This window comes from Brevibacterium renqingii (assembly GCF_017808105.1).
GTDB lineage: Bacteria > Actinomycetota > Actinomycetes > Actinomycetales > Brevibacteriaceae > Brevibacterium > Brevibacterium renqingii.
The window spans coordinates 401,460-459,130 of sequence record NZ_JADBHF010000001.1; the positions used below are offsets into that span (position 1 = coordinate 401,460).

The 57,671-nt window shown below is 65.4% G+C and carries 49 protein-coding genes and 1 pseudogene (2 of these 50 cut by a window edge); 28 read left to right on the forward strand and 22 right to left on the reverse strand.

Features of this window, described 5'->3' with window-relative positions:
• Both IHE57_RS01730 and IHE57_RS01735 read left to right on the forward strand, forming a co-directional pair.
• Window positions 1-570, forward strand: partial view of an MFS transporter gene (locus tag IHE57_RS01730; RefSeq protein WP_209370372.1) — the final stretch only. Its footprint begins 654 nt before the window's first position; the window shows 570 of its 1,224 coding nt (coding positions 655-1,224); the start codon falls outside the window, past its left edge; its stop codon occupies window positions 568-570.
• 104 nt (window positions 571-674) lie between these two features.
• Window positions 675-1,550 (forward strand): enoyl-CoA hydratase-related protein, encoded by an 876-nt coding sequence (locus tag IHE57_RS01735; protein ID WP_209370373.1) that lies wholly within the window; start codon window positions 675-677, stop codon window positions 1,548-1,550.
• A gap of 60 nt (window positions 1,551-1,610) precedes the next feature.
• Here the strand turns inward: IHE57_RS01735 and IHE57_RS01740 are convergent, their stop codons facing one another.
• A complete protein-coding gene (locus tag IHE57_RS01740; RefSeq protein ID WP_216629846.1) occupies window positions 1,611-2,396 on the reverse strand; it encodes an NUDIX hydrolase in 786 nt (261 codons plus the stop codon).
• Window positions 2,397-2,595: 199 nt separating this feature from the next.
• Here IHE57_RS01740 and cls point away from each other — a divergent pair, with 199 nt between their 5' ends.
• A complete protein-coding gene (gene cls / locus IHE57_RS01745) occupies window positions 2,596-4,092 on the forward strand; it encodes a cardiolipin synthase (protein WP_209370374.1) in 1,497 nt (498 codons plus the stop codon).
• A 107-nt stretch (window positions 4,093-4,199) separates the two neighbouring features.
• On the opposite strand, the gene IHE57_RS01750 is transcribed toward cls, so the two are convergent.
• A complete protein-coding gene (locus IHE57_RS01750) occupies window positions 4,200-4,613 on the reverse strand; it encodes a hypothetical protein (RefSeq protein ID WP_209370375.1) in 414 nt (137 codons plus the stop codon).
• 175 nt (window positions 4,614-4,788) lie between these two features.
• Window positions 4,789-5,816, reverse strand: a pseudogene (locus tag IHE57_RS01755) (agmatine deiminase family protein).
• Between the two features lie 276 nt (window positions 5,817-6,092).
• Between IHE57_RS01755 and IHE57_RS01760 the strand changes: the two are divergent.
• The 3 genes from IHE57_RS01760 to IHE57_RS01770 all read left to right on the forward strand — a co-directional run bounded on the left by IHE57_RS01760 (window position 6,093) and on the right by IHE57_RS01770 (window position 9,409).
• Window positions 6,093-7,280 (forward strand): CaiB/BaiF CoA transferase family protein, encoded by a 1,188-nt coding sequence (locus IHE57_RS01760; protein ID WP_209370376.1) that lies wholly within the window; start codon window positions 6,093-6,095, stop codon window positions 7,278-7,280.
• 109 nt (window positions 7,281-7,389) lie between these two features.
• Window positions 7,390-8,178 carry a DUF5819 family protein gene (locus IHE57_RS01765; RefSeq protein WP_209324221.1) on the forward strand — a complete coding sequence of 263 codons (789 nt, stop codon included), beginning with the start codon at window positions 7,390-7,392 and terminating at the stop codon, window positions 8,176-8,178.
• Entirely contained in the window at window positions 8,168-9,409 is a 1,242-nt protein-coding gene (locus IHE57_RS01770) for an HTTM domain-containing protein (protein ID WP_366933824.1), read from the forward strand. The genes IHE57_RS01765 and IHE57_RS01770 overlap by 11 nt, the downstream gene beginning before the upstream one ends.
• Before the next feature lie 130 nt (window positions 9,410-9,539).
• On the opposite strand, the gene clpB is transcribed toward IHE57_RS01770, so the two are convergent.
• Window positions 9,540-12,146, reverse strand: a complete 2,607-nt coding sequence (clpB, locus tag IHE57_RS01775) for an ATP-dependent chaperone ClpB (RefSeq protein ID WP_209370378.1) — start codon at window positions 12,144-12,146, stop codon at window positions 9,540-9,542.
• Between the two features lie 184 nt (window positions 12,147-12,330).
• Window positions 12,331-13,908, reverse strand: a complete 1,578-nt coding sequence (locus tag IHE57_RS01780; RefSeq protein ID WP_209324219.1) for a Na+/H+ antiporter — start codon at window positions 13,906-13,908, stop codon at window positions 12,331-12,333.
• A 107-nt stretch (window positions 13,909-14,015) separates the two neighbouring features.
• Here IHE57_RS01780 and IHE57_RS01785 point away from each other — a divergent pair, with 107 nt between their 5' ends.
• Both IHE57_RS01785 and IHE57_RS01790 read left to right on the forward strand, forming a co-directional pair.
• Window positions 14,016-14,795 carry an enoyl-CoA hydratase gene (locus tag IHE57_RS01785; RefSeq protein ID WP_209370380.1) on the forward strand — a complete coding sequence of 260 codons (780 nt, stop codon included), beginning with the start codon at window positions 14,016-14,018 and terminating at the stop codon, window positions 14,793-14,795.
• Window positions 14,796-14,828: 33 nt separating this feature from the next.
• Complete coding sequence (locus IHE57_RS01790) at window positions 14,829-15,761, forward strand: NAD-dependent epimerase/dehydratase family protein (protein ID WP_209370382.1); 933 nt, start codon at window positions 14,829-14,831, stop codon at window positions 15,759-15,761.
• Between the two features lie 19 nt (window positions 15,762-15,780).
• Here the strand turns inward: IHE57_RS01790 and IHE57_RS01795 are convergent, their stop codons facing one another.
• The 7 genes from IHE57_RS01795 to IHE57_RS01825 all read right to left on the reverse strand — a co-directional run bounded on the left by IHE57_RS01795 (window position 15,781) and on the right by IHE57_RS01825 (window position 23,122).
• Window positions 15,781-16,611 carry an SDR family oxidoreductase gene (locus IHE57_RS01795; protein ID WP_209370385.1) on the reverse strand — a complete coding sequence of 277 codons (831 nt, stop codon included), beginning with the start codon at window positions 16,609-16,611 and terminating at the stop codon, window positions 15,781-15,783.
• A gap of 1 nt (window position 16,612) precedes the next feature.
• Window positions 16,613-18,337: an FAD-binding dehydrogenase gene (locus IHE57_RS01800; protein WP_209370389.1), complete on the reverse strand. Its 1,725-nt coding sequence runs from the start codon at window positions 18,335-18,337 to the stop codon at window positions 16,613-16,615.
• Window positions 18,338-18,455: 118 nt separating this feature from the next.
• Complete coding sequence (pheA, locus tag IHE57_RS01805; RefSeq protein WP_209324214.1) at window positions 18,456-19,394, reverse strand: prephenate dehydratase; 939 nt, start codon at window positions 19,392-19,394, stop codon at window positions 18,456-18,458.
• Window positions 19,391-20,221 (reverse strand): glycosyltransferase family 2 protein, encoded by an 831-nt coding sequence (locus tag IHE57_RS01810; RefSeq protein ID WP_209370391.1) that lies wholly within the window; start codon window positions 20,219-20,221, stop codon window positions 19,391-19,393. The genes pheA and IHE57_RS01810 overlap by 4 nt, the downstream gene beginning before the upstream one ends.
• A gap of 86 nt (window positions 20,222-20,307) precedes the next feature.
• The gene (locus IHE57_RS01815; RefSeq protein WP_209370394.1) at window positions 20,308-21,186 is read right to left on the reverse strand and encodes a DUF5926 family protein; all 879 of its coding nucleotides are present in this window, start codon (window positions 21,184-21,186) and stop codon (window positions 20,308-20,310) included.
• A 45-nt stretch (window positions 21,187-21,231) separates the two neighbouring features.
• A complete protein-coding gene (locus IHE57_RS01820; RefSeq protein WP_209370397.1) occupies window positions 21,232-22,146 on the reverse strand; it encodes a GTP pyrophosphokinase in 915 nt (304 codons plus the stop codon).
• 181 nt (window positions 22,147-22,327) lie between these two features.
• Window positions 22,328-23,122, reverse strand: a complete 795-nt coding sequence (locus IHE57_RS01825; protein ID WP_209370400.1) for an exodeoxyribonuclease III — start codon at window positions 23,120-23,122, stop codon at window positions 22,328-22,330.
• Window positions 23,123-23,205: 83 nt separating this feature from the next.
• Here IHE57_RS01825 and IHE57_RS01830 point away from each other — a divergent pair, with 83 nt between their 5' ends.
• Both IHE57_RS01830 and IHE57_RS01835 read left to right on the forward strand, forming a co-directional pair.
• Window positions 23,206-24,030: a thioesterase family protein gene (locus tag IHE57_RS01830; RefSeq protein WP_209324209.1), complete on the forward strand. Its 825-nt coding sequence runs from the start codon at window positions 23,206-23,208 to the stop codon at window positions 24,028-24,030.
• Window positions 24,027-24,878, forward strand: a complete 852-nt coding sequence (locus tag IHE57_RS01835) for an SDR family NAD(P)-dependent oxidoreductase (RefSeq protein WP_209370402.1) — start codon at window positions 24,027-24,029, stop codon at window positions 24,876-24,878. Before IHE57_RS01830 ends, IHE57_RS01835 begins: the two co-directional genes overlap by 4 nt.
• A gap of 522 nt (window positions 24,879-25,400) precedes the next feature.
• On the opposite strand, the gene IHE57_RS01840 is transcribed toward IHE57_RS01835, so the two are convergent.
• Genes IHE57_RS01840 through IHE57_RS01860 form a run of 5 tightly spaced genes read right to left on the reverse strand, consistent with a single transcriptional unit; the run spans window position 25,401 to window position 27,643 of the window.
• On the reverse strand, window positions 25,401-25,997 hold the full coding sequence (locus IHE57_RS01840) for an alkaline shock response membrane anchor protein AmaP (RefSeq protein ID WP_209370405.1): 597 nt from the start codon (window positions 25,995-25,997) through the stop codon (window positions 25,401-25,403).
• Window positions 25,994-26,569: a DUF6286 domain-containing protein gene (locus IHE57_RS01845; RefSeq protein ID WP_209370406.1), complete on the reverse strand. Its 576-nt coding sequence runs from the start codon at window positions 26,567-26,569 to the stop codon at window positions 25,994-25,996. Before IHE57_RS01845 ends, IHE57_RS01840 begins: the two co-directional genes overlap by 4 nt.
• A complete protein-coding gene (locus IHE57_RS01850; protein WP_366933825.1) occupies window positions 26,566-26,955 on the reverse strand; it encodes an Asp23/Gls24 family envelope stress response protein in 390 nt (129 codons plus the stop codon). The genes IHE57_RS01845 and IHE57_RS01850 overlap by 4 nt, the downstream gene beginning before the upstream one ends.
• Before the next feature lie 4 nt (window positions 26,956-26,959).
• Window positions 26,960-27,142, reverse strand: a complete 183-nt coding sequence (locus IHE57_RS01855) for a hypothetical protein (RefSeq protein ID WP_209324205.1) — start codon at window positions 27,140-27,142, stop codon at window positions 26,960-26,962.
• Window positions 27,143-27,178: 36 nt separating this feature from the next.
• Window positions 27,179-27,643 carry an Asp23/Gls24 family envelope stress response protein gene (locus tag IHE57_RS01860; protein ID WP_209324204.1) on the reverse strand — a complete coding sequence of 155 codons (465 nt, stop codon included), beginning with the start codon at window positions 27,641-27,643 and terminating at the stop codon, window positions 27,179-27,181.
• A gap of 200 nt (window positions 27,644-27,843) precedes the next feature.
• Between IHE57_RS01860 and IHE57_RS01865 the strand changes: the two genes are divergently transcribed.
• From IHE57_RS01865 to IHE57_RS01875, 3 genes are read left to right on the forward strand one after another with little or no spacing between them, the layout of a single operon-like run.
• Window positions 27,844-28,407: an RNA polymerase sigma factor gene (locus tag IHE57_RS01865; protein ID WP_209324203.1), complete on the forward strand. Its 564-nt coding sequence runs from the start codon at window positions 27,844-27,846 to the stop codon at window positions 28,405-28,407.
• Entirely contained in the window at window positions 28,404-28,877 is a 474-nt protein-coding gene (locus IHE57_RS01870; RefSeq protein ID WP_253719824.1) for an Asp23/Gls24 family envelope stress response protein, read from the forward strand. The genes IHE57_RS01865 and IHE57_RS01870 overlap by 4 nt, the downstream gene beginning before the upstream one ends.
• Window positions 28,870-29,238, forward strand: coding sequence for a hypothetical protein (locus IHE57_RS01875; RefSeq protein WP_209324201.1), 369 nt, complete (start codon window positions 28,870-28,872; stop codon window positions 29,236-29,238). The genes IHE57_RS01870 and IHE57_RS01875 overlap by 8 nt, the downstream gene beginning before the upstream one ends.
• 117 nt (window positions 29,239-29,355) lie before the next feature.
• Here IHE57_RS01875 and IHE57_RS01880 read toward each other — a convergent pair whose 3' ends face one another.
• Window positions 29,356-29,628, reverse strand: a complete 273-nt coding sequence (locus IHE57_RS01880; protein ID WP_209370408.1) for a GlsB/YeaQ/YmgE family stress response membrane protein — start codon at window positions 29,626-29,628, stop codon at window positions 29,356-29,358.
• A 202-nt stretch (window positions 29,629-29,830) separates the two neighbouring features.
• Between IHE57_RS01880 and pyrE the strand changes: the two genes are divergently transcribed.
• The 4 genes from pyrE (at window position 29,831) to IHE57_RS01900 (ending at window position 33,723) form a co-directional block, all read left to right on the forward strand.
• On the forward strand, window positions 29,831-30,397 hold the full coding sequence (gene pyrE / locus IHE57_RS01885; protein ID WP_209324199.1) for an orotate phosphoribosyltransferase: 567 nt from the start codon (window positions 29,831-29,833) through the stop codon (window positions 30,395-30,397).
• Between the two features lie 160 nt (window positions 30,398-30,557).
• Window positions 30,558-31,439, forward strand: a complete 882-nt coding sequence (locus tag IHE57_RS01890; RefSeq protein WP_209324198.1) for an ABC transporter ATP-binding protein — start codon at window positions 30,558-30,560, stop codon at window positions 31,437-31,439.
• Entirely contained in the window at window positions 31,439-33,097 is a 1,659-nt protein-coding gene (locus IHE57_RS01895; RefSeq protein ID WP_209370409.1) for an ABC transporter permease, read from the forward strand. Before IHE57_RS01890 ends, IHE57_RS01895 begins: the two co-directional genes overlap by 1 nt.
• Window positions 33,094-33,723: a TrmH family RNA methyltransferase gene (locus tag IHE57_RS01900; protein ID WP_209370410.1), complete on the forward strand. Its 630-nt coding sequence runs from the start codon at window positions 33,094-33,096 to the stop codon at window positions 33,721-33,723. The genes IHE57_RS01895 and IHE57_RS01900 overlap by 4 nt, the downstream gene beginning before the upstream one ends.
• Window positions 33,724-33,991: 268 nt before the next feature.
• On the opposite strand, the gene IHE57_RS01905 is transcribed toward IHE57_RS01900, so the two are convergent.
• Window positions 33,992-35,140, reverse strand: a complete 1,149-nt coding sequence (locus IHE57_RS01905) for an acyl-CoA dehydrogenase family protein (RefSeq protein ID WP_209370411.1) — start codon at window positions 35,138-35,140, stop codon at window positions 33,992-33,994.
• Between the two features lie 38 nt (window positions 35,141-35,178).
• Window positions 35,179-36,372 (reverse strand): acyl-CoA dehydrogenase family protein, encoded by a 1,194-nt coding sequence (locus tag IHE57_RS01910; protein ID WP_209370413.1) that lies wholly within the window; start codon window positions 36,370-36,372, stop codon window positions 35,179-35,181.
• An 812-nt stretch (window positions 36,373-37,184) separates the two neighbouring features.
• Between IHE57_RS01910 and IHE57_RS01915 the strand changes: the two genes are divergently transcribed.
• The 9 genes from IHE57_RS01915 to IHE57_RS01955 all read left to right on the forward strand — a co-directional run bounded on the left by IHE57_RS01915 (window position 37,185) and on the right by IHE57_RS01955 (window position 52,476).
• On the forward strand, window positions 37,185-39,785 hold the full coding sequence (locus tag IHE57_RS01915; protein WP_209370415.1) for a LuxR C-terminal-related transcriptional regulator: 2,601 nt from the start codon (window positions 37,185-37,187) through the stop codon (window positions 39,783-39,785).
• The gene (locus IHE57_RS16510; protein WP_301541207.1) at window positions 39,782-42,463 is read left to right on the forward strand and encodes a LuxR C-terminal-related transcriptional regulator; all 2,682 of its coding nucleotides are present in this window, start codon (window positions 39,782-39,784) and stop codon (window positions 42,461-42,463) included. The genes IHE57_RS01915 and IHE57_RS16510 overlap by 4 nt, the downstream gene beginning before the upstream one ends.
• Before the next feature lie 328 nt (window positions 42,464-42,791).
• Window positions 42,792-43,874 carry an ATP-grasp domain-containing protein gene (locus IHE57_RS01925; protein WP_209370416.1) on the forward strand — a complete coding sequence of 361 codons (1,083 nt, stop codon included), beginning with the start codon at window positions 42,792-42,794 and terminating at the stop codon, window positions 43,872-43,874.
• Window positions 43,875-43,939: 65 nt separating this feature from the next.
• On the forward strand, window positions 43,940-45,199 hold the full coding sequence (locus IHE57_RS01930) for a type III PLP-dependent enzyme domain-containing protein (RefSeq protein ID WP_209370417.1): 1,260 nt from the start codon (window positions 43,940-43,942) through the stop codon (window positions 45,197-45,199).
• A 241-nt stretch (window positions 45,200-45,440) separates the two neighbouring features.
• Window positions 45,441-48,125, forward strand: a complete 2,685-nt coding sequence (locus IHE57_RS01935) for a helix-turn-helix domain-containing protein (protein ID WP_209370418.1) — start codon at window positions 45,441-45,443, stop codon at window positions 48,123-48,125.
• Window positions 48,126-48,337: 212 nt separating this feature from the next.
• Entirely contained in the window at window positions 48,338-49,435 is a 1,098-nt protein-coding gene (locus tag IHE57_RS01940) for a sugar transferase (protein WP_209370419.1), read from the forward strand.
• On the forward strand, window positions 49,432-50,055 hold the full coding sequence (locus IHE57_RS01945) for an arsenate reductase/protein-tyrosine-phosphatase family protein (RefSeq protein ID WP_209324188.1): 624 nt from the start codon (window positions 49,432-49,434) through the stop codon (window positions 50,053-50,055). Before IHE57_RS01940 ends, IHE57_RS01945 begins: the two co-directional genes overlap by 4 nt.
• 154 nt (window positions 50,056-50,209) lie before the next feature.
• Window positions 50,210-51,829 (forward strand): tyrosine-protein kinase domain-containing protein, encoded by a 1,620-nt coding sequence (locus IHE57_RS01950; RefSeq protein WP_209370420.1) that lies wholly within the window; start codon window positions 50,210-50,212, stop codon window positions 51,827-51,829.
• Between the two features lie 5 nt (window positions 51,830-51,834).
• Window positions 51,835-52,476, forward strand: a complete 642-nt coding sequence (locus IHE57_RS01955) for an arsenate-mycothiol transferase ArsC (protein ID WP_209370421.1) — start codon at window positions 51,835-51,837, stop codon at window positions 52,474-52,476.
• Window positions 52,477-52,505: 29 nt separating this feature from the next.
• On the opposite strand, the gene IHE57_RS01960 is transcribed toward IHE57_RS01955, so the two are convergent.
• Window positions 52,506-53,774 (reverse strand): lipopolysaccharide biosynthesis protein, encoded by a 1,269-nt coding sequence (locus tag IHE57_RS01960; protein ID WP_209370423.1) that lies wholly within the window; start codon window positions 53,772-53,774, stop codon window positions 52,506-52,508.
• 304 nt (window positions 53,775-54,078) lie between these two features.
• Here IHE57_RS01960 and IHE57_RS01965 point away from each other — a divergent pair, with 304 nt between their 5' ends.
• The gene (locus tag IHE57_RS01965; protein WP_209370425.1) at window positions 54,079-55,593 is read left to right on the forward strand and encodes a tyrosine-protein kinase domain-containing protein; all 1,515 of its coding nucleotides are present in this window, start codon (window positions 54,079-54,081) and stop codon (window positions 55,591-55,593) included.
• Entirely contained in the window at window positions 55,590-56,684 is a 1,095-nt protein-coding gene (locus tag IHE57_RS01970) for an EpsG family protein (RefSeq protein WP_209370427.1), read from the forward strand. The genes IHE57_RS01965 and IHE57_RS01970 overlap by 4 nt, the downstream gene beginning before the upstream one ends.
• 102 nt (window positions 56,685-56,786) lie before the next feature.
• Here IHE57_RS01970 and IHE57_RS01975 read toward each other — a convergent pair whose 3' ends face one another.
• Window positions 56,787-57,671: the 3' portion of a glycosyltransferase family 2 protein gene (locus IHE57_RS01975; RefSeq protein WP_209370429.1), read on the reverse strand. Its footprint extends 171 nt past the window's final position; only the last 885 of its 1,056 coding nucleotides appear in the window; its start codon lies off the right edge, out of view — the gene reads right to left on this strand; it ends in the stop codon at window positions 56,787-56,789.

A 57,671-nucleotide genomic window follows, 5' to 3' on the forward strand; every position in this document is an offset into this window, starting at 1 on the left:
GTGATTCCGCTGCGCGGAGGCCTGTGGCGGATCTACCTCACCGGATTCCTGTGCATGATCGTCTTCGGCGGATCCTTCACCATGCTCGGCACCCGCCTGCAGCAGGATCCCTGGAGGATGAGCGAGGGCGCGGTCGCGCTGTTCTTCCTTATCTACCTCGTCGGCACCGTCGTCACCACCTACTACGGCCGCTTGGCCACGAAATACTCCCGGACCCGCCTCACCCTCGTCGGCATGGTCGTCGCGCTCGCCGGAGCGAGCATCACTCTCATCGACTCCCTGCCGGCCATCATCGGAGGCATGTCGCTGCTGACGGCAGGGTTCTTCCTCGGCCACACCGGAGCCTCTGCGGCCGCCAGCGCCTCCCGACCCGGAGTCGATTCGACCCGCTCGGCGGCCATCTACCTCACTGTGTACTACCTCGGCACGAGTCTCGGCGCCTGGCTGTCAGCGGTCCTCTTCGTCGGCTTCGCCTGGCCCGGCGTCGTAGCGATGTGCGCGGCGTCCCTCGTCACGGTCCTGGTCTTGACGCTGACCGGTGCTCCGATAGGGTTCAAGAAACGCAGCTGATCGGTTGTTCAGGGCCGCTGACCCCGTCGGGCCCGCTGCGGCCGGTCTCCGCGATACTGACGCCGGACGTCCCTCTGCCGGTCCCGCCACCGAAAGGCCCGCCCATGCCCCAGACCACCCATTCGACCGTCGTCTACGCGATCTCTGAAGGCGTCGCCCACGTCGAGATCGACCGCGGCGAGAAACTCAATTCCCTCACCCGGGAGGTCTTCGAAGACCTCGTCGAGGCGGGACTGGCGCTCAAGGAGGCGCCCGAGGTCAAGGCCGTGGTGCTGTCCGGCCGGGGTCGCGCCTTCAGCGCCGGCCTCGACTTCACCGAACTCGCTTGGATCGCCGAGGCCGGGGCCGCGACCCGCTCCACCTCCGAAGAGGAGTCCGACACCGACAGCGGTGCGAGGTCCGGAGCCGCCGTGGCCGATGCAGTCGAGGTGGGGACCCGCCTCGGTTCCGCTCGCGCCCTGGCCCAGAAGGCCGTGCACATCTGGTCGCTCGTCGAGGTTCCGGTCATCGCTGCGGTCCGCGGAGCCGCGCTCGGCGGCGGGATGCAGATCGCGCTGGGTGCGGACATGCGCGTGGCCGGACACGATGCGAAGCTCTCGCTCATGGAACTCAGATGGGGCATCATCCCCGATATGTGCGGAACGCAGCTGCTGCCGCGGCTGGTCGGACCCGCGCAGGCGAAGAAGCTCATCGTCACGGCCGACACGATCGGCGCCGAGGAGGCGCTGCGCATCGGTCTCGTCGAGGAGATCGCCGAGGACCCGGTCGCCAGGGCCCTCGACCTGGCGGGGCGGATCGCCGGAGGGTCCCGATCGGCGCTCGTCTGGGCGAAGCGGCTGGTCGACCTGTCGTACGAGTCCGAGCTGAGCACCGGACTCGACGCCGAGCAGGAGGCCCTGGCCCAGCTGCTGGGCACAGAGGAGCAGAAGCAGGTCGTGGCCGAGCGCCTGGCCGCGATGAAGGCCCGCGCGAAGGGCTGAGGCGCCGCGCGGAGCCGACGGTGACCGGGGAAGCAGGACCCGTCGCGGGAAGAGCCGAACTCAGGAGCCCCGTCGGGAAGGGAACTCCGGACGGACGGGATCGATGATCCGCTCGGCCGCGAGCGCCTCGGCGACGGTCGTGAAGTCGGCGAGCTCACGCAGCAGCACGAACGTCGGACGCATGAGCTTGAGGTGCCCTTCGCCCTCATCCGTGAGGATTCCGGTCACCGAGCGCCATTCGCTCGTGTGGGCCTCCGTCGTCTGATGCTGGGCGGAGACGACCTCGGAGGCCGCGATCGCATAGAAGTAGGTGTCGAAGCGCTTGGGCAGACCCAGCGGGGTCACCCAATTCGCCCAGGGGCGCAGCCCGGTCGGGTCGAGCACCGCACCCGTCTCCTCCTCGACCTCACGCGCAGCAGTGGCGAGCAGAACACGCCAGCCCTCGGACTCCTCGGCGATGGCCGACTGCGACCATGCGGAGGCGTGCGCCGCGGGATCGGGGACGGTGAGCGACGGGGCGGTCTCGACGTCGATGGGGTCGACCCGGCCGCCGGGGAAGACGACGACGCCGGCGGCGAAGTCCATCGTCGAGACCCGATGCTGGATGAAGACCTCGAGGCCCTCGCGTCCGTCCCGGAGCATGAGCACGCTGACGGCGGGCCTGACCGGCACCGCTGCGGCGTCGGCGACGACGCGATCACGGCTGGCGATGTCGGTGAGGTCCGAAGGGTCGGAGCCCTCGGGCTTGATGTCTCGGATCACGCTCAGCACCTTCGCTCTCACCTGTTTGTCGTTGTCTCCCAGTATGCCCGCGACCGTCGGGACGTTCGACGGTGGGGTGGACATGCCCCGTCCTGAGCGGTCCCACACGACGGCCGTCGGGGCCGGGCCGAGTCCGTGAAGTGAGCGACATCCGTGGTCAGAGGGCATGGGCATGGATGCGCGTGGTCGCAGACAGGATACGATGGGAGGCAATGCGAGATCCTCAACCTGAGGTGAGGAACCCAACCGGCGACGAACGAGGGCGGGGCTGAACGGGCGAGTCATGGGCAATTTCGGAATCTATCCGCTCTTCACGATCGACCAGGCCTGGCCGAATTGGCTGATCTTCGTTCTCGTGCTCAGCGACCTCGTGATCCGCATCATCGCTCTCGGCTGGATTCCGCACAATCGGAAGCCCTCGGTCGCCCTGGGCTGGCTGCTGGCCATCTTCCTCATCCCCTATGTCGGCATCCTGGCTTTCGTGCTGCTGGGGTCGGCGAAGCTGCCCAAACGGCGTCGGGACAAGCAGTCCCAGATCAACGACCTCATCCGCGATCAGCTGCGCAACCGGGCGATCATCGGGCAGCGGGACCATATGTCCGAACCGCTGAGCACGGCCGCACAGCTCAACTTCGACCTCGGTGCCCTGCCGATGATCCACGGCAACGACTTCGAGCTGCACGTCGACAATCACGCCTGCATGGAGGCCATGGCCGATGCCGTCGACCGGGCGGAGAAGTTCGTCCATTTCGAGTTCTACATCGTCGCCATCGACGACACGACGAGGCGGCTGCTCGATTCGCTGCTGGCCGCGCATCGGCGCGGAGTCAGTGTGCGCATCCTCATCGATCATCTCGGATCGCTGGGCTATCCGGGCTACTCGGAGCTGGTCAAACAGCTCAACGCCTCGGGCGTGCGGTGGCGGCGGGCACTGCCGATCCGCCCTTGGCGAGGTGAGTACCAACGCCCTGACCTGCGCAATCACCGCAAGATCCTCGTCGTCGACGGGGACGTCGCGTTCACCGGTTCGCAGAACATCATCGACCGGTCCTACAACAAGCGTCGCAACCTGCGGAAGGGATTCCAGTGGAAGGACCTGTCCCTCGAATGCAGAGGTCCGGTCGTCGAGGAGCTCGACGCCGTGTTCGTCACCGACTGGTATTCGGAGACCGACGAGATCGTCGACGAACCCGACGGCTTCGACCTCGAGGCTCCCGAGTCCGGCGGCATCCAGGCCCAGGTCGTGCCCTCGGGGCCGGGGTTCGAGGACGAGAACAATCTGCGTCTATTCAACCATCTCATCTACAACGCGAATCGCAGCGTGGTCGTGTGCTCACCGTATTTCGTCCCCGATGAGTCGCTGCTCCACGCGCTGACCACCGAGGCCCGGTCCGGCGTCGAGGTGCGCTTGTACGTGGGCGAGACGGGCGATCACTGGCTCACCCACAGGGCGCAGCAGTCCTATTACGACGAGCTCGTCCGGGCCGGGGTGCGGATCTTCATGTACCACGCTCCGACTGTGCTGCATTCGAAGTTCCTCATCATCGACGACGAGGTGTCGATCATCGGTTCGTCGAACATGGACGAGCGTTCGTTCGCGATGAACCTCGAGGTCACGATGTTCATCGTCAACAAGGGATTCACCCAGCGGATGTACGAGCTCGAGGCCGAGCGCTACGCACCGAACTCCGTCGAACTCGACGCGGAGGAATGGGCCGATCGACCGCTGTTGAAGAAGTACGTGGAGAACGTGGCGCGACTGACGAGTTCGCTGCTCTGATCCGGGCGCGGTTCGAAGCAGCGACGCCCCGCACAGCGAGCGATGCGTGGTTCGGTGAGCGATGCCGCGTGCCCACACAGCGAGCGTCGCGGTGGGCGACGCGTGTATCAGTCGTCGTCGGCGACGCCGCCGGGCCCTTCGTCATCGAGGTGGCGCGCCGGATCACCGACCGAGTCCCGGGCCTCGGACGCAGACGTGTGCTCGATCTTCGGCGAGGATCCCGTCGACGAAGGCCCGTTCACCGAGATCTGGTCGTCCTCATCACCGTCGAACTCGGACACGGGGGCACCGGTGGCCGCGGCGGCATTGACCTTGTCGGCGGCGGTCTGCACGGCATCGGCGACGGCCGGGGACTTCTCACGGATCGATTGGTTGGCTTTCTCGACGGTGCCCTGGACGCGAGGGTCGGTCCACAGCTCCTGCGCCTGCGCCTTGAGCCGTTCGTAGCTCTGGCGTCCGGTGCGTGATCCGAGAACGAATCCGACTCCGAGACCGGCCAGGAGAATCAATCTCTTCTTCATTGTCCTAACTCCTCTTCGCAGCTTGCCGTCACTGTCTCCCGCACTGATGCGCGACACAGATCCGGGCATCGGCGTGACCGGCGCACGGGACTGTGTCCTGCCTCACCAGCTTATACCGTGTCGAGGTCAGGCGGTACGCAGAGATCCGCGCTCAGCCCACGCTCGGCTGCTGCGTTCAACCCACGCTCGGCTGCTGCTGGGTGATGCAGTGGATCCCGCCGCCACGGGCGTAGAGCTCGCGCGCATCGACCCCGACGACCTTCCGGCCCGGATACACGCGCTCGAGCACGGCGGCCGCCTCGGCGTCCATCGGGTCATCGAAGGTGCATGCGATGACCCCGCCGTTGGTGACGAGATGATTGACATAGGAGTAGTCGACGAAGCCTTCGTCGTCGCGCAGCACCTCGGGGCGGGGAGCGGCACCACGTCGAAGGGGGTTCCGTCGGCAGTGGTCTCGGCGGCGAACTGCTCCTTGAGCCGGCAACTGAATTCGAAGTCCGGGTGGTCCGGATTGCGCTGATCGTGGACGAGGACGACACCGGGGCTGGGCATCGCGGCGACGATGTCGACATGTCCGCGCGTGCCGTAGGTCTGATTGTCCCGATGCAGCCCGTGATCGAGCCAGATCACCTTCTGCGCGCCGATGGTGCGTGCGAATTCGGCTTCGACCTCGGCCTCGCTCATCCCGGGATTGCGGCCGGGGTCGAGCTGCACGCTGCGGGTGGCCAGCACCGTGCCCTTGCCGTCGACGTGGATCCCTCCGCCCTCATTGCGCAGCTGTGAGGACACCACCGGGGTGCCTGCCAGGTCCGCGACGAACCGGCCGATGTGCTCATCATGATCCCACTTCGCCCACTCCTGCGCTCCCCAGCCGTTGAACACCCAGTCCACCGCGTGCAGGCCGCCCGTCTCGTCGACGACGAAGCTCGGCCCGATGTCGCGCATCCAGGCATCGTCGAGGTCTGCGTTGACCACGGTGATCGGGTGGCGGACTCCCTCCCCGAGGTGGCGCTTGGCATGCTCGGTCTGGGCTTCTGTAACGACGACCGTCACCGGGGTGAATTCGCTGGTGGCGCGGGCGACGGCGGCCCAGGTGGAGCGCGCGGCTTCGGCCTCGGCCTCGGCCTCGGTCTCGCCGAGTGCGTATCCGGAGGACGGGAAGGCCATCCAGATGCGGTCCTGGGCGGCGGTCTCCGCGGGCATGTGCAGCGTCATCGTTGTCCCTTCGACGGTTCCCGGTCGACCACGGCCGAGCCGGCCTCCCGGGATGGAGGTGTGCGAACAGTACAGACGAGTCTAGCCAGTCACGCGCCGAGGCGGCCGACGGAAACCGTTGCGGGGCCGGGCCGGAATCCGTCGCCGTCGAGTCCGGACCGCCCCGTTCCTCACCAGGACCGACCCCCGTCGGGCGGGAGGGCAGGTGAGTCCGTATAGTCTGCCTGAGGAGAGGCAAGTCGATCGTGCCAAGGGAGGCAGCAGGTGTCAGCAGCGGACGCAGAGGAATCATTCGGCCGGCGGGGGACGGGGCCACTGGCGGGAACGATCGTCGCCGACTTCTCCCGGGTGCTCGCCGGCCCCTACGCGACGATGATGCTCGCCGACCTCGGGGCCACGGTCATCAAGGTCGAGGGCAGGACAGGCGACGATACACGTCATTGGGCCCCGCCTCGGCGAGGGGACGATGCGACGTACTTCCTCACGGCGAACCGGAACAAGCATTCGGTCGTCCTCGACTTCAAGGATCCCGAGGACCTCGAATACGCTCAGCAGCTGGCCGCGCGCGCCGACGTCCTCGTGGAGAACTTCAAAGCCGGAGGATTGGCGAAGTACGGGCTGGACTTCGACTCGGTCAAGGCCGAGAACCCGGGCATCGTCTACGCATCGGTGACCGGTTTCGGTCGCGACAATCCGCTGCCGGGCTACGATCTGCTCATCCAGGGGCTGTCCGGGTTCATGTCCGTCACCGGCACGCAGGAATCCGGTCCGGTCAAGGCCGGGGTCGCCGTCGTCGACGTGATCACCGGACTGCACACGACGGTCGGCATCCTCGCCGCGCTCGCCCACCGCAAGGACACGGGCGTCGGGCAGCTGGTCGAGACGAATCTGCTGTCCTCGGCGCTCTCCGGCCTGGCGAACCAGACCTCGGCCTACGTCGCCGGAGGGGTGGTGCCGCAGGCGATGGGCAATGCGCACCCGAGCCTCTACCCCTACCAGCCGATGCCCACGGCCGAGGGGCAGATCATCATCGCGTGCGGAAACGACAACCAGTTCGCCCGGCTCGCCGGAATCCTCGGACATCCCGAATGGGCCGAGGACGTTCGCTTCGCGAACTTCGCCGACCGCAACGTCCATCGCGTCGAACTCGAACCCGAGCTGATCGAGGCGCTGAGTGCGAAGACGAACCAGGAATGGTTCGACATCCTCACCGAGGCGGGTCTGCCCTGCGCGCCGATCAACTCGATCGCCCAGGGCGTGGAGCTGGCGACCTCGCTGGGTCTCGAGCCCGTCGCCGAGGCGGGTGCGGACGATCGCGTCATTCCCACCGTGGCCAACCCGATCCGGCTCTCCGAGACCCCGACCAGCTACGAACTCGCCCCGCCGACCTTGGGCGAGAGCACCGAGGCGGTCAAGGAGTGGCTGCGTTCGGGCGACACGCTCGGCGGCTGAAGTAGTCTTGTCCCTGTGTGCTGTCGCCGATGGTGCCGGGACCGAGTCTGACAGGGCCCGTCTCGGGAAGGGCAGCTGTCATAGACGTCGATGAGAATCCGGAACCGAGATGGACAACAAGCCGACCGAGGACGCGCCTCGGCCACGTTCGGCGGTGAAACGGACCCTGATGGTGATCGCCATGGCGATCACGGGCTTCCACCTCTTCGCCAGCTTCCTGTGGATCGCCCCTGCCTCGACGATGCGGGAGGTGATCCCGGGCGATCTGCTCAGCAAGTACATGATTCCGATGTGGGGACAGTCCTGGAGCGTGTTCGCGCCCGAGCCGATCAACGGCGACTACTACTTCGACGTCCGTGCGGTGATCAGGACCGACAGCGGTGAGGAGATCACCGAGTGGGTCAGGGCCACCGACGTCGAACTCGACCACTCCACCTACAAGCTGTTCCCGCCGCGTTCGGCCGGTCTGGGCATCGGTGTGGCCTCGGACATCAAGGGCTCCTGGGAGGAGCTTCCCGACGATCAGAAGGCGATCGTCAAGCTCGACTATTTCAAGGGCGATGATTCGGTCGACCGGCTGGAGACGAAGCTCAAGGAGTACGACGATCCGGAGAACACGGTGGCGGCGTATTTGGAGGACGAGCACACGGCCACGGCCTATGCGACCCAGGTGGCGAAGGCCATTTGGGGTGACGACGTGCAGCGCGTCCAGTACCAGGCGGCCCGTCAGAACGTGGTGCCCTTCTCCGAGCGCAACGACAAGGGAGCCGAGCGCCCGAACATCCAACCGGTTCCCGTGGGATGGCGCGCGCTCGTCGTCGAAGACCATCAGTCCCAGGAGGAGTTCACGAAGTACTTCTGCTCCTCCGACGAAGTGAGGTGCGTCGGTGAACAGTGATGAGACGACCCCGCACGAGGGGGAGGGCATGACATCGACGGGCAGCGGAGCGGGCACCGCGACCGAGGTGGGGCACTCCGGTCCGGCCGCCTCGGCGAGGGGCGGCGGAACCGATTCCTCGACGGACTCCGCGAGCGACATCGGGCTCGTGCCGCTGACCACGCTGGTGCGCACGAAGCTTGCGCGCGGCTGGAGCTGGCTCGAGGAGATGCTCACCGGCCGCTTCCACGCCACCTACGGGCTGGCAGTGACGAGGATCCTCATCGGCCTCACCGGGCTCGGCCTCATCCTCACGAACTTCAGCGCCCGGCACTACGCCTTCGGTGTGGGGGCCGCCTGGAACGGCGAGATCGCCGAACCGAAGAGCGACTTCCCGAACATCTGGCTGTTCTCGCTCTTCCACCGGGCAGTGACGACGCCTCCGCTGTTCACGGCGATGATGATCGGCCTGGCACTGCTGGCCGTCGTCATCATCCTCGGCTGGCGGACGCGGATCGTCCTGCCGATCTACCTGGTGCTGTGGGTGAGCTTCATCGAGCTCAACGACGGGGCCGGGGATCAGGGCGACAACGCCTACCGCATGTTCATGATCGCGCTCCTCTTCGCCGACACCACCAGGCGATGGTCGCTCGACGCGCGCCGGCGTCGCCGGGCCGGCAGGTTCCCCGAAACCGACGGAGGAGCGTGGCGGTGGACGCTGATCATGGCCAACAACCTCGCCATCGTCGTGCTCGCCTTCCAGGTGTGCGCGATCTACATGTCCGGGGGACTGTACAAGGCCGGCGGCACCGCGTGGCAGCACGGATTCGCCGTGTACAACCCGCTGCACACGCAGCAGTTCGGCACCTGGCCGGTGCTCTCGGACCTGGTGACCACCTGGGGGCCGATGGTGGTGGCGATCTCCTGGGGGTCGATCCTCTTCCAGTGCGCCTTCCCGTTCATGCTGTTCAACCGCTACACCCGGATCGTCGCGCTGCTCGGCATCCTCTCCTTCCACCTGGGGATCGCGCTGCTCATGGGCCTGCCCTGGTTCTCGCTGACGATGATCGCCGTCGACGCGATCTTCATCCGCGACCGCAGCTTCGCGAAACTCAGCGCCTACCTGCGGCACTGGTGGGCGTCATCGGCCCCGCGCCCGGACAGCGCGAAGTCCGTTTCCGCGAGTGCCACAGGGAGCAAGCGCCGCTCGAACGGCGTGAAAGCCGGTGCCGGCGCGAAGTCGCGCTCCTGAAACGCAGCTCCGCGGCTCACCATCGGCGGTGTCCGGCTCCCGACATGTCGACGGCTCGGTCTGCGACAGGAAGCTCTGTTTGCATACAGAGCTTTCCGTCGCAGACCGAGCCGTCGACGAAGGCGCCGCGTCACCGCTTCGGGCGCAGCTCCAGCCCCTTGGCCTCGGGATCCTCGGGCAGGTCGACCACGACGATGTCTCCGTCCTGGACGTCACCGGCCAGCAGGGCCCGGGCCAGCTTGTCGCCGATCTCGCGCTGGACCAGGCGGCGCAGCGGACGGGCGCCGAAGGCAGGATCGTAGCCTTCGAGTGCCAGCCAGTCCTCGGCTCCCTGAGTGACCTCGAGGGAGATCCGGCGATCCGAGAGCCGCTGGGACATGTGCTCGATCTGCAGGTCGACGATCGACGCGAGTTCGTCCTGACTGAGGGCATCGAAGAGCACGATGTCATCGAGACGGTTGAGGAACTCGGGCTTGAACGTCGAATGCACGATGCCCAGGACCTTCTCCCTCTGCTCCTCGTTCGACAGTGACCTGTCGACGAGGAACTGCGAACCGAGGTTCGAAGTGAGGATGAGGATGGTGTTCCGGAAATCGACCGTGCGTCCCTGCCCGTCGGTGAGCCGACCGTCGTCGAGGACCTGCAGCAGGATGTCGAAGACGCTCGGATGGGCCTTCTCCACCTCGTCGAGCAGGACCACGGAGTACGGGCGACGGCGCACCGCCTCGGTGAGCTGGCCGCCCTCGTCGTAGCCGACGTAGCCGGGAGGCGCACCGACGAGACGGGAGACGCTGTGCTTCTCACCGTACTCGCTCATGTCGATTCTGATCAGCGCCTTCTCGTCGTCGAAGAGGAAGTCCGCGAGCGACTTCGCGAGCTCCGTCTTGCCCACGCCGGTGGGGCCGAGGAACAGGAACGACCCTGTCGGGCGATCGGGGTCGGCGACACCGGCCCGCGAGCGGCGGATGGCATCGGAGACCGCGGCGACGGCGTCCTTCTGCCCGATGAGGCGCTGACCGAGGACGTTCTCCGCCCCGAGCAGCTTCTCGACCTCGCCCTGCATGAGGCGACCGGCGGGAATCCCCGTCCACGAGGAGACGACCTCGGCGATGTCGTTGCCGGAGACCTTGTCGGAGACCATCGGATCCGAGTTCTGCCCGGCCTCGGCCTGAGCCTCTGCGGCTTCGGCCTCGGCGATCTCCTTCTGCACGGCGGGGATCTCACCGTAGAGCAGACGGGATGCGGTCTCGAGGTCCGTGTCGCGTTGGGCGCGGTCGGCGGCAGACCGCAGCTCGTCGAGCTTGGTCTTGAGCTCACCGACCCGGTTGAGGCCGGCGCGCTGGGACTCCCAGGTCGCCTCGAGTCCGCGCAGCTGCTCCTCCTTGTCGGCGAGATCGGCACGCAGGGCGCCGAGGCGTTCGAGCGAGGCGGAATCCGTCTCCTTCGCCAGGGCCATGTCCTCCATCTTCAGGCGGTCGACGGCACGACGGAGCTCATCGATCTCGACCGGAGCCGAATCGATCTCCATCCGCAGCCGGCTGGCCGCCTCGTCGACGAGGTCGATGGCCTTGTCGGGCAGCTGCCTGCCGGTGATGTACCGGTTCGACATCGTCGCCGCCGCGACCAGGGCGCCGTCGTTGATCGACACCTTGTGGTGGGCCTCGTAGCGCTCCTTGAGTCCGCGGAGGATCGCGATCGTGTCCTCGACGCTCGGCTCACCGACGAACACCTGCTGGAACCGGCGCTCGAGAGCGGGGTCCTTCTCGATGTTCTCGCGGTACTCGTCGAGCGTCGTGGCGCCGATCATCCGCAGCTCGCCGCGGGCGAGCATCGGCTTGAGCATATTGCCGGCATCCATCGAGGAGTCTCCTCCGGCACCGGCTCCGACGATCGTGTGGAGCTCATCGATGAACGTGATGATCTGACCGTCGGCGTTCTTGATCTCCTCGAGTACGGCTTTGAGCCGCTCCTCGAACTCACCGCGGTACTTCGCCCCGGCCACCATGGCCGACAGATCGAGACTGATGAGCGTCTTGTCCCGCAGTGATTCGGGCACGTCTCCGGCGACGATCCGCTGGGCGAGTCCTTCGACGACGGCGGTCTTGCCGACGCCGGGCTCACCGATGAGGACCGGGTTGTTCTTCGTCCGGCGGGAGAGCACCTGCACGACACGGCGCACCTCCTTGTCGCGGCCGATCACCGGGTCGAGCTTGCCCTCCCGCGCGGTGGCGGTGAGGTCGATGCCGAACTTCTCGAGCGACTGCATGGTCTCCTCGGGGTTCTCCGAGGTGACCTTCTTCCCGCCGCGCAGATCCGGCAGGGCGGCGGCCAGGGCATCGCGTCCGGCACCGTTGGCACGCAGAGCATCGCCCGCGCCCTCCTTGCCGGCGGCCGCGGCGAGCAGCAGGTGCTCGGTCGAGACGAACTGATCGCCCAGCGCCGTCATCTCCTCCTGCGCGAGGTTCATCATCTCGAGTCCGGCCCGGGACAGGCTGGGCTGGCTCACAGAGGAGCCGCTGACGGTGGGGAACCCGCCGATGACGGTCTCGATCGCGGTGAGGACCGCCTGCGGTTCGGCGCCGACCTTGGTCAGCAGGCTCGAAGCGAGCGAGTCGGGCTGCTGCAGCAGGGCGGCGACGAGGTGGGCGGGCTCGATCTGATTGTTGTGCCGAGCCACGACATCGTTGACCGCCGCCTGCAGCGCCTCTCTGGACTTGGTTGTCATCTGTGCGTCCATGCGCATCTCCTTCTGAAGAATCATTCGCTGAAATCAGCTCTCGAAAAGAACAACGTCGATGAAGTTGAGTCTATTCCACTCAACTTTGAAATCAGATGAGAGCCTTGTCCCAGAAGTGCCCGCGCTCGCGGCCTGCCGACCACGCTGCCGCCCGACGGTCCGCAATCGTCACCAGACGACCCCGCTACCGTGCGAGCACGGACTGGAGGTCGAAGCGGCGGAGCACCTTGTCGGCGATCTCAGGATCGGTGCCTCGCTCTCGACGGGCTCTGAGCACCTCGGCGCGAGCGGACTGCATGGCCGCCTTCTGCACCTGCTGGAGCTGTTTGCGGTGCTCCCTGAAAGCGGTCGCCTGTTCGGAGCTGGCCTGATCGTCGGTGGTGCCCAGCAGCTGGTCGTGGAGGATTCGGAACCGGACGCGGAGCGGTTCGACCACCTCGTCGGGGAGGGTGTCGTCGTTCCGGATCTGGAGCATCGCGGCCCGGTAGGCCCGCAGTGCGATCTCCTTCGTGGCCCGCTGCTCCTTCTCCGCCTCGTCGTCGATGCCGAGCCCGTTGACGACGGCCGGGAAGGTCAGCCCCGCGAGGACGAGCGTCACGAGCAGGACCACAGCGGCGGTGACGATGACATAGGAGCGGCCGGGGAACGCCTGACCGGTGTCCGTCGTGGCCGGGATCGACAGCGCGAGGGCGACGGTGGCCAGCCCGCGCATCCCGCCCCAGGTCATCAGTGTGGCGTCACGGATGTCAAGGGGCGCGGCATCGGGATCGTCCTGCGTCCGCTTCCTCTCGATCAGAGTGCCCAGCAGCAGCCAGCCGAAGCGGACGGCGACGATGATGACGGCGATGACGCCACCGACGACCACAGCGCGGCCGAGATCCGCGTGCTCGGATTCGACGATGACGCGCAGATCCAGTCCGATGAGGCCGAAGGCGATGCCGGTGATGAGCATCTCGAGGACCTGCCACGTCGAGGCCTGGGTGACGCGTTCGGCCGAATTGCCCTCGACATCGCGCCGGCGGATCTCCAGTGCCGCGACGACGACGGCGATGACTCCGCTGGCGTGGAGATGCTCGGCGATGAGGTAGACGCCGAAGGGCAGGACGAGCATGAGGGAGGAGCGGGCGATCGTGTGATCGATCTTCTCCATCACCCACCAGGCGACGAAGGTGACGAACAGACCGACGACGATCGCGATGGCTGCGGAGGCGAGGAAGGACAGCAGCAGCTGTCCGAAGTCCACCTCGGTGCCGGTCATCACCGCCGCCATCGCGGTCTGGAAGATGACGAGGGAGGCGGCGTCGTTGAACAGCCCCTCACTCTGCAGGGTCGACATGATCCGGCGCGGGATGGAGACGGTGCCGGCGACGGCATCGACGGCCACAGGGTCGGGCGGCGCGAGCATGGCGCCGAGGGCGATGGCGGCGGAGATCGTGATCCCGGGGACGAGCAGCACCGCCGAACCGGCGACGAAGGCCACGGTGACCCCGACGAGGGCCACGGCCATGCCGAGGATCGTGCGCCAGCGGATGGCGAAGAGCGCCCACGAGGTCTTCTGGGCCGCGGCGAAGAGCAGGGGCGGGAGGAACAGCGGCAGGATTAGCTCGGGTTCGATGGTGATGTCGGCGAAGCTGGGAATGAAGGCGCCGGCGATGCCGATGAGGACCATGAGCGCCGGCCAGGGCAGGCGGAGTCTCTGTCCCAGACCGACCACCACCGAGGTGGCGGCTCCGAATCCGATGATCATCAGCAGTGTGGTCATGGCAGTCCCTCCCGGTTCCGATTCGCCCGAGTCGGGGAAGCGGCCCGGCGGGCGAAAATGAGGCGCAGATTCCGCACAGGGAGTCGGACCTTTGGCAGAATGAGGCTATGTCCGAATCAATTGTATTCGCGCGGCTCGACGACGGTGTCGCGACCGTGACGATCGATGAGCCCGAGACCCGCAACGCCCTGTCCCAGGCGGTGATGGAGGCCCTCATCGACACCCTCGCCGAGGTGGGGCGCGACACCGATGTGCGTGCGGTGATCCTCCGCACCGCCGGGCATGTGTTCAGTTCCGGTCATGACCTCAAGGAGATCCGCGGGGCGGAGCTGGAAGCGCAGCAGCAGACCTTCGAGGCCTGTTCGCGTCTCATGCAGCTCATCCAGCAGATCCCGCAGCCGGTCATCGCTCAGGTCCAGGGCGTGGCCACCGCCGCGGGATGTCAGCTGGTGGCGAGCTGCGATCTGGCGGTGGCGGCACAGTCGGCGCGGTTCGCCACCCCCGGCGTGAAGATCGGTCTGTTCTGCTCGACGCCGATGGTGGCGCTGTCCCGAGCGGTGCCGGCGAAGACAGCGATGCGCATGCTCCTCACCGGCGACTTCGTCTCCGCAGATGACGCCCTGCGCTTCGGCCTCGTCTCCGACGTCGTCGCCGACGGCGACCTCGAGGACGCCGCACTCGACCTGGCGCACAAGGTCGCGGCCGCCTCGTCGGCTACAGTTGCCATAGGCAAGGCCGCGTTCTACGAACAGCGGCATCTGCCCGTGGCCGAGGCTTACGAGCGGATGTCGCAGGTGATGGCGCACAATGCGGTCGCAGCCGACGCGCAGGAGGGGATCGATGCGTTCCTGAGCAGACGGGAACCGCAGTGGCAGCATCGCAGCTGACAGATCGACGATGCGGATGAGAGAGGGGAAGTCATGGCGGTGATCGTGACCGGAGCCAGCGGCTTCGTCGGTGGTGCCATCGCTCGTGCCCTGGCCGATCGGGAGGAGGCGGTCTACGCTCTGTGTCGGCGTGATCCGGAGATCCCCGGGGTGAATTTCCAGCATTGGGACATCACCGAGCCCGCCCCGCCGGCGGTCCAGTCGCTGGAGGCCAAGGCGACGGCGGTCTTCCACTGTGCCGGGATCTCCTCGGTCAGCGCCGATGACGACGCGCTCTATGAGGTGCGGGTGACCGGGACGCGCAATGTCCTCGACGCCTTCCCCCGAGCCCGTGTCGTCCACCTGTCATCGACGACGGTCTACTCTTCGTCCGACTCCCACACGGAGCTGTGGGAGGAAGCCGGACCGAAGGACCCCCAGGAGTTCGACGACGCGTACTCGCGCACCCACGCCCTGGCCGAACAGCTCGTCTCCCGCATCCGACCGGATGCCGCGATCCTCCGGCCCGCTGCAGTGTACGGGCCCGGCGAGACGATGTTCATGCCGTTCCTCAGAAGCCTTGCGAAGAAAGGTGTGCTGCGCCTGCCCGGCGGCGGACGCCAGAAAGTCACCCTTGCCCATGTCGACAACGTGGTGCGGGCGGCGCTCGCCTGCCTCGACGTGCCTTCTGCGGCGGGTCCGTTCAACATCGGCGACCCCACCCCGTACCGGCTCAAGGACGCCGTGGTCACGCACTTCGCCCGGATGGGCTACGACCAGGTCGTCGTCGAGGGAGTGGCGAAGGACAAGGCGCTGGTCGCAGCGAAGCTCGGACTCAAGGTGAAGAGCATGTTCAAGCGCGGAGACCGGGCCAGGCTCTTCCTCGTCGAGTACCTGCAGCACGATCGGACCTTCAATCTCTCACGGCAGCAGCGGGTGCTCGGCATCTCGACGACTCAACATCTCATCCCCTCCCGCTTCCAGTAGTTCGGGCGAGCGGTGCCGGTCAGCGGCGGAGGCCGTGCTGCGCCGCGACGATCTTCGACATCAGACCGCGCGGCAGCGCCCTCGCCAGCAGGAACGGCAGCGGCGCACGGCTGCCGACTGCGTAGAACTCCCGCGGCCTGGGCGAGACGATGGCATCGACGATCACGGCCGCGACCTTCTCGGGCGAGATCCCGCTCTGCTCATTGGCGTCGAGATGCTCGAGCATCGTGGACACATCGGCCGCGTAGGGTGAATCCTCGTCGAGGTACTTCGTGCGGCGGCTGCCGATGCCCGTGGCGATGGACCCGGGTTCGACGACGCTGATCCACACCCCGAAGGGGGACAGTTCCTGCCGCGCGGCCGTGGCGAATCCTCGCAGGGCGGCCTTCGACGCCGAATAGGAGCTGCGGTGGGCGAGTGGGAAGCTCGCCAGCATCGACCCGACCATGATGATGCGGCCGAATCCTCGCCTGCGCATGCCGGGAAGAACGAGCTGGCTCAGCCGCACGGGTCCGAAGACGTTCGTCCGGAACAGCCGGTCGACGGCCTCGGCGGGCAGCTCCTCGAACGGTCCCGACTGGCTCTCTCCGGCGTTGTTGACCAGGACATCGATGTCGCCGATCTCGCCGCCGAGGCCGCCGGGTCCGGCCAGGGTGTCCGGACCCTCCGGATCGGACAGGTCGAGTCTCAGGTAGCGGACCCCGGGAACTCGATCGGTCGGGTCGAGGCGGTCGGGGTCACGGCTGGTCGTGAGCACGGTGCATCCCTTGGCCGCAAGCGTCTCGACGAGGGCTCGGCCGACGCCCGAGGTGCCGCCGGTGACGAGGACGGTGAGAGCCGATTCCGCCATTTCAGCTCTCCTTCCGTGTCGGTGCCGGTGAGGCTGTCCCGGCCGCGACCGCCCGGCCGGCCCGCAGCCCGGAGAAGATGCACCCGCCGAGGAACGTCCCCTCCAAAGCGTTGTACCCGTGCATGCCGCCCCCACCGAAACCGGTCACCTCACCGGCGGCGAAGAGCCCGGGAACCGGGGCACGGTCCGCTCCGATGACCTGCCCGTCGAGGTCCGTCTCGAGCCCGCCGAGGGTCTTGCGCGAGAGCAGGCTCAGCCGCACGGCGATGAGCGGACCGTGTGCCGGATCGAGGATCCTGTGCGGCTTGACCGCGCGGACGATCTTGTCGCCGAGGTAGGCCCGAGCGTTGTGGATCGCCTGCACCTGGGCATCCTTGGAGAAGGCGTGGTCGGTCTGCCGGTCGCGCTGCCGGATCTGCTCGACGAGCCGGTCGTGGTCGATGACCGGGCCGCGGGAGCGTTCATTCATCCCGGCGACGAGCTCCTCGGTCGTCTCGGCTGCGACGAAGTCGGACCCGAAGTTCTTGAACGCCTCGATCGGTGCCGGGGCGTCGGAGGAACGCACTCGGTCGAGTGTGATGCGGATGTCCTTCTCGGTGAGGTCCGGGTTCTGCTCCGAACCCGAGAGCGCGAACTCCTTGCGGATGATCGACTCGTTGAGCACGAACCACGAATAGTCATACCCGGTGTCGAGGATCGTGCGCATCGTCCGATTCGTGTCGAAACCGGGATAGTTCGGGGCCGGGAAGCGATTGCCCTCGGCATCGAACCACAGCGACGACGGCCCCGGGATGATGCGGATCCCGTGGTTCGGCCAGATCGGATTCCAGTTCTCGATGCCCTCCGTGTACGCCCAGATCCGGTCCCGGTTGATGAGGCTCGCCCCGGCATTCTCGGAGATCTGCAGCATCCGTCCGTCGACGTGGGCGGGCACCCCGGCGAGCATCCGTTCGGGGAACGCGCCGAGGCGCTCCGACGGCCAGTACTTCTCCATGAGTGCGAAGTTGTGCCCGACTCCTCCGCTGGTGACGATGACTGCGGGAGCCCGGAACGCGAACTCCTCGACCTCCTCGCGGTTCGAGGCCACTCCACGGGCGGTGTGGCTGTCCGCGAGCACCTGCCCGCGGACGCCGACCACGGCTCCGTCCTCGGTGATGAGCTCGTCGACGCGGTGCCGGAAAGCGAAGTCGATGAGCCCCTTCGCCTCGGCGGCTTCGACGGGTTCGCGGAAGACGCGGACCACCTCGGGGCCGGTGCCCCAGGTGAGGTGGAAGCGGGGCACGGAGTTGCCGTGCTCGTCGGCGCCGGAGCCGCCGCGTTCGGCCCAGCCGACGATCGGGGTCAGGCGCAGGCCGAGGTCACGCAGGTACCGGCGCTTCTCGTCGGCAGCGAATTCGAGGTAGGCCTCGGCCCACTGCCTGGGCCAGTGGTCCTCGTCCCGGTCGAATCCCGCCGAGGTGGTCCAATCGGCTCTGGCGAGTTCGAGGGAGTCGCGGATTCCGAGGCGTCGCTGTTCGGGGGAGTCGATGAGGAAGAGGCCGCCGAGCGACCAGAAGGCCTGCCCACCGAGGTTCGCCCGATTCTCCTGGTCGAGGATGAGGACTCGCTTGCCGGCCTGCGTGAGTTCGTGAGCGGCGACGAGGCCGGCGAGTCCGGCGCCGACGACGATCGCATCGGGGGAGGGATCGCTTCCGCTGTCACGGTCCGTGCTGCCGAAAGAACTCATCGCCGACTCCTCTGTCGCCTCCGTCGGTCGGTGAGCCGACGTCTGCCTACCTTCCAGTAGCCATCAGTATCGCAGACTCAGCCGGGCGCTGGGTGCACCGACCGCACCGGCGGGGACGTCAGCTGCGGAGCGTGCGCTCCAGCCAGTCCGCAGCTGATGCGAAGGACTCGTCCGTCGTCGTCGGATCGACGGGCACGAGTTCGCCGTCGGCGCTCGGGTAGCTGCCGAGGAAGGAGAGTTTGAGCGCGGCCCGGTGGACGCCCTGCAGGGCCTCGGCCATGCGGGATTCGCGGATATGGCCGAGCAGGTCGATCGAGAACTGGTAGAGACCCAGCCCGTCACCGGTGGGGCGGGATTCGATCCGGGACATGTTGATGCCGCGGCTGGAGAACTGTTCGAGCAGTTCGAGCAGCGAACCCGCCCGGTCCGAGCGCAGAGCCGCCACGACGGTCGTCTTGTCCGCACCTGTCGGAGCAGGGATGGGACCCGGGCGCGTGACGACGACGAAGCGGGTCACGGCATCCTGGCGATCGCCGATGTCCTCGGCGACGACCTCGAGGCCGTAGCGCTCGGCGGCCAGGGCCGGGCAGACGGCGGCGACATGGTCCCCGGCGTCATTGGCCAGATCGCGGGCGGCCGCGGCCGTCGACGATGTCGGCAGGTAGACAGCGGACGGGAAGTTCTCGGACATGAAGGCCCGCACCTGTGCCTCGCCATGAGGATGGGAGCCGAAGGAGGTGACCTCCTGGCGGGAGGTCCCGGGCTTCACGGCCAGGACGAAGCGCACGGGCACGAGCACCTCGGCGATGATCTGGAGGCGTCCGTGTTCGGTCAGCGCGTCGATCGTGGCCGGGACCCCGCCCTCGACCGAATTCTCGATCGGAACGACGGCGGCATCGCAGTCACCTTCGACGACCGCATCGAGCGCCGAGGCGGCATTGCGCATCGGCTCGGTCGAGGCGGTCTCCCGCAGCCCTTGGGAATCGAGGTACTTGAGCAGGGCCGCCTCGGTGAAGGTGGCCTCCGGACCGAGGTAGCCGAATCGTCTCGGACTCACTTGCCGCCCTCCTTGCCATCGTGGCCGGCGCCGCCGGAGCCCTTCGCCTCTGCACCGTTCCCGAATCCCTTCGCGGCGCCCGAGCGCTTGGCCCGCAGGCGGCGGACGAGGAGGGCCCGGGCGACATCGCGGTACTGGGCGGCGCGGTGCAGCTGTGCCTTGAAGTCCCGGCCGGTGACCCGGTGGTGGAGGTCGCATTCGACCTCGGCCACGCGCAGGCCGGCGTTGACGACATCGATGGTCATGGCCGCCTCGACGCCCCAGCCGGCGGCAAAGGGCAGTGCGGCATCGAAGGCCTCACGGGACAGGCAGCGCATCCCCGACAGCGGCTGGGTCGCCTCGAAGCCGCTGAGCTCTGCGATGCCCTTCTTCGCGAGTCCGACGACGAAGCCGAACCCTCCGCCCCTGCGCTTCTGCGCGGGCAGGATCGCAATCGTCATATCGGCACGACCCGCGAGCACCGGAGCCGCCAGGGGCGCAGTGTTCACAGCGGAGTCCTCGAGGTCGCCGTCGAGGAACAGCAGCGCTCGATGGCTCGGTTCGACACCGGGATCGGCATCGGAGATCTCCCGGTTGCGCAGAGCGAACGCCCCGGTCATCATCGCCGCGGCCTTGCCCTTGTTCTTCGGGTGGGTGATGACCTCGGCCCCGGCCCGACGGGCCAGGGCCCCCGTGTCATCGCCCGATCCGTCGTCGACGACCATGACGAGGTCGACCCCGGGGATCTGCTTGGCCGCGGTGACGGTCGCAGCGATGCGCTGGGCCTCATTCATCGCGGGGATGATCGCGGCGATCGCCTCGGGGGCGGGGTGCGGGTGTGCGCTCATGGATTCTCCTGTCCGACACCGGCGCCGAGGCGGGTGCGGGCACGGTCCGGACCGTGCCCGCACCGCCGGCGGCCGAGTCGCGGATGTCAGTGGATGGTCAGCTGGCGGGACACAATGCCCGAGCGGACGCGGCGGGCCTCGGTGCTCATCGGCTCGGTGGTGTTCAGCGCCTCGTCCATGCGCTTGCCGAAGGCGGCGATGGGCTCTTCGACGTCGTCGGGCCGGGTGCCGAATTCGAGCTCCCAGACCGGGATGATGATGCCGTGGGCGCGGAAGTAGCCGAGGAAGGAGCCGATGCCGCCGAGATCGTTGGCATTCTCGGCCTGCAGCCGGGCCATGGCGTCGACGATGCTGTCCTCGCCCTCGGGGCGGGCCCAGCGGACGTAGGTGCGGCCGGACATCTCCGTCCAGTAGGCGGAGTCGACCGAGGCGAGCTTCTCCGTCGGAGCGACGGAGTCGTTGGCCTGCTGGAGGGCGGCGCCGACGTCGGGATCGGTCTCGGCCTCGGGCAGCGCCCAGTAGTCGAAGGACTCGAGCACGCGGACATCGAAGGGATGAGAGGTGTCGAGGATGTCCTGCAGCCGCGGCCCCTCACCGGGTTCGGTCGTCGCTTCGATCGAAGTGCCGGGCTCCGCCTCGGCGGCGGCGAGGATCCCACGGGCGACGTCACGGGAAGCGTCGGTCGAGGACACCGGCACCTGCATGCCGGCCATGATCTCACCGTCGTCGCGGCGCCAGGCCTGCCAGGCGGCGGGCAGGAGCGAGGCGATCGTCACCTCGTGGCCGCCGTAGGCTTCGCTCAGCTTCGCGGTCGCCGTGGCTGCGGGCACGAGTTCGCGCAGGCAGATGATGTCGGCCTCGAACGGCAGGTCCGCGAACGGACGCGCGACGAAGGCCGTGGCCTGGGCCCGCGCGAGGCGTTTGGCGATGAGTTCTTCCTTGGAGCGCTTCGACTTCTTTCCCATGGGAGGCAAGTCTAGTCGGTGAGGCGCCTTCAGGTGCGGACCGGTTCACCCCTGTCGGGAGACCGGGATGAAGTAGCGGGTGGTGTTCGACTCGTCCATACGCACCTGCAGCTTGTCGCCGGGGTGGGGCAGCGCCGAGCGTTCGGGGTTGTCCGGGGTCAGTCCGAGGGTCTCGAGCTGGATGATCCCGTGCCGGCCCACCTCGTCGGCGGCAAGGACATAGGAGTGGTTGAGCTCACGGATCGTCACCTCGATGGCCGGATCGGTCGGCTCCTCCACCTCGGCGAAGGAACGCGGCTGGGCGGCATTGCCCATGCCCAAGTAGGCGCCGACGTCATCGGCGATGAAACCGGCCACCGAATCGGCCTGCGCCATGAGGCCGGCGAGGATCACGGAGAGCCGCTCCTGCTGGGCATCGGACTTCAGGGCCTGGCCCGGCTTGAACAGGTGCTCCTCGGCCAGCACGCACCAGGCGTCCTGCATGATCGTGCGCAGCTGGAGCTCGACGAGGACCGAGGGCTCGGAGTCGAAGGGCACCTCGACGATGAGATGGCGGCCGCGGTATCCGGAGGGCTTCGGTGTCGCGGAATAGTCGCGGACATCGGCGATGGAGAGGTTCGTGCTGTCGCTGACCTGGGTGAGCAGGTCCCACAGGGCCGTCTGCTCGCGCTCGGTGCGGCACACGACGCGGGCGCCGACGACATCGATGACCTGGTTCTCGACCTCGACGGAGTCGTGGATCTCGTCATTGGCGTCGGCGAGCTTCCGGCGCAGCTTCTCGCCCGTGCGCATCCGGTCCTTGATCCGACCATCGACGATCCGCACGCGGTCACCGGAGAGCAGGGCGGAAGAGGCGCGGACGGACTCGACCCAGTCATTGACCGTCTCGAGGGCGGCCCTCCACGTGGACTCCCGCCGATCGTAGGCTTCGTCGACCAGTTCACGGACAGTTGCTGACATCCTCGTCACCTTCCTAGCTCCTGATTCAACTTCACCAGAAGAGAGGGGAGATGTCCATGCTTCCGACGCTAATGTTGCCGGGAAGCGACGAAGGGTGAGACGGGCGCGGCGAAAGCGGGCGCTCCGACGGCTCGGGAGACATCGTCCGGCCCTTCGAGCTCCCCGGCAGAGGCGGTTGCCCTCAGACGTCGTAGTCGACGATGACCGGGGCGTGGTCGGATGCGCCCTTGCCCTTGCGCTCCTCCCGGTCGATCGACCCGGCATTCGCGGTCTTCGCCAGCGCCTGTGAGGCGAGCTGGAAGTCGATGCGCATGCCCTGCTTCTTCGGGAACCGCAGCTTCTGGTAGTCCCAGAAGGTGAAGACGCCGGGGCCGGGCGTGAACTGACGAGTGACCTCGGTCAGACCCGCGCCGAGCAGCTCGTCGAAGGTCCTGCGCTCGGCCTCCGAGACATGTGTGGCGCCCTCGAACTCGGCCATGTCCCAGACGTCCTCGTCCAGAGGGGCGACATTGAAGTCCCCGCAGAGGACGAGCTTCTTCTCCGGTTCGGCGGCCAGCTGGGAGGCGATCTCGGCCGTCAGCGCGCGATACCACTCGAGCTTGTAGTCATAGTGGGGATGGTCGAGTTCGCGGCCGTTGGGCACGTAGAGCGAGTGGACGCGCACACCATTGCAGGTGGCCGACAGCGCACGGGCCTCGACGACGGGCTCATCCGCGCCGAATGCGGGAATGCCGGCGAAACCGATCTCGGGGTCGGACAGGCCGACGCGCGAGGCGATGGCCACGCCGTTCCACTGGTTGAGGCCATGGAAGCTCACCTCATAGCCGCGTTCGGTGAACAGCTCCTGGGGGAACTGGGCGTCCTTGCACTTGAGCTCCTGGATGGCCAGGACATCGACATCTGAGCGATCCAGCCAGGCCCCGATGCGATCGTGGCGGGCGCGGATCGAGTTCACATTCCACGTAGCGATTCTCACCCTCCCACCCTAAGCTGTCGGCCCCCGCGGAGAAAGCGCGCCCCGGCGTCGCACGTCCGAATGGACTCGTTAGGCTGGTGGACATGTCTGACGCTCCCAACAACCACCTCGGCCACGACGGCGCCGCCTGCCCCGACTCCTACTACGTGCGATTGTCCGAGGACCGCCTCGTCTCGACTCTGCACAGCCAGGGAGCGTGGCAGCCGGGTGAGCAGCACCTGGCCCCGGCCTCGGGCATGGTGCTCGCCGAGATCGAACGTCGCCTGCCCAGTGACAAACTCATCTCCCGGGCGAGCTTCGACGTCCTCGGCGTCATCCACTCCGGTGAGTTCACCATCGACGTCGAAGTCGTCCGTCCCGGCCGCACCATCGAACTCGTCGAGGCGCATATGCGCCACGCCGACCGCACGAGCGTCACCGCCCGGGTGTGGCGCCTGCAGGCCTCGGACACCGAGTCCGTCGCAGGTTCCGAATGGGCGTCGCTTCCGCCGGCGTCCGAACTGCCTGCGGCTCCCTTCACGAAACGCTGGGGCGGCGGCTACATCGCCTCGCTCGAAGGTCGTCAGGGCGCTGACGCCCGCCCCGGCTTCGCGCAGTCCTGGCTGCGCAGCCCCTACCCGCTCGTCGAAGGGGAGATCGATCCCCCGACCGCGGCCTTCGTCAAATTCGTCGACACCGCCAACGGGCTGGCCGTCCGTGAGGACCCGAGGACGATCTTCTTCCCGAACGTCGACCTGTCCATCCACCTCACCCGCGTGCCCGAGGCCGGCTGGATCGGCTTCGACACGAAGGTCGCGTTCGGTCCGACGGGTCTGGGCGAGACCACCAGCGTGCTCAGTGACGCGAACGGCCCGATTGGCACCGCAGCTCAGTCGCTGACGGTGCGGAAGGGCCGCGGCGCCGTATGAGTTCCGGAGTCCCGCCCTCACAGCGAACCGCTCGGTCCCGCACGCGTGACCGAGTCTCGCCGAGGCAGGACCCGACCGCCCGGCCGCGAGCCCTCATCACCGGGGCGAGCTCCGGCCTCGGGCGCGGCTATGCACGCGCCCTCGCCGCCGATGGCTGCGACCTCGTGCTCGTCGCCCGCGACGAGAGGCGACTGCGGGAACTGGCCGAGCAGCTGCATGCCGCTCACGGCACCCGCGCCGAGGTGGTCGCGGCGGATCTGTCGGCCCGTGAGGGAATCGACGCCGTCCTCGGAGTCATCGACACCGACCGGATCGATGTGCTCATCAACAACGCCGGCTACGGGCTGCGGGAGTCTCTGCTCGAGACGGACATCGCGAAGCTCAACGACCAGGACCAGGTGCTCACCGGGACCGTGCGAGAGCTGTCGCTGGCGGCGGCAAAGAGGATGGACGCGCGGGGTCGAGGCGGAATCGTCAATGTCTCATCCCTGGCCGCGGTGACGACGATGGGTCAGTACGCGGCCTCGAAGGCCTCGACGCTGGTCTTCACCGAGGCGCTCGCCAGCGAGCTGCGCGGCAGTCCGGTGACCGTCACAGCGGTCCTGCCGGGCTTCGTCCGCACGGAGTTCCACGACCGCCTCGGCGTGGAACGTCCCGGACCGGGATGGATCTGGCTGAGCATCGACCAAGTCGTGCGCGAGTCGCTGCGCGATGCCCGAGCCGGCAAGGTCGTCTCGGTGCCCGGGTGCTTCTATTCCCTGGCCGCGCTCGTCGCGCCGCTGGTTCCCCGGCCGTTCATGCGCTGGGGCTCGAGCGGGTTCTCCTTCGCACGGCGACGCGGGCGCTGACCCACAGCGGCGACGGAATCCGGCCCACGGAATTTCCACGGCTCCGACGCGGACAGTTGACGGTTGAATTACCCTGTTGTGGGCCTGTCACCAGGGGTTCTGTTCCGGCCGATTCTGTGCTATACGGTTGCTCGGGAATTAAGACGGTTGGTGAGAATCTTTACAAGCGCCACGGAAGTGTGGTCAAATTATGATGTTCGCCCGGTGGGGATCGGGTGAACATAACGGACGTATGGGGATGCGTCCGGGTACTCGAGGGGAGTGCTGCGAGGACCCCGGGATGTCGCGATCACGCGCCCCGGGGTCTTTGTCATTCACAGAGAGATTCGCGAACGCCTGTCTGACTTCAGGTCACTATCGGACATTCGAACTCAACTCCAGGTCACTATCGGATACTTCTGTGCGCGAAAAGTATCCGATGGTGACCTATGTTCGGTGGCCGTATCCGAAAGTGACCTCAAATCTGCCCGCCGTTGCCTGCTGCTGAAACTGAAGCTACCGGCTTCTGCCGACTGCGGACCACTATTGGATGCTGACGCTGCGCTGGCGTCGTGAGCGAGTGCGGGCGATGCCGATCTCCAGAGCCACGGCGCTCAGCGGACCACCGAGTGCCATTGAGGCATTGCCGGCGGCGCGCTCGGCGACTTCGGCGATGACAGCATCGATGTCGGCGCGCTCATCGGCGTCGACGTGGATGAGCAGCTCCGGACTACGTGCGGTGCCTCGCAGAATCACCTGGGCATCGGAGACTCCGTCGGTGGACTCGAGGTCGGCGGCGACCGCCTCGGCGATGACCTCCGCATTCACCGTGGTCAGACCCGTGCGGGCATCGGCCTGCATTCGGAAGGGCTTCGCGAAGTCCTTCCGCGGGACCTGCACGCTCAGCCAACGGAGCCCGATGATCGCGAGGATGAGGGCCACGACCACGGCGATGAGCGCCGAATAGGGCAGCGCCAGCACCGAGGCGACCGGACCGAGATCCGCTCCCGCCTCCACGGCAGGCCCGATCGAGGCGGTGAGACCGAACCCGATGGCGAGCACTGCCAGCCCGGCGAGCAGAGCGATGAGGCCGAGGATGATCAGTCCCGTGCGATTGGCAGCGGCGGCCGTGCGTCTCATGACTGACTCCTTCTGGCCTGGACCCTCACCGTGGGGATGCGGTCGAACGAGATCGAGGCGAAGCGGTCCTTGACGGCGGCTTCGACCTCGGCGCGGATCGGCTCAAAGTCGCGGATCGGCGTTGAGAACGTCACGATCGTCGACTTCGCGTTCGACGAGGCCTTGACCCCGCTGACACCGTCGACCCCATCGGCGGCCGCGGCCGCGATCTGCGACAGCGCCGAGGTGGGCAGGGCGACCTCGAGATCACCGATGTGTTCTGACCCTGTGGCTCTCACACCGAGGATCCGGCGCGCCCCGGGGGAGACGCCGAGGATGAAGGCGACGAGTCCGAGCAGAGCCAAGACGATGCCGACCGCGATGACGACCGCGGAATTCCAATGCAGGTTCCCGGCCGCCTCGGTGACGCGTGCCCCGGACGTCCCTGCCAGAGCGGCAGTGACGGATCCGGTAGTGACGAATGCGGCGATGCCGGCCCAACCGAGCCCCACGGCGAGGAGCAGCAGGGTGAGAGCGACGACCACGGCCGGACCGATGCGGGAGGGCCGCTTGCGCAGCAGACGTGTGCTCATTGCAGGCGATTCCTTCCTCGATTCGCACCGGAGGATTCCGGGGCGAGCCACCGCACGCTGATGTCGACCTGGCGGACGGTGACACCGGTGAGGCGTTCCACTTCGTGACTCAGGGTGGAACGGACGTGTTCGGTCGCCTCGGCGATGGGGGTGGGGTAGGCCAGGCCCAGTCGGACCGACAGCGTGCAGCTGCGGCCGGACAGGGTGACATCCACGGACGGGCGCGTGCCCAAGCTGGAACTCGCTCCGATTCCGAAGAGACCCGAGCTCGTGCCGCCGACGCCGGGCAGGGCTTTCAGCACCTGCCCGGCGGTGCGCTCCACGACCTTGTCCGCGATCGACAGGCCGCCTCGGCGAGCTGGAGCGTCGTCGAGTATCGGGGCCACGGCGCTACCTCCGCGTGGTCGAGCGTGAGCTCAGCGCGGACAGGTCGACTCGCCCGTCGAGGACGAGACCGACGACCAGACCGAGCCCGCCGCAGATCGCGACGATCAGGAACGCGAGGAAGCCGCCGAAGTAGGCGATGATTCCCAGCGTCAGTCCGACGAGGAGTCCGATGAGTGCTTTCGACATGGCAGTCCTTCCGCCGATGCGGTGCGTGGATGCGGATCAGTTGAGTTCGGGAGCGTCCTTGGCCGGCTGCTCCTCGTCGTCCTCGGGCAGGTGGACGTCGGTGACGTCGATGTTGACCTCGACGACCTGGAGACCGGTGCCCTGCTCGACGGCGCGGATGACGTTGCGGCGGATCGCCTCGGCGACCTCGACGATGGAGGTGCCGTATTCGACGACGATCGTGAGATCGATGGCGGTCTGCTTCTCGCCCTTCTCCACGGAGACTCCGCCGGAGACGTTCGTCTGCGAGCCGGGGATGCGGTCGGTGAGCGTATCGAAGGCTCGGCGTGCGGCATTGCCCATGCCGAAGACGCCGGGCACTTCGCGTGCGGCGATGCCGGTGAGCTTCGCGACGACGTTCTCGGCGATGGTCGTCGTGCCCAGTTCGGTCACGAGGGGGCTGCGGACCGAGTCATCGGCTGCAGGGTGCGGGTTCGAGGGGGACTGCGTGGGTTCGGGCATTGCTCTTCCTTCTTCGTTCGGGGATGCCGACACCGGTACAGACGCACGCTGCGAGCAATCCTCACGCGGGGACGCAGAAAATCTGGGGAATCTTCGCTGCCCCGCTCGGTTCTGCTCGAATGGGAGCCGAACGGGCGCCGAACGGCTCTGGCCGGACGCGGTTCGCGCTCGCATCCTCGCCGGTGGCCTACGATGTGAATATGGCAAGGGGAGATGATCGCTTCGACATCGTCACCCTGGTGGTGCGCGCCCGCGAAGGGGACATCGCCGCTTTCGAAGCGCTCGTCGACGAGTATGAGCGCAAGCTGCTGCGCTTCGCATGGCGCACACTCGGCGACCGGCAGGATGCCGAGGACATCGTCCAGGACACGCTCGTGCAGGCCTGGAGGTCGCTGTCGGCTCTCAACGAGCCCGCCGCGTTCGGCACCTGGATCTACCGCATGGCCTCGAACCGCTGCACGGATGTGCTGCGCAGGCGCGCGGCCCGCCCCTCCGATGCCTCCGATCCCGACGACATGGGACATCATCCCGACGGCGCCGTCTCGGTGGAGAGGTCCGTGGAGGCGCGCACCGCACTCGACCATTTCACAGAGGTCCTGCAGACACTGTCCTCGGAGCAGCGTGTAACGTGGGTGCTCCATCAGATGGAGGGGCTGAGCTACGCCGAGGTCGCGACGACCCTCGGCATCAGCGAGGGCAGTGTGCGCGGTCGCATCCACCGTGCCCGGACCGCCATCGCCGAAGGGATGCAAGGATGGGTATGAGCGACGACGCGGCATGGGAGACCGATGACCACCTGCGCGGGGTCATCGATGAGTACATGGGCGCTTTCGAACCCGACCCCGCGGAGACCGTCGGCCTGCGCGAACGCATCCTCGACATCGTCCGGGAGGATCTCGCCCGCGGCCCTTCCACCCGGCTGAGCACCCCACGCGGCAACCCGTTCACGATCGCAACCGCCGCGGTGCGGACCATCGTCCGCGATGCGGTCGATGCCGTCGACGGGATCCGCGGTCGCAGCGTGTCGCTCACCCCTGCCGGAGAGCCCGAAGGCACCGCCGCCGAGGTGGAGGTGACCGTGGCCATGCGCGCAGGCATCGCGTTCGCCCCCACCGCCGAGGTGATCCGTGAGAGTGTCGCCGCTGCGCTGACCGAGCAGCTGGGCATCCCCGCGACGACCATCGACATCACCGTCGAAGACGTGTACGAAGCTGAGGAGACTGAGGATGGCTGAGCGGTTGAGTTCTCGCACCGCGCCGGGAGCGTTCGACGCCGAGGCCGCCTCGGCGCGGGTCACGCGATCGGTTCTCGAGGTTCCCGGCGTCACCGCTCTGGCGCCCGGACTGCGCGACCTGGTGGCCACGGCCGCGGCGCGAGTGCTGCGCCGCGGCGGCGGGGAGCCGCTGTCGGTCGACGTCTGTCGCGCCGGAGACGGAGCCCGTGTGCGCGTCGCGGCCCATCTCGATGACAGCCGGGCGGTGGCCGAGATCGTCGACGAGCTCTTCGCGGTCATCGAGGTCGATGTCCGCGCCGGCACCGAGGCGGCTCTCGGCGAGATCGACATCGATCTGCGCGTTGTCAGCCGTGGTCGCTGACACCTGATCGGGCCGAAGCCGAGCCCGACTGCGAGCCCAGGCGCCACGACAGCAGACAGAAGAAGCGGGCCCGCACCGCTGGTGGGGACCCGCTTCCTGCTGTCCGAGGGCGAGGGCTCAGTCGGCCTTCTTCTTCGATCGTCCGGTGATGAGGCCCCAGACGATGAGCACGATGAGTGAACCGCCGATCGCGCACAGCCAGGTCGACAATGAGAAGAACTTGTCCATCTCGGCGCCGAAGATGGCTCCTCCGAGCCACCCGCCGAGCATGGCTCCGATGACACCGAGGATGAGTGTGGCGAAGATTCCCCCGCCCTGCTTGCCCGGCAGGATCGCCTTGGCGATGGCTCCGGCGATGAGTCCGAGGATCAGATATGCGATGAAACCCATGATGCTCATATCCTTTCTGAAACTGGTGGCAGGCCCGGGGATGCGGCCCCTTCTGGCCATGGCAAGCCAGGTTGCCGCACTTTGGGCCAAGCCACGTTGAAAGCTCCCGGAGGCGGGTGGCCGACTGTGGTCCCGTCGGGGTGGGGGAGAGCTGGGACGGGGCTGAATGGCCGGTCGGCTGCCTCCGACTAGACTGGAGAGCATGACCGACAGCGCAGACACTCGCCGACAACTGCTCGACCTCATCGACGAACTTGCCGTGGTGCGCGGCAAGGTGACCCTCTCCTCCGGCAGGGAGGCCGACTACTATCTCGACCTGCGCCGGGTCACCCTCGACCATCGCTCGGCGCCGCTCATCGGCGACGTGGTCCTCGACCTCCTCGAAACCGAGGGACTGCTCGAGAGGATCGATGCCGTCGGCGGACTGACCATGGGCGCCGATCCCGTCGGCACGGCGGTCATGCACCGCTCGGTCGTGCGTGGGACGCCGCTCGATTCCTTCGTCGTCCGCAAGGAGGCGAAGAAGCACGGGATGTCGCGCCGGGTCGAAGGTCCCGACGTCAAGGGCAAGCGGGTCGTCGCCGTCGAGGACACCTCGACGACGGGAGGCTCCGTGCTCACCGCTGTCGAGGCGCTCCAGGAAGCCGGCGCCGAGGTGGTCGCCGTCGCCGTGGTCATGGACCGTGACACCGGCGCCAAGGAGAGGGTCGAGGCTACGGGGATCCCGTACCTGACCGCGCTGACGACCGCCGATCTCGGACTCGACTGACGGTCCCCGGCCTCGGCGGTCCGGGCCCACCGATCACGACCTGGGACTCGACTGGCAATTCGGTCGAAACCAGGGCCGTGGTTTGAAACACGTCTCTGATTTCAACACGATAGATGAGACACTCCCACAGTATTGCCTGATGCAACAGTAAGGATGACGCGTGCTCACACTGAAAGAGATTTCCCTGCGCAAGGGAAAGCGGACGTATCTGGACGAGGTGAGTTTCACCGCAGAGGCGGGCCGGATCACCGCGATCGTGGGGACCCGTTCGGCGGGCCGGACTGAGCTTGTCCGCGTCATCATGGGTCTGATCTCCGCAGATGAGGGCACCGTCGAACTCGAGGACTTCGAACTCGACTTCGGTGACCGCCAGAACTTCGGCTACCTCCCCGCTGAGCGCGGCGGGTACCCGAATATGCGCGTGATCGATCAGATCGTCTACCTCGCGCGCCTGCACGGGATCACCCTGGGCGCTGCCGAACGCAACGCGCTGACCCTGCTGTCCCATCTCGAGCTCGCCGATCGCGGCTATGCGCCGTTGAAGAACCTCTCCGGCGCCGAGGTCGCCCGCGTCGACATCGCCGCGACCCTGGCCGCCGATCCCGATGTCGTGGTCATCGACGACGCCTTCGCAGGTCTCGACGCCGCCTCGCTCAGGCTCGTCACGTCCCTGCTGCGTGCGCATGCGTCCTCGGGAGTGCCCGTCATCCTGGCCACCGATGACTGGGAGGCCGCGCAGACCTTCGCCGATGACGTCATCGTCCTGAGCCAGGGCAGGGTCACCGCCTCGGGAAGCGTCGACGAACTCCTCGGCGACCCGCATTACCGGGTCGAGGCGAACGACGCCGAGGCGGCCAGAAGCGCGCTCGAGTCCCGCAGCGGCATCAGCGCCGTGACCGTGGCCGACCGCGCTGGCGATGTCATCAGCTTCCGCGCCGATGACGCGAAGACCGCCGCCGCCGGTGTGGCGGCGATCGACGGATTGAAGAACTTCGAAAGTGTCCGCCCGACACTGGCCGAGCAGTACAAGGAGGCTCTGTAATGGCGCGCAAGGACAAAGGTGCGAACGAGGAGTCTCCGGAACCGCTCGTGTCGAAGGGCACGGCCGGTGAGGGCATCGACGACCTCGGGGCCCCCGATGCCGACGACCTCAACGTGGTCGAGGACGAGACCGGTCAGGACTCGGCCACCGAGGGTGGGGCAGCCGAGGGCGAGACCGCGGAGGGGAAGACCAGGGACTCGGCCGCCTCGGCGAAGAGTGAGTCGGCGAAGAACGGGTCTGCGAAGGCAGACGCGACCGCCGGCCTCGACGAGGTTCCTTTCGAGCTCGCCGAAGACACCCCTGACCCCGATGAGCTGCCGGAGACCGGTCTGGTCTCCGAGTTCGTCGATGTCGGCAACCGCCAGGCCGCATGGCTGGTGTCGAATCGTGAGAGCACCACTGCGATGCGCAGCCCCTACTTCCTCGTCACCGCCGCCGTGATCATCCTCGGCGTCCTCGCCGCGATCGTCACCGGCATCGTCGGCGAGGCGCAGAAGGACTCGGGCACGCCGAGCATGGCCATGGTCGGCGTGGGCGAACAGGCTCAGATGTACGAGCAGCAGCTGGGTGTGAAGATCACCGACGCCAAGGACACGACCGAAGCCGAGAAGCTCGTCCGCGAGGGCAAGGTCGACGCCGCGTTCATCCAGGACCCCAGCGGCCAGAGCCAGCCGACGATCATCGCGCTCGACGAGCAGCCGGAGGCGCTGCTGGAGAAGCTCGCACCGAAGACCGAGGCCACGCTGCTCAAGACGCCGGCCGTCGAGGACACGGTCGCCACACCCCTGCTGTGGGGAATGGTCGCCTTCGCGCTCCTCGTCGTGGCCACCCTCGGCACGTCGATGTATCAGAACCTGCGCTTGGAGAAGCGCAACCGGATCACCGAGATCATCGCGGCCACGATTCCGCCCCGTGCTTCGGCCTCGGGCCGGATCACCGGCACTCTGTCCTTGGTGATCGTCCACATCGTCGCGGCCGCAGTCGTGACCGAGCTCGGGCTGTCGCTGTCGGGCAAGACCTCTCTGGCCTTCGCCATGCTCCCGGGGCTGGGCTGGTTCGCCCTGACTCTGCTGCTGACCGCCTGGTCGGTCTTCGCTCTTCTCGTGTGGGCTTCGACCGTGGTCGGATCCAAGGCGCGGACGACCTTCCTCACGATCATCGGGATCATCACTGTGGCCGGCTTCTTCGCTCCGGTCATCATCGGAGCTTCGGGCACGACTGCGAAGGTCCTGTCCTGGACTCCGTTCACCTCACCGCTGGGCATCGCCGGACGGTCCTTCGCCGGCCAGACCGAATGGTGGGAGGGCCTCGTCGCCGCCGGCATCGCCCTGGTGCTCGCGGTCGTCCTCCACGCTCTGGCTTCGGGTGCCTATGTGCGCTCGGTGCTCAGCGGCGGCGGACGCTCGGGCAAAACCGTGAAGATGAGCAAGCGGGCCAAGAAGGTCGGCGCCGCCTCGGCGAAGGGGAAGAAGGACGATGCCGCGTCGGCCGAGGACGAGAAGGGCTCTGCGGCGGATGCGGACGACGCGGAGTCTGACGGTTCGGATTCGAAGGCGGACGACGATGCCGCGTCGGTGGCAGCCTCGGTGAAGGGGTCCGATGCCGCGCAGGATGAGACGGACGCGAAGTCGGCGGATGATTCCCGCGACGAGAAGTGACCGACAGCGCTGAACCGCAGGTGGGGGTCGGTCCTTGGACCGGCCCCTGGCCTGTGGGGGAGCACTTCGATCCAGAGCTGCTGCGCGAGGGCGACCGGCGCAATGTCGTCGACAGGTACCGGTACTGGAAGCACGACGCGATCGTGGCCGACCTCGACAGCAGCCGGCACGGCTTCCACGTCGGCGTCGAGAACTGGCAGCACGATCTCAACATCGGTTCGGTCGTGCGCACCGCCAACGCCTTCAACGCCGCGGCCGTGCACATCGTCGGCAAGCGCCGCTGGAACCGGCGCGGGGCGATGGTCACCGACAAATACCAGCACGTCATCCACCATCCCACGGTCGACGACCTGCTGTCCTGGTGCGCGGACAACGAGATGCCGCTGCTGGGCATCGACAACTTTCCCGACTCCGTGCCGCTGGAGACCTATGATCTGCCCGAGCGCTGTCTGCTGCTGTTCGGGCAGGAGGGGCCGGGGCTGAGCGAGGAGGCACACCGGGCCAGCCGTGACGTGCTCTCGATCGCCCAGTACGGTTCGACCAGGTCGATGAACGCCGCTGCCGCCGCCGCGATCACCATGCACTCCTGGATCCGCCGCCACGTCTACGGCCAGACGGTGAGCTGAAGGGGCCGAGCTTTCGTCCCCGTTCTGTCTCCTGCGGGTGGATCCGCCACGATTCGCGATCGGATTTCGCGATGGATCCACCCGCAGGAGACACAGCTGTCAACCGGGCCGGTACGAGGAGGCCGCCACATCCATGGACACGAAGAAGCGCCGAGGCGGCACGATCATCTCGTGCCGCCTCGGCGCTTCTCGTCGCGCGGGCCCACCTCGGCGGGCCACCCCGTTTAGGCGGCCCACCCGATTTCGGCGAGCAGCCGCGGGCCGCAGCTCAGCTGAGGTCGGCTGCGTGGGGTTCGACGAGTCCTCCGAGCTCGGCCAGCTCGGCGGTCAGCGAGTCCGCATCGTCGAAGGTGCGGGTCATGACCGTCAGACGCTTGGCGTAGTGACCGATGGGGTACTCCATGGTCATGCCGATGCCGCCGTGCATCTGGATCGACTCCTGGCTGATGTTGCGGGCGGCTTGGTCGACGACGATCTTCGCGGCGATGACATCGCGGTGCCGGTCCTTCTCCGCGCCCACGGCCTCGGAGGTCACGGCCAAACGCGAGTACAGGGCCATGCTGCGGGCGTACTCGAGCTCGGCGTAGAGGTCCGCGGCACGGTGCTGCAGCGCCTGGTTCACGCCGATGGGTGCACCGAACTGCTCGCGTGTCTTGAGGTAGTCGGCCGTCATCGTCAGGGAGGCCTCGAGAGCGCCCACGGCCTCGGCCATGATCGCGGCATTGCCCAAGTCGATGACCTCGGTGAGGACCTCGCGGGCGTCGGCGGCATCGAGGCGCTGAGCGGGAGTGTTCTCGAGCCTGAGGTTCGCGTTGCCGAGACCATCGGCCTGACGCTGTGCGACCCGAGTCAGGCCCTCGGCATCGGCTGCGACGAGGTACAGTCCGAGATCGCCGTTCTCGACAGCGGTGACGACGAAGTGATCGGCGACGTCGCCTCCGAGCACATTGTTCTTCTCGCCGCTGAGGGTGACTCCGCCGTCGGCCGCGGCCGTGGCAGTCGTCTCAGGGGCTTCGACGGCGTAGCGGAGGTTCGGCTCGAGCATGGCCACGGCGAGGAAGGTCTGGCCTTCGCACACGCCGGGCAGGATGGCCTGCTTCTGCTCTTCGGAGCCGGCGAGCAGAACCGCGTTCGTCCCGAGCACGGCGGTGGCGAGGAAGGGCTCGAGCACCAGGGAGCGGCCGAACGCCTCGGCGACCACGGCCACCTCGTTGAAGGTCATATCCGCGCCGCCGTAGCTCTCGGGCACGGCCAGGCCCAGCAGGCCCATCTCGGCGAACGCCTGCCACTTCTCGCGGGAGATGCCTTCCTCGCTGCGAAGGATCTCTTCGCGCTTGGCGGCGTCGTATTCGCTGCGCAGGTACTTGCTGAGCGTGCTGGCGAGTTCCTGCTGAATGTCGTTGAGTTCAAGATCCATTGTTGTCCTCTTTAAGAAATCGTGTGAGCGTCGGTATCTCAGAGACCGAGCAGTGCCTTCGAGATGATTCCGCGCTGCACCTCGGACGAACCGCCGTAGATCGTGACCTTGCGGGTGTTGAAGTAGGCGGGGAGGGCGTCGACGGCACCATGGGGCAGATCGCTCAGGCCCTGCCCCTGGACCCGATCGTCGACGAAGTCGAGTCCCTGCGGGCCGAGCACATCGACGAGGAGCTCGGAGATGTCCTCCTGCAGCTGGGAGCCCTTGAGCTTGAGCACGGAGGAGCGCGGGTCGGGCTTGTCCGAGCCCGCTGCTTGGGTCGACAGGATCCGCAGCTGGGTCATCTCGAGCGCCGTGAGTTCGGTTTCGATCTTCGTCAGGCGGGCCGAGAACAGGGGATCGTCGAGCAGTGTGCCGCGTGCGGTCTTCGTCACCGCGGCGTAGGCCTTGGCGCGGGCGAGGTTGACCTTCGAGCCGCCGATGCGGGCGATGCCCGTGCGCTCGTTGCCGAGCAGGAACTTCGCGTATGTCCAGCCCTTGTTCTCCTCGCCGACGAGGTTCTCGACAGGGACCTCGACATTGTCGAAGAAGACCTCGTTGACCTCGTGACCGCCATCGATGAGCTGGATCGGGCGGACGGTGACGCCCGGGGACTTCATATCGATGAGGAGGAAGGAGATTCCGGCCTGCTTCTTCACGTTCGGATCAGTGCGGACCAGGTTGAACATCCAGTCGCCGTACTGGCCGAGGGTCGTCCAGGTCTTCTGTCCATTGACGATGTACTTGTCGCCGTCACGCACGGCGGAGGTCTTCAGCGAGGCGAGGTCCGAGCCGGCATTGGGCTCGGAGAAGCCCTGCGACCACCAGATGTCGATGTTCGCGGTGGCGGGCAGGAAGCGCTCCTTGAGCTCTTGGCTGCCGAAGGTCGCGATGACCGGGCCGACCATCGAGACGTTGAACGGCAGCGGCTGGGGGACGCAGGCCAGCTGCATCTCCTCGAGCCAGATATGACGCTGCACCGGAGTCCAATCCTGGCCGCCCCACTCGACGGGCCAGTTCGGCACCGCATAGCCGTGCTGATTGAGGATCCGCTGCGAAGTGACCATTTCGTCCTTGCTCAGCTCCTGGCCGGTCGCGACCTTGAAGCGCAGCTCCTCGGGGATCTCCGTGCGGTAGAACTGACGCATCTGCTGCGCGAACTCGCGCTCTTCAGCATTCAGTAGGGTGTCCATATGAACTCCTTATAGATCGTTCAGTAACTTACCTCCAATGGTACGGTCCGGTGTTCGGCGTCACAAGTGGATGAGGGCCTGCAGGGTGCGCGATGGACGCTTGTGCTGGCCGGGAATAGAACAGTATCGCATTTGGCGTCGGCGGCGGGCAGAAGCGTGCATCGGGAGGCGACCGGCGATAAATGAGCGCCGCTGACATCCGAAGGCAGTATCTGTTATCTCGACTTGCAATACAAGTGAAGTATTGCAATCTTGTCACACTTGGTCATTTTGCAAGTTACAAATTCTTAACATTGCGATCTCCCCTGGGCTCAACTCTCTGTTTGCGTCCTACCATCGGAGAATCTCCTCCGCCCTTGCGGGCCAGGGGGCTGATATTGCAACTACATATGGAGCATGGAAAAGCGAATTCCCCCTAAGTCGCTCGAAATGCAGTCTCTGAGAGAAGTGGACGGGATGATTACCCTATCCCAAACCGGCCGTATCGCTGGTGAAATTGCGCGCACGAACCCCCTCGAATCCGGCGCCGGCTCGGCTCGTCGGGAGCAGAGCTCTCCGGCGGGTGGCGAAGCGCCCCGCTGTGGAACCTGCAAGATCCGTGCTTCGGCACATCACGTGTCGCGCGCGGCCAGGACCGGCCGCCGCGATGAATCGGTTGAGGCGAGCGCCGAGGTCGGTGCGCTCAACCGCTTCGTGATCGGAGCGTGCTGGACTGCGAAAGCCCGATCGTGTAACGGAGGCACCTCAGGCTGCTTCGGCGGAGCGAACGAAGCCGCACGCGTAGGTGAGATGAAATGACCACCCCTGCAGCAATGCGTTCTTCAGTCGTCGGCTCGGCAGTGGCGCGGCGGTCCGAAATCGTTGATATCGCCACTATCCTTGCAGATCCGACTACCGACGGCGCGCTGGTCATCGGAGCGACGGGAATGGGAAAGACCATCGTCCTCAATGCGGTGGCGGCCAACTTCGAGCCCGGAGTCCCTGTATTCCGGTTCCGCGGCTCGAACCTGATCGCTAACAGGAATCTCGGTATCTTTGAGATCCTACTCACCACCGAGGGCGAAGCGCCCGATGAGATTTCATTGGGCGCCGCATTCTCGATCGTGACGCGGTTCTTCGCGCGATCCGCGAGCGCGCATACTCCCGTTGTCGTTGTCGACAACGCTGATCGGGTAGACGAACAGTCGCTGTCGATCATCTCTCAACTCGCAGCGGAAGGTCGTATCAAGGTCTTGGCGGCCGCTGAATCGGTCCGACGCCCGGTAGATCTCCTTGCCGTTCTGTGGGGTTCCGGCAAGGTCGTCCGTTTCGACCTGGAGAGCCTGGACAATTCGGCCATCGCGGCCTATGCCCGAGAAGTCGGTTACGAAGTCGACGAACAGGTGATCGCCGATCTCCGCACGAGGTCACGAGGCAATCCTCGTCTTCTCAGCAGGCTCTTCGTCGACCGAAAGTCGACTCCGCTTGCGCGCCGAGGTGCTGAAGACCGAGTCCTGTGGAACGTTCTCCCGGCTCAGCGCCGGATACTCGAACTCGTGGCCATGATCGGAGCGCTTCCGTATGATGCTCTGCAGGCCATGTGCGACGTCGATCTGCTTGACAACCTCGTCGAGCGAGGGATTCTGGCCATCGGCAGGGACAGATACTCCGAAGTGTCGTTGGTCGAACCGGCCTTGGCTCTGGTTGTGCGAGACAGCGTTCCGTCTTCCCGCTCCCTGGAGCTGCTCCGGGAGGTCCTCCCCGAGTTGGCCACCATGACTCTCCAAGGCGCTGCGCTCTTCGGGAAAGTCAGCTGGATGCAGCAGTGGGGAGTGCACGTCGACCCACACACAATTCTCCGAGCTGCACTGTGGGCCGATGGGCGTGGGGACTTTGCCGGTGCAGCAGGACTGCTGAGAAGTTCGCATTCGGATATTCCAGAGTTGCAGCTGGAACTGGCGCGCGCGGAGTACGGCCGAGGAGACACCGTCGAGGCCGAGGTCATCCTCGATCGTCTCATCTCCTCATCGACTGACGGAGACAGATCCGACGAGTTCCTCTCACGCCTGGCGTGTCTCGAATTGCGGGTCACCGACCCCCGCGAACCTCAGAGCCTGAGAACTGAGTGGGTCCGGGATCGACTCGTCAATGCAGTGGACATCGGGCGGCTGGACGTCACCAGAGCTCAGTTCGAAATGCGGGGAGGGCGATTCGAACAGGCACAGATCATCTCTGAACGCGTCTTGCGCGACTTCAGCTGCCTGCCTCGGCATCGACAGCGTGCCTGCTCGATCCTCGGGAGTGTGTCGGTGATACACGGGCGGGTCGAACGCGGACTCACATATCTGGTCCAAGCCGAAGCGATGTTCAGACTTCCGGACACTACAAGTTTCGAAGTCGAGGATTCGGCTCCCCAGATCTTCGCCGGTCATTATCTTGCCGGCTCCTGGGACGGAGCCAGGGCCGCTTTGAAGTACACATCCCCGCGGATGGATCTCGCAACGGCTGCGGCTCTCGTCGACCTGTGGACGGGACACATCACGCGCGCCCAGCAGAGCTTGGACAGAGCACCCCGCGGTCGGAAAGAGACGGAGCCGGATCAGGCACTCAGACTCGCCGCACTGCACCTGGCAGAGGGCTATCTGCGAATTCGTGAGGCGTCGTCGTCCCGTGCGACGAAGACGGTGCAGGGAGGACGAAACTCGCGTCGAAGCGGTGGGGTGCGATTCGGTCTCCATTCGGTCAGCAGAGAGTCCGAACCGGTCCACGGTGTGCCGAATTCCGAGTACAACTGGCTGCAGGAGTTCACGACTGATCTTCTCGAACTCCAAGCGCTGGCCTTGTCCAGCCCAGAGAATACAGCTGATGCTCTCCACGCGCTCGGCGCCGAAGCCGATGAACTCGGCGCACTCGCGCTCGCCGTCTACGCCTGGACCGAGGCGATCCGGCACGGCAGCAAGGCCGCACAGCCGGACCTCGAACGTGTGGCCGGCTGCGTCGACGGAGAGCTGGGCCGATTGGCGGCAGCTGTCGCACGAGCATATGGCGACGGGGGAGACGCGGCGATGATCGAGGCTGCAGCAGTGGCACTGAACTTCGGCGCGGTCATGATCTCCGCAGACCTCGCTCGCAACGCGCGCGACAAGGCGGTTCAGAAAGGCGACTCGGTCGGTGTCAAGCGTGCCCGCGCACTGTTGGACTCCAGTCTGCGCACGATCACCTTCGACGCCGACGGTGCCGATCTCTCGGCAATGCTCACTGATATTGAGAAGAGATTGGTGCTCGGCGTAGCCGACGGATCCAGCAATGCAGAACTCGGTGCTCAGATGCATCTGTCGGTTCGCACCGTGGAATGGCACCTCGGTCGGATCTATCGGCGGCTGCACGTCAGCGATCGCCAGGAGCTCAAGCAGATTGCGTGGAGGGCGACATGACCGGTCAAGCGAACCTGCACCGCCCACCTCTTCTGGGTCGGGAGGAAGAGCTGCGGGTCATCGAGCAGTCGTTGACCGACTCGTCCGTGGTCGGCATCCTCATCAACGGTGATGCCGGAATGGGCAAGACCCGTTTGGCGAGGGAAATCCATCGGCGACGAGGCGGGCAGGAGACTTGGCTGCGTGCGGATCGAGTGCTGAGCGCGACACCCTTCGGCGTGTTTGCGATGATCGTCGACCTTGACGATCCGGTCGGTCTGCCCAAGCGAGTGCTCGAAGCGTTGGCCGGAGGTGCTCAGACTCCGACTGTGTTCGTCGACAACGCCCACCATCTCGATGCGCGCAGTCTGCGTCTCCTCACGCAGCTGGCCTCTGACGGTACGATTCGGATCGTAGCGATGACGCGCCACTCCGCTGTCAGGAACTCTTGGCCATTCGCCGAACTCGTCGACGAACAGGCCATGGCCCAGATGACTCTCGACCCGCTGACCGCTGAGGATCTGCGCAATGCGGTCGAGTACAGCTTCGGAGGAATAGCAGCCCAGGCGGTATTGGACATCTTCGATTTCCACTCCGGATGCAATCCCGGCAAATTGTTCGAACTCCTCGCATACTGCAAGCGGAAGAATCGACTGCTGCTGCGGAACGGCGTCGTCATACTCGATGGACTCGATACGGACTTCGACAGTCGGGCGCGTGATTTCGCCCGTATTGATCTGGAGCAGTACTCGGACGAGGAGAGGACCGCACTCGAGCTTGTGGTCATGGCAGGTGAGATCGAGATCGAACTCATGCTTTCTCTCGGGCTCGGAGCGGCGGCAGATCGGCTCGTCGACCTCGGCGACCTGCGGATCGTCAGTGACACCAGCCGTGCCTACGTCGCGCGCGAGCACCACGCATCCGAGACGATTCGTGTGAGCATTCCCATCGGACGCAGCCGAAAGTGGTATGACATCGTCCGCGACTATCCGGACAGTCCGAGCGAAAGATCTCAGATGCTCCGGACAGAATGGGCATTGGGCTGCGGAATCGACCTGGACCAACGGGAGATCATCGCTGCCGCGATGACCGCGATCGAATCGGCCGAGTGGCATCGTGCCCTGCGGATCATGGCCGATGTCCCCACGAGCAGCCTGAGCGCCGCGGAACTCTTCGAGCTGGCGTACCTCTACTGCAACGTCGGGCAGGTCGAGCTCGGACTCGACCTGCTCGCACATTGCCTGCATAAAGCGTGCTGTCCTGGACTCGTGGTCACTGCTGCCGTCGTCTGGGGCAACCGGCAGACCACGCATCGTTCCGTGGCTCTCGAAGCGACGGACTTCATAGCCGCACTCGACAGAATGGCCGGATACGAAAGTGAGTGCTGCTCCGGAGGGACCTGCGCCACCCATTTCGCGGAGCGCACCCAGGCGGCGAAATGGTACGCAGCCGATAGTCTCAGCGCCGATGCAGCTAAAAGTCTGCTCCAGACGATTCGTTCCGTCGTCGGCTCCGGCAGCCAACATGATCAGGAGTCGCTCTCTCGACGCCCTGACGGGGATCTGCTGCGCAGGCATGCTCTCGACGATTCCCTTCCCGATATGTACCGAATGGCTGCGGGATTGGTCTGCGGCTCCTTCGAGCTGGAGAGGGGCCGACCTGGAAAAGCTGTCGAGATGCTCACCCTCGTGAAGCGCGAGCTCCGTTCATTGGGTATGGAGAACATGATCCTGGGAATGCTTGACGCCCGCACCCAGATGGAGCGGGGAGACCTCGCCGCAGCCCGACGTTCACTGCAGGCGCCGCGAACGAACGACATCGCCCAGCTGGCAGCGCGGAGCGGGGCCGGCGACATCATGCAAGCAGAGATTCTGCTGCGTGAAGGCCAGATAGAATCGTCGCTGCGATTCGCTCGCGCGGGTGTCGAGGCACTGGACTATTGGAACCAGTCGACTGCCCTCGCTGCCGCACTGGGGCTGGCCCAGTACGTCGCCACGCTCAATGGAGAGTCGCAGATGGCAGCTGAGTTCGATGTACGCTTCGTTCGCCTCGTCCGTCCCAGCTTCCAGATGGAATACAGGCGAGCATCCGTGTATGCGCTCATCGCCCGCCGATTGCGCAACTCCGATTCGGAAGCCGAGAGAGAGCTGAATCAGATGCTCGCGGATGCTGAGAGGGAAGAGGTCTTCGGAATAGCCGCCCAGATCCGCTATCTGCTCTTTCGCCACTTCGGTGAGGCTGATTCGGAATCGATGTGTCGCCTCGCAGCATCGGGGGAGGGACAGGAATTCCGATTCCTGGGAGCAGTGGGAGCGGCACTGCGGGAGAGAGACGCGGCGAGCCTGCTGCAGATCGCCGAGGAGCAACGTTCGTCGGCACCTGACGTTGCCGCACGATGTGTGCAACTGGCGAAGGACCGTCTCAAACATCGAGGCAGCGTGCCGTCGACGATTGTCTCCTCTGAGCTGCCGGTCGAGCTGACGGAACGAGAACGGGAGATCTGCGGACTTATAGTCAAGGGCCGATCGAACGCCGAGATCGCCGAACAGCTCGGAGCTGCCGTTCGTACCGTGGAAGGGCATGCCTACCGCCTCTACCGAAAGTTGGGAATCACTCGCCGACACCAAGTCGCCGAGGCTTTTGCACGGCTGAATATAGACGTCGCAGGAAGAACGATGCAGAAGACCGACAGTTCGTGATCTGCTGCGTTTCGGCGCACGGCCGCAGCGTGAGCTGGGCAGCCGGCACTTCAGCGGTGCCTCGAAGGCGAGTGGCGCTCACTGGAAAGCGGAGACGCCGTCGCACAGTGCTTTCGGTAAACCGCAAAGATCCCTGCAACCGGCCGGTGGAGAGCTGTTGTGAAGCTATTCTGAAAAGGCATCGGGAACTCCCGCTTCGAATGCTGATACCAGGCGATATGGCCTGAGTGCTTCGTCGAAGAATTCCTTGTCGGACATGGTGATTTCGACCTGCAGGCGAGTACCCGATGAGTCGTCCAACAGGAGCCGCGAGTGTCGGGAGAGATCATTGAGAGCTGAAGATGCGCCGATCGTGATCGGCTCCGCCGGGCGAAGGCTCTATCTCATCGACTGGTTTCGAACGGCGCTGGAGACACTCGGACTCAACGGTCGAATCATCATCGCCGAGAACGATCCCACCAGCGCAGCGGCATCCTACGGCGATGAGATGCGTCTGCTGCCGCCCTACACCGATCCGTCTTACGCCGATGAGCTCCTACGGCTCGTCGATGAGTTCGAACCTAAGCTCTTCCTGTCCGCGAACGATTACGAGCTGATGCATCTGCACGTGGACACGAATATCGCCACTGGTCTGCGGGAGAGGGGGATTTTCGTCCCCGGGGTCTCGCCCGCCTGGCAGAAGGGTTGCGCAGACAAGCTCCGCATGGCGCGCATGCTCGAAGAAATCGATGTGAATACCCCGACAACCGTCACGGGGAATGAACTTGATCGGCTCCTGGACTTGACGGGCTCATCCGGAGAGTTCGTGGTCAAACATCGATTCGGCTCTCGCTCCTCCGGGTTGGCCGTTGTCACCGCGAATCGCCTCGAGGAAGCGGTCATCAGTTCTGCGAGAAGCGTCAGACGCCGGGCTGACGGTGCTGATGCCCTCGATGAGGTCATTGTCCAGCCGCGTGTGCCGGGCAGCGAATACGGAGTGGACATCGTTGCGAGTCTCGTGGACGGAGGAGGCCTGACCGGGGTGTTCGCCCGACGCAAGCTTCGGATGCGCGCGGGGGAGACCGACAAAGCCGTGACCGTCGCCCCGGAACCTTTCACAGAAGCCGCGGTGAAGATCGCTCGCGCTGCAGAATTGTCTGGGCTCATCGACATGGATATCTTCCTCGACGACGTCGGTATGGCTTCGGTGATCGACATCAATCCTCGGTTCGGAGGAGGCTACCCTTTCGTGCACCTCGCTGGGGCCGATGTCCCTCGATACTATCTGAGCCAGATCTTCGGGCTCACGATCGACTCGACCTGGCGAGACTACGAATACGGGGTCGTCGCTGCCAAATATCAGGAGACCCGTGTGACCGCTCGTGGACAGCAAAGTGACGATTCGACAAGGTCTGCCGTCGAAGTCGCTTAGACCGCGGACTCCCTGGAGAGCGCAGAGGCGGTGAGCTCCCGTCTGCGCATTGATGAAAGGCAGATATGAGTTCCTCAGAACAACAACCGAGCACTGGCCCACCGACCCCTGCCTTCGTCATCGATGAGGCTGCCCTCGGAACTCTGGTGACGCGATTCCAAAAGGCATTGGCGCAGCATTGGCCGAACTCCGTCATGTCCTATTCCGTCAAGACCAATTCGCTCCCGTGGCTGTTGAGCTACATGAAGCAGCGGGGGCTCTGGGCGGAAGTCGTCTCCGATTCCGAATACAAACTGGCACGTGCCCTCGGCTTCGCGCCGGAACGAATCGTGTACAACGGTCCCGTCAAAAGCCGCGCGCTTCTTCGCAGTGCGCTGTGCAGCGGCTCACTGACGAATCTGGACTCCGGCAGGGAGGTCAGGTGGGCTGCAGAACTGGCCAGAGAGAAACCTGATTTGGACGTACGAGTGGGCCTGCGCGTCAATTGGGACCTTGAGCGGCTGTGTCCCGGGGAGAGCACCGTGGGCGATAAGGCGAGTCGCTTCGGCTTCGACTTCGAGAACGGCAACCTCGGTGAGGCCATCGGCGAATTAACCGAAGCCGGTGTGAGGGTCGCCGGGCTCCATATGCACCGCAACTCCCGCACGAGCAGTCCGAAAGTATTCCAGGCTTCTGCCGCAGTCGCCTCTGACATCATCTCAACTCTTGGACTCGACCTGGACTGGCTCGACATCGGTGGAGGATTCTTCGGCAGCCTGAATGACACCGAGCTGTTCGACCAGTACATCTCCAGCATCCGTGCGACCCTCAGCGGTGTCGTCGATCCCGGGCAGATTCGGTTAGTCATTGAGCCGGGAGGGTCGGTGATCGCCGCTCCGGTCGAACTCCACGCGAAGGTGCTCGACGTCAAAGACATCGGGCGGCAGCGCTTCGTCATCACCGACACAAGCAGGGTTGATCTCGATCCGCTCTTCCGCAAGTCCACCCCTTTCGACATCTGCGCTGAGGCGGCTGTGCAGCAGACTCATCCTGAGCAGGTGATTGCCGGCTTCACCTGTATGGAAGACGATCGGCTCATGGTACTCAGCGACTATCCGACTCTGAGCGAAGGTGATCGCATCGTCTTTCGAAGGGTCGGGGCATACACCATGGCTTACGGGTCCTCATTCATCGAGTACCCTCCCGCCGTGTACCTTCGTCGCAATGATGGACTGCTCTCACTCATCCGGCCTCGCGGCGAGGTCGAGGATTACCTGCAGTCGAACCACTGGAGGGACAGCCTGCCGGCATCCTCGACGGGATCGACGGCAATCGCAGCGAGCTGATCACTCTCACTGTGCGGTCCCAAGGTGCGGGTGCACGAACGTCCGGGCCAGCAGCTGAGTGTGACTGAGTACCTGCGCCAGTGCTGTCCCGATCATTACTGAGTACTGACCCGAACATGTCCGGGCATGACCACCTGTCCACGGCTCGGCCGCCGCACGAGCATGAGGTCATGGACACCACAACGACTCTGCGCGCGCGATCACACGTCGACGAAGACTCGGACACGAAGCGGGGATCATGATGACTGTGCAGATCCGTCGCGCCGAACTCGATCAGATGCGCACTCTGTTGGAGAGGCATAGTGCGGTCGCCGTCATCGGTCCTCCGGGGATGGGCGGCGAAGAGATGCTCGCGACACTGGAGGCCGATGCCGATGGGCCCGTCATCAGGGTTCCGATCGGGCAGGCCGAAGACGCGAGGCCCTACGCGGGACTGGAGATCATCTTCTCTGCACTGAGAGCGCTGGAGCCGAAGAGCTTCGGGTCTGTCCTCCTCGACAGCCGACTGCGGATGGACTCCGGCGAGGACACGACAGCTGTCCTGAACATCGCCGACGAGGTAACACGTCGGATCGGCAGTCTGGATCTGGAGCACACGACCCTGGCGATCGTGCCCGATGCCGACGCCATGGATCGGTCGTCACAACTGGTTCTGGGTCATCTGCTTCGTCGCATCGCGGGAAGTCGGCTGAGGTTCGCGGTTTCGACCGGCGAGCTCAGTCCGAGCAGCCTGCTTGCCGGCGTCCCGAGCGTGGCACTCAAGCGCGCAAGCGATCGACAGATGACGGCTCTGGCGGACAGACTGACGGGTGGTCGAATAGCCGCTGGAGTCGCCGCGACGGTGGTCCGCACCGCTTCGGGCCGTCCCTCCGCACTGCATGGAATGATCGAGCGTCTGCCGCGGAACCAGATGGAGGGGGACCAGGCTCTCGACCTGCCTCTGCGAGTCGGATCGGACGCCGCGGGCATGGTCAAAGCTGCGATGGGGGGTCTCAGCGAAGGCGCGGAAGGACTCTTGAGCCTGATGTCTTTGGCCCCGCTGTCTCCGCGGCCGGCCGTTCTCGTGAACTCTCACGACAGCTTGGAGTGGTTCGCGGAACTGGAATCTCGCGGCCTCGTTGAAAGAGACGGAGCATACAGCCGCTGTTCGCAGGAGCTGATTCGAGCCATCAGGCACGGGCAGTCGAACGCAGATTCACGTCTGAGCGGCCATATGCTGCTGGCGCGGCGCTGCGAAGGAATCTACCCGGAATTGCAGCATTGGCACCGTTCCTTCTTCGAAGCCACCGACGAGACGCCGCTGACCCTCATCGACGATGCTCGTCGTCTGGTGGAACAGGGCATGGTGTGGGCGGGAGCCGAATTCGCGGAGCGGGCGATGGCCCTGGGCCCGGACACCGAGGGTGCTTCCTCCCTTCTGAACGACCTGGCCGAGCGGCTGATAGACCGCGGGCAGATCAGCTTCGCCCTTCGATACCTCGACTATGCCGCCCGCAGCGGCTCCGTCAAGGACTCGCTCCGAGCGCGGGCTCTTCGGATCTGGGCCGAGTTCCTCTCCCACCAGTCGGTTCCGCTTCGTCTGCGGAATCAATGGAGCAGAAGCGAGGTCGCAGAGGCGCCTATGGAGGTCGCCCACCTGCAGGTGATCATCGGACTGTGCCACGCGCTGCGACGAGAAACGGCCGAGGCCCAGGAGTTGCTGGAGACCGCGCGCAGCCTTGGTGCCCATTTCGACAAGCAGTCCCGCGAGCTGTCCGTCTTCCTCGGCATTCTGCTCGAATGCGGGCGCGGACTCGATGGACGTGCGATTGAGGCATTCCAGAACCTCGACGCCACCGACGAAGCTGCTCCCATCAGTCTGCTTCTGCTGTCCCTCGGGCTCATGCTGACGGAGAACTATGATTCTGCGCTGGCGACCCTGGACTGCCTTGACGACGGTGAAGGCCGCGGAGAGGCCTGGGACGTTCAGTCCCTGTGCATGCGCGCCGAGATCGCGATTCGGCGCGGTGACATCGGTCTTGCGATCGCGCTCATCGACAGATGTGCTTCAGCCATCGACGTCGAGCAGGCGATCCGCCGTGACCGGCTTCTGCTTCTAAGGTGTTGGAGCCTCCTTGCACAAGGACGTGCCAGCGACGCGGAGGGCGTCGAGTGCGAGCTCACCGCTCATGCGATGGCTTCACAGAATCGCAGCCTGCTGGCTGAGCTCAACGCGCTCCAGGGCAACTATCTTCTTCGTGTCGGACTCCCAGCCGAGGCGGTGCGCCATCTCCACCGATGTGAAGAACTCGCTTCGAATGAACTCAATCCCAATATCATCCGGTACGAGCCCGATCTCATCGAAGCTCTACTGGCGATCGGCCGGCGGGAGCACGCCGGAATGCTGGTCCAAGTCTTACACGGAAAGGTCGAGAAGGCTCCGTCACGGTGGGCCGCCCTGGCCCTGGAACGGTCCCGCTTCCTGCTGCTTCCCACAGACGACGGGCTGGCAGCCATGGGACGCCTGCTCGGTTCATGGCGTCCCGAAGACTCTCAGTTCGAGAAGGGGGTGACGCTGCTGGTCATGGTCCGAAAGCTTGCCGAATCAGGGGCCACCGCGGCTGCCGCGGAGAGATCCCGCTTGGCAGTGGGCGTTTTCCGGGAGGTCGGATCCGAGCTTCTCGCCGCAGCAGTGCGCCTTGAACCCACTGAACCTCCCGCACAGCCTGCGCGCAACACTCTCTTGGACGTGCTGACCCCCGATGAGCGAGAAGTGGTCGGATTGGTGAGCGAAGGACTGAAGAATCGGGAGATCGCATCGCAGATCTTCGTCTCCCTGCGCACCGTTGAGCTGAGGCTGACTTCCGTATACCGCAAGCTCGAAGTCAGCTCGCGCACCGAACTCATCGCCCGACTGGCCAGGGAACCCGAGCTCCCTGTGGCATGAATCCGAGAACAACCACATCAGATCAGCGGCAATCCGCAGGTTCGCCGCATGCCGATGTTCGAGGCGGGCACGGGTGCTTAGCCTGAGAATCAGCAGAGACAGAAGGAGAGAGTCACTATGCCGTCGACCGAAACGGATGGGTGCAGCGATGCGTGTGTCCTCCGACCCGATACCCCCACTCGGATCGTCGTTTCAACGGAGGACAACGGACAATGACCGGATATCACACAGTCAAGAGGATTCTCGACCTCATCGGTGCCCTCGTCGCTCTGGTCGCTCTTCTGCCGGTCTTCTTCGTCGTCGCCGTGCTGGTGTTTGTCTTTCTGGGAACGCCGATCTTCTTCACTCAGCAGAGAGTGACCAAGGGCGAAAAGGTCTTTCGGCTCTGGAAGTTTCGTACTATGCACAGTGTCGACCCTGCGCGCGGCAGGGTCTCGGATGCCCAGAGAATGACTCGGTTCGGCCGAATGCTGCGCTCGAGCAGTCTGGATGAACTTCCGAGCCTGTGGAACATCCTGCGGGGGGAGATGAGCTTCATCGGCCCCCGGCCTCTGCCGACTCGCTACCTTCCACACTATTCTGCACAGCAACGGCGGAGGCACCTGGTCCGTGGTGGACTGACCGGGTTGGCGCAGGTCAACGGCCGCAATCAAGTGCGCTGGGACGATAGGTTCGATCTCGATGTCGCATATGTGGACACCGCGAGTCCTGCTGTCGACCTGCGGATCTTCCTCCGAACCATCGGCATCGTGCTGTCCGCCGACGGGATCAGTCAGGACGGCGAGGCGACCGCCGACAACTTCGGCGGAACGCTGAAGTCAGACCTCCTGGTGTTCGCCGACGAGGTGCGCACCAAGCGGGCGCAGACCTGGTCGGTGAGAAGCACTGCCGGCAACGAGGTTGGGCGCTGCGATATTTCGGCTGCCGTTGATGATGCCGTAGTGATCCGATTCGATGCCCATTCGGAAGCCGAGAACGACGTGGAGATCCGGCGCGAGGTCATCCGACTGATGACGAATCGTGCCCGGGCAACCGAAGCGACATTCGCGGTCTGGATCCTGCCGATGGGCAGTCAGGACCAGGCGATTCTCACCGAAGCCGGGTTCGAAGACTGTGACGACCCTGCTGATCTTTCCAGATTCGGGCAGAGCCCGAGCCCCGATCAGCTCTTCGTCGTGTGCACTCTTTGGCCAGAATCCGGACACGAAATCGTTCCGCCCCGAGCCGCACCGCACTCGCGCAGACCAACCGGAATACTGCGTTGGACGCGAACGCCTCGGACCGCCCCAGCTGTGGAGACGGCCTCATGACACGGACAGAGAAGAACGGAGACTGGAGGGTGATGCCCGCAGGGTTTCGGATCCTCGTGGTCGGGTCGACAGACACCTGCCGTTCTCCTTTGGCCGCGCGACTTCTTCAGCACGAACTCGACGACAGAGCCCCACGCGAGTTCGTCGTCTCCAGCGCCGGTACACAAGCTGTCGCAGGACGACCTGTGGCCGTCGAGGTGCTCGAATTGGCGGCACGACGCCACATCAGACTGCATGGCTGCGTAGCCAGTGAACTCGACGAGGCGGCTGTCGTCGAGGCAGACCTCATTCTGGTCATGGATCGGGCGGTGCGCAGAGAAGTCGTCAATCTTGTTCCCCAGGTCTTGCGGATCACGTTCACTCTGCGGGAATTCGCCCGTGTCCTCCCCACGATCCGTCCTGAGCAGCTGGCGACTCCCGCCGGGAGGTGGCAGTCCCTGGCCGCGCTGGCTCCTCGCTATCGCACCGCCCCGAGTGGCGACGGGAGCGGCGATGATGTCATCGACCCGCTGCATCGGTCTTTGCGGACTTTTGAACGCATGGGTGCTCAGATCGATAAGGCTGTCGATGTGATCGGACATTGGGAAACGCAGGAGTTCGTCCACGGAAGTCGACGCTGAGCTCCGACAGCCGAGCCGCGGATTCGTCCGCCGCAGGTTCCTTGCGGGACGCCGCAAGCCCGGCCGTGACCCCGACTGTCCGCGTCCTCGCGAAAGTAGAGTTGAGCACGATCAGCAGCGCCGCTGTCTGTCCTTCGACCCGATTGGAACCGAGATGAGCTTCGTCGACTATGTGCGGATCCTGCGCAAGAATGCCGTTGTGCTGATCGTGTTGATTGCGGCGGGCGGATTGTGTGCAGCGGCAGCGTTCCTCGTACAGTCGCGTGAATACACGTCGAAGACCGAACTGTTCGTCACGACAGCTGAAGCTGCGAATCCGGACCAGAAGCAGATCGCCTCCGCTTTCGTCCAAGAACGGCTGCGCACCTATGTCGACCTTGCGGACTCCCGGAAAGTGCTCGAACCGGTCATCCGCGAGCTGAGCCTCGACGTCACCCCTGAGGAACTGGCCGAGAAAGTCTCAGCCTCATCCGATTACGGGACCGTGCTGCTGACAGTCGACGCGACCGCCGCCTTGCCGGGCCGAGCGGCGCAGCTGTCCGAGTCGGTGGCGAACAATCTCACGAAGACGATCACTGATCTCGAATCCCGACACGGCAAAGCACAATCGGGCATTCGTCTGGCGGTCGCCAATGATGCGATCGTCCCGGCTGCCCCTGATGGCCCTGCATGGTGGCTCTACGTGGCCGTCGGCATGCTGCTCGGGGCCGCATTCGGCGTCGCTGTCGCCCTGTTCCGATCTGCTGTGGACTCGAAGATCCGCGATATCGCCGGCATCCGAGAGATTGCGAACTCGCCGATCCTCGGGTCGTTGCCGACGCGTAGCGACTCCTCGCCCCGAACGGAACTGGCTGCACATCATCAGGACTCACCCTACGCCGAGGCGATACGACGTCTGAGGACGAATCTGCGTTTCGCGCGGGTCGAGGACTCGAGCAACATTCTGGCAGTCACCTCGTCGATACCGTCCGAAGGGAAGACCTCGACCTGCATCGAGCTGGCTGTATCTCTGGCTCAGTCCGGGCAGCGGGTCGCTCTCGTCGACGTCGATCTGCGTCAACCGGCTGTCGCGGATCGGCTCGGACTGGAGAACTCCGCCGGACTGACGACGGCTTTGATCGGGGCCGCTGACGTCCACGATCTGCTCCAGCCATGGGGCCAGGACGAACTCTATGTGCTGACCGCCGGAGACAGCGTTGCCAATCCCGTCGAACTCATCGAATCGAGGTCGATGGCCAAACTCATGGCGGTCCTGGGCAATGACTTCGACACGGTCCTTCTCGACTGCCCGCCGGTGCTGCCGGTCACGGACGGTCTGCTGCTTGCGAAGTCCGCCGGACGGATCGTCCACGTTGTTGCGGTGAACCAGGTCTCCCGCAATGAACTCGACGAAGCTCTGCAGGACCTGTCCGTAGTCGACACCCCTCTCAGCCTCGTCGTCAACAAGGTCCCCCTCGCCCACGCCGACTTCAGCGGTTACTCGGTGGCCTATACCTCGGCTGTTCAGGAAGCACCGGCGGAGCCGCAACTGGTGTCCGCCGGCGGCCGGTTGAGGCACGAACATCTGATTCTTGCGGAGCGAGCAGCTCGAGTCAGCTGGATGCCGGATCAGGACGGCACGGAGTCAACCGCCCATATACCCCGGACCTGGCCGGGAGCCGGCCCGGGACCAGGAGGAACGCAAGACGAGAGGGCGCCCAAACACTCAGCGACGCTCGCGAGAAGATCCGACAGAAGGTCGAATCGGCGGTTCGGGCGCGGGACTCGGAGCTGAGCGCCGTGAGGATCTCGACCGAATCACCGACCGAGCCGATGCTGAGACCTGCCGATCAGGATCGTCCTGAGTTCAGGATCCTCGTCATCTGCACCGGTAACCTGTTCCGTTCGCCGTTGGCTGCGGGCCTTCTCCAACAGGGGTTCGACGAGGTGGCGCCGGGCCGTTTCCTCGTCGACAGCGCTGGAACAGCAGGGGTGAGCGCAGAGCCCGTGACGCATGAGGTGAAGTCTTTGGCAGCAGAATGGGGTTTCGACCTCAGCGGGTTTCGGGCCAGACGACTGCAGAGCACCGACATCATCGAATCCGATCTCATCATCGGCATGGAACGATGGCATCGCAGTCAAGCCGTGATCCTCGAGCCCAGCGCTCTCAAGCGGTCCTTCACCCTGCGTGAGTTCGCGAGGATCATCCGACCGTTGCCGGCTGCGGTAGGGCTCACCTCGAGGAGGCGTTGGACGCAACTGGTCTCGCAGGCGCAGCGATCGCGTATGCCGCACGCCGACCGGCCCGAATGCGACGATGTCGTGGATCCGCACCAAGACTGGTCGCGACTGTGTGAGACGATGATCGAACAGATGGTGCCGGGCGTATTCGACATCGTCGATTGGGAGTACCGCAGCACAGTGTGCTCACCGTACAGCTGAGTACCCGTCATATGCACGGTGCCCGGAGTTCAGCTGCCGAGGTGCGCACCGTTCGCAGACACCTCGACACGAGCCGTATCGCGTCGGGACCGAGAACAGAAGATCTCGCCGAGCAGTCGGACCGTCGAGCCGAGGAACACTGCGAGGCTGCCCGCCTCGACCGCCGGCATCCCGATCGTCCCGGCGACACCTCCTCCTGCCAGCACTGCGGCGATAGCCGCGACCCCGACGAAGAAGGTCGCCCAATAGCGGTTGAGCACCAGCAGGTTCGCCGATGCCAAGTATGTCGGGAGGGTGCAGATGGCCGCCAGGCTCAGATAGAGCACGGAGACTCGAGTGAGCTCGAAGCCTGCGCCATAGACGGCAGACAGCAGCCAGGGGCCGATGAAGAGCGCGAGGATGACGAATGGGACGAGGGCGAGCAGTCCGATCGCACACAGCCTCTTCACCTTTCTGCGCAGGAAGAGAATTCCGTCGGATTCGTAGATTCCGCGAAAGCGCGGCAGCACGACGGTCTCGATCGAGGCCCCAACAAGATTCGCGAAGACGACCAGGTAGGCAGCCGAGGCATAGCGGCCGACGTCTTCCGGTGAGCCGAACCAGGCTACGACTGCCAGGGGGACGTAGGACAGCAGGGAATAGACTGCCTGCATCAGCGACATCGGGACACCGGCGGAGAGGAGGATCGTGATCTCACCTCGGACCGTGGTTCGCGACTTCAGCTCGGCCGCCGTCTCAGAGGGGCGGGCAGAGGCCATCCACATCGTGACCGCCGTTCCTCCGACCGAGACCACGGCGGCTGCCCACAACGCCGCGACCGGTGATCCGGTGGCCAGGACCACAACGGTCACGGCGACGGTACTGGCAAGAGCCACGCTGATGAGAATGAGACCGAAGACGAAGAGGCGTTCGGTCTTCTGCAGCCGGGCGTAGAACAGGTCTCCGATCGAGTCGCTGACCTTGATCAGCAGCAGAGGCCACGCCAGTGAACCATGAATCTGATCCGGGCCGAACACGACCAGTCCGGTGATGATGAGAACGGAAAGCCCGACGGTCGACAGGCGGCAGCCGAGATAGATCCGCCACCGCACCGTCCGCTGCAGGGTGACGAAGAGATTGCGCAGCCCCAGCTGGGAGGCGATGAAGACGGGAGTCATCATCGCGATGAGAGTGGAATAGTGGCCGACGGCGGTGGGCCCGCTCTGTTGGGCGAAGAGCCAGACGATGTACCACTGCGCCCCGGCAACGGCGATATTTCCCCCGGTGACCAGGAAGAAGGCCAAACGAGAGCTATTCACCTGCGGTAACCTCCTGCTTCCCGGCCGTACACGACGGTGGGGCCCTCCGAATCGGCGGGACCGAATTCCAGTATGGTGCCTGTCAGCCGCCGATCGGCCCTCTGCGCAGCGTCTTTGCGGGAGTGTGCGCGAGCAGTGCGGCATACCGTGCATTCGGCGCGGAGAACCGTAGCGACTTCCGATTCTCGGTTACGAACAGATCGGTTCTCACTAGGCTGAGTACGTGAGCACGAGCCCTGGACATCGAGTATCGCTGCGATGTCGTCTCCTGCCGGTTCTCCGGCCCAACCGAAAATGACGTCTGATGAAAATCCCACAGCTCTTCCGCATCCTCCGCAGGCACCTCATCCTGCTCGTCATCATGCTGATCGCCGGTGGGGCAGCCGGATTCGGGATCTCTGCCTTGATGCCCCCGTCCTACTCGGCACGGACCGAACTGTTCGTGTCCGTGCCGACTTCGGGTGATCCGTATGAAATGCGCATGGCATCGGACTTCATCAAGGAGAGGATTCAGACCTATGTGGGGATGGTCGGCAGTGAATCAGTCCTCGAACCGGTGATCACCGACCTCGATCTCGACACGACCCCGAGGGAGCTGGCCTCTCGAGTGGAGGCGATCAGCGATCCGGAGACAGTGCTCATCACCGTCCAGGCCAGTGCAGAGGATGCCGACAGCGCGGCGCGGCTGTCGACTGCGGTCTCCCGCAGCCTGACGGAGCGGATCAGCATGCTGGAGAACCCAGGAAAGATCGATACTTCGGCAATCGACCTCATTGAGGCGAACGAGGCGGTGCCGCCTTCGCGACCTGACGGGCTTCCGCATGGGCTATTCATTCCCATCGGTGCGCTGCTGGGTCTGGCGGCGGGAATCGCCGCCGCAGTGGTGCGAGGGACATACGACAATGTGGTTCGATCGAAGAACGATCTGGCGGCGGTCACTTCGGCGCCTCTCTTGGCAGCTGTTCCGTCAGATCGCGACATCACCTACCGTTCGAACAGGGATGGACCCGCGATCTGCGGTGTCCGCGGCGAGTCCATCCTGCGGCTGCGGACCAACCTCAGCTTCGCTCATGTGGACGAAGTCAGCACGGTGCTGCTCGTCTCGTCGTCGCGGCCGGGAGAAGGCAAGACGACGATCGGGATCGACTTGGCCATCGCCAGTGCGCGCGCAGGACAGAGCGTTGTCCTCGTCGACGCCGACCTGCGCAGGCCCGCGGTGGCAACACGTCTGGGACTCGAGGGCGCAGTCGGACTGACGACTGCCTTGGTCAGCGGGCTGGGCCTCGATGAGCTGCTGCAGACATGGGGCGATGACGAGCTGCACGTGCTGGCCGCTGGTGAGATTCCGCCCAACCCCACGGAGCTGCTCGAGACCCGGGCGATGACTGAGTTGGTCTCCGAGCTCGCCGGCAGATTCGACCTCGTCATCATCGACGGTCCCCCGCTGCTGCCGGTTGCTGACGGCCTCGTCTTGTCCAAACTGGCCCACAGGACTCTCCTCGTCGCTGCGGCCGGACAAGTGAAATCGCGGACCGTCGCCGAGTCGGTGCGAGCACTCGATGAGTTGGGTGCCCCAATCGGGCTCGTGCTCAACAGGTCGCAGATGTCGAGTGCAGAGATTGATCGCCACAGAACCTACGGCATCCGCGCCCTGGTTCCGGAAGAGCTGGAAGAGGCGGACGGACCGGAAGGGACGGAAGAACCGGTCGAGCAGGGTGGGCCGCTCACCTCGGTGCCGGCGTCGGGGGAAGAGTCGGACGGCTTGGAGACGAGCCCGATGCCGTTGGTCCGCGACGACGGCGGCGTCTCCCCATCATGATCGCCATCTGGTTCACCCTGACTACGGTCTGGGTGCTCATACTGGTTCTCAGCTGGAGAATTCCGAAGCTGCGGCATTGGAGCAATGCGCTGCTTCCGTTGGTGTCCCTCGTGCTCATCAACACGATCGTCGCTGCTGTGAGCAACTACGACATCTCTGACAAGTCGATCTACTCGACGGAGTTTCAGATCCTCAGCTTCGCCCCGGCCGACGAAGTCCTATACACGTACGCGGCGGAGGGGCGGGAGCCGGCGTTTCTTCTCCTCAACTGGCTCATCGGCCTATTCACCCATGATCCGAAGGTCTATTTCTTCGTCGTCGCACTGCTGGGATCGACGATCATGGCCTTGGCGCTGCTGTGGCTGCTCAGATCTGCGTGGCAGGTCACGCTCGTGTACTACATCACCTTCTGCTTCGGCTTCTTCACCGGGTATTCGAGCTACCTCCTGCGGCAGGGGCTGTCGTTGGTGTTCATCATTCTCGGGCTCGTCGCGTTGTACCGGCACGCCCGATTGTGGAAGATACTCGTGCTTCTGGTCGTCGCGTCGCTCTTTCACTGGTCGGCGATCCCTGCGGCGCTGCTCGTCCTCGTGGTCCGCCTGCTGCCGAAGGTGCGAACAATCTTTCTCCTGGGAGTCTGGGCGCTGTTCTCACTGCTGTACCTGTCGGGGTTGAACGCGACCCTGCTGGCGCCGTTCGCATCGTCATCCGAAGAGCTCGCGACCTACACCGACCCCGAGAACGCCCAACTCTACACAGGCGGTACGAACAGGCTGGACTTCTGGATCCTCGGTTTCTGCGTCCTGGTGTTCGGCTATGTCGTGCTGCGGAAATTCGACAATCTGCCCGTCTGGTACGGCCATTTGTTTCACACTTTCATCCTGCTGAATGCGTACTATCTGGCACTGGGATTCGTCTACTACAGCGACAGGATAGCGGCATATTCCTGGTCGATCGTCCCGCTGGTCGTGACGGTGCCGGCGCTCTCCCGCGCCGGGTGGAAACAGGGGTGGAGCAGTGTGGCGCTCATGGCCGCCTTCCTCGGGTGGAGTGAGTACATCGGACTCATGGACAACCTGCTCAGGGTCTGAAGCCGTTCGCAGGAGCGGGAGAAGCGCGATTATCCACCCCTGCAGGGCCGGTCTCACAACGTTGTGGCTCAGCCCGTGCAGCGGCCCACGCCTTGTGGCGGCTCAGTCCGACCGCACCGTGGTACGTGCTCGGCGAACTTGCGCGGCCAGCAGCCAGGTGAGGGCGAACAGCGCGCGGTGGCCGACGAGATTGTAGGCGGTCCCGAAGGTCTGCTGGACCGTGCCCAGACCGTTGACGCTCACATGAGGTGCCGATTCTCGATACCGTCTGGCGGTCGTCAGCTTCTGCCGCAGTGCGAGGGGACACTTCCGATGATGGAGGTCCTTGGTCGAGGACACAGCGTTCTTGGCCCGGATGTATCCGGCCGCGGCACGCAATCTGGCCGACCCCAACTCGGCGGCGAATCCCTGGAGTGCGTCGTTGACGCTCATCAGCTCATCGTGTTTGCCGAGGTGGAACTGCAGAGTCACCGATGACGAGTTGTCCTGCCGGTAGTAGTAACCGAGCAGAGGCAGATGGACTGCGGAGACTGCTCCGCGGGCGACGGCGAGGTTGAACAGCAGATCTTCGCCGAGGCTGATTCCGGCGGGAAAACGTGCGCCGGACCTCACCACGGTCCGGCGGCGGTACGCCTTGTTCCAGACTGTGTTGAGTGATTCGTCGACGATCCTCGGGACCAGATAGTCGGGATCGAGCACTCGGCGGGGTCGGTTGCCCATGCTCCTCTCGCTCGTGCACCGGTGCCGGGGGACCAACGCCCGGTCGCGCGCCTCGGCGAGGGCGAGCGAGTCGCCAGTGGTCTCAAACGTGACCACATCGACTCCTGAACAGTCGACACCGGCGACGGCGGCGAGCAGACAGGGACTGAGAATCTCGTCATCAGCATCGACGAACATGATCCATTCGCCTCGGGCGACGTCGAGCGCAGCGTTGCGCGCCCTCGACGCCCCGCCGTGGTCGGCGAGAAGACGCACCACACGGTCATC

Excerpts from the sequence above, each read along its gene's own strand:
- IHE57_RS01915 (WP_209370415.1), top strand. The coding sequence starts at position 37,185 with ATGCGTTCTTCAGTCGTCGGCTCGGCAGTGGCGCGGCGGTCCGAAATC.
- pyrE (WP_209324199.1), top strand. The coding sequence starts at position 29,831 with ATGACCGACAGCGCAGACACTCGCCGACAACTGCTCGACCTCATCGAC.
- IHE57_RS01895 (WP_209370409.1), top strand. The coding sequence starts at position 31,439 with ATGGCGCGCAAGGACAAAGGTGCGAACGAGGAGTCTCCGGAACCGCTC.
- IHE57_RS01790 (WP_209370382.1), top strand. The coding sequence starts at position 14,829 with ATGGCGGTGATCGTGACCGGAGCCAGCGGCTTCGTCGGTGGTGCCATC.
- IHE57_RS01910 (WP_209370413.1), bottom strand. The coding sequence starts at position 36,372 with ATGGACACCCTACTGAATGCTGAAGAGCGCGAGTTCGCGCAGCAGATG.
- clpB (WP_209370378.1), bottom strand. The coding sequence starts at position 12,146 with ATGGACGCACAGATGACAACCAAGTCCAGAGAGGCGCTGCAGGCGGCG.
- IHE57_RS16510 (WP_301541207.1), top strand. The coding sequence starts at position 39,782 with ATGACCGGTCAAGCGAACCTGCACCGCCCACCTCTTCTGGGTCGGGAG.
- IHE57_RS01815 (WP_209370394.1), bottom strand. The coding sequence starts at position 21,186 with ATGGGAAAGAAGTCGAAGCGCTCCAAGGAAGAACTCATCGCCAAACGC.
- IHE57_RS01800 (WP_209370389.1), bottom strand. The coding sequence starts at position 18,337 with ATGAGTTCTTTCGGCAGCACGGACCGTGACAGCGGAAGCGATCCCTCC.
- IHE57_RS01970 (WP_209370427.1), top strand. The coding sequence starts at position 55,590 with ATGATCGCCATCTGGTTCACCCTGACTACGGTCTGGGTGCTCATACTG.
- IHE57_RS01795 (WP_209370385.1), bottom strand. The coding sequence starts at position 16,611 with ATGGCGGAATCGGCTCTCACCGTCCTCGTCACCGGCGGCACCTCGGGC.
- IHE57_RS01750 (WP_209370375.1), bottom strand. The coding sequence starts at position 4,613 with ATGAAGAAGAGATTGATTCTCCTGGCCGGTCTCGGAGTCGGATTCGTT.
- IHE57_RS01855 (WP_209324205.1), bottom strand. The coding sequence starts at position 27,142 with ATGTCGAAAGCACTCATCGGACTCCTCGTCGGACTGACGCTGGGAATC.
- IHE57_RS01870 (WP_253719824.1), top strand. The coding sequence starts at position 28,404 with ATGAGCGACGACGCGGCATGGGAGACCGATGACCACCTGCGCGGGGTC.
- IHE57_RS01860 (WP_209324204.1), bottom strand. The coding sequence starts at position 27,643 with ATGCCCGAACCCACGCAGTCCCCCTCGAACCCGCACCCTGCAGCCGAT.
- IHE57_RS01830 (WP_209324209.1), top strand. The coding sequence starts at position 23,206 with ATGTCTGACGCTCCCAACAACCACCTCGGCCACGACGGCGCCGCCTGC.
- IHE57_RS01765 (WP_209324221.1), top strand. The coding sequence starts at position 7,390 with ATGGACAACAAGCCGACCGAGGACGCGCCTCGGCCACGTTCGGCGGTG.
- IHE57_RS01950 (WP_209370420.1), top strand. The coding sequence starts at position 50,210 with ATGAGCTTCGTCGACTATGTGCGGATCCTGCGCAAGAATGCCGTTGTG.
- IHE57_RS01905 (WP_209370411.1), bottom strand. The coding sequence starts at position 35,140 with ATGGATCTTGAACTCAACGACATTCAGCAGGAACTCGCCAGCACGCTC.
- IHE57_RS01740 (WP_216629846.1), bottom strand. The coding sequence starts at position 2,396 with ATGTCCACCCCACCGTCGAACGTCCCGACGGTCGCGGGCATACTGGGA.
- IHE57_RS01780 (WP_209324219.1), bottom strand. The coding sequence starts at position 13,908 with ATGACCACACTGCTGATGATCATCGGATTCGGAGCCGCCACCTCGGTG.
- cls (WP_209370374.1), top strand. The coding sequence starts at position 2,596 with ATGGGCAATTTCGGAATCTATCCGCTCTTCACGATCGACCAGGCCTGG.
- IHE57_RS01940 (WP_209370419.1), top strand. The coding sequence starts at position 48,338 with ATGACCGGATATCACACAGTCAAGAGGATTCTCGACCTCATCGGTGCC.
- IHE57_RS01840 (WP_209370405.1), bottom strand. The coding sequence starts at position 25,997 with ATGAGACGCACGGCCGCCGCTGCCAATCGCACGGGACTGATCATCCTC.
- IHE57_RS01820 (WP_209370397.1), bottom strand. The coding sequence starts at position 22,146 with ATGTCAGCAACTGTCCGTGAACTGGTCGACGAAGCCTACGATCGGCGG.
- IHE57_RS01935 (WP_209370418.1), top strand. The coding sequence starts at position 45,441 with ATGACTGTGCAGATCCGTCGCGCCGAACTCGATCAGATGCGCACTCTG.
- IHE57_RS01965 (WP_209370425.1), top strand. The coding sequence starts at position 54,079 with ATGAAAATCCCACAGCTCTTCCGCATCCTCCGCAGGCACCTCATCCTG.
- IHE57_RS01930 (WP_209370417.1), top strand. The coding sequence starts at position 43,940 with ATGAGTTCCTCAGAACAACAACCGAGCACTGGCCCACCGACCCCTGCC.
- IHE57_RS01735 (WP_209370373.1), top strand. The coding sequence starts at position 675 with ATGCCCCAGACCACCCATTCGACCGTCGTCTACGCGATCTCTGAAGGC.
- IHE57_RS01810 (WP_209370391.1), bottom strand. The coding sequence starts at position 20,221 with ATGAGCGCACACCCGCACCCCGCCCCCGAGGCGATCGCCGCGATCATC.
- IHE57_RS01945 (WP_209324188.1), top strand. The coding sequence starts at position 49,432 with ATGACACGGACAGAGAAGAACGGAGACTGGAGGGTGATGCCCGCAGGG.
- IHE57_RS01880 (WP_209370408.1), bottom strand. The coding sequence starts at position 29,628 with ATGGGTTTCATCGCATATCTGATCCTCGGACTCATCGCCGGAGCCATC.
- IHE57_RS01835 (WP_209370402.1), top strand. The coding sequence starts at position 24,027 with ATGAGTTCCGGAGTCCCGCCCTCACAGCGAACCGCTCGGTCCCGCACG.
- IHE57_RS01865 (WP_209324203.1), top strand. The coding sequence starts at position 27,844 with ATGGCAAGGGGAGATGATCGCTTCGACATCGTCACCCTGGTGGTGCGC.
- IHE57_RS01845 (WP_209370406.1), bottom strand. The coding sequence starts at position 26,569 with ATGAGCACACGTCTGCTGCGCAAGCGGCCCTCCCGCATCGGTCCGGCC.
- IHE57_RS01875 (WP_209324201.1), top strand. The coding sequence starts at position 28,870 with ATGGCTGAGCGGTTGAGTTCTCGCACCGCGCCGGGAGCGTTCGACGCC.
- IHE57_RS01785 (WP_209370380.1), top strand. The coding sequence starts at position 14,016 with ATGTCCGAATCAATTGTATTCGCGCGGCTCGACGACGGTGTCGCGACC.